Origin of the sequence: Rhodococcus sp. 06-462-5, assembly GCF_002258315.1 — a bacterium.
Lineage (GTDB): Bacteria > Actinomycetota > Actinomycetes > Mycobacteriales > Mycobacteriaceae > Rhodococcoides.
In genome coordinates this window covers 169,610-227,280 of the sequence record NZ_NOYD01000001.1, presented here as the reverse complement: position 1 = coordinate 227,280, position 57,671 = coordinate 169,610, and the positions used below count along the sequence as shown (strand labels likewise).

50 protein-coding genes (2 of these 50 running past the window's edge) are annotated in these 57,671 nt (G+C 65.1%); 28 read left to right on the top strand and 22 right to left on the bottom strand.

Annotated features, from left to right (window positions below):
- Nucleotides 1–804, top strand: partial view of a DUF2786 domain-containing protein gene (locus tag CH251_RS01075; RefSeq protein WP_094611648.1) — the 3' portion only. Its footprint begins 15 nt before the window's first position; 804 of the gene's 819 nt are visible here — the last part of the coding sequence; its start codon lies beyond the left edge, outside the window; it ends in the stop codon at nucleotides 802–804.
- Nucleotides 805–1,040: 236 nt separating this feature from the next.
- Here the strand turns inward: CH251_RS01075 and CH251_RS01070 are convergent, their stop codons facing one another.
- Genes CH251_RS01070 through CH251_RS01050 form a run of 5 tightly spaced genes read right to left on the bottom strand, consistent with a single transcriptional unit; the run spans nucleotide 1,041 to nucleotide 7,040 of the window.
- Nucleotides 1,041–2,306 carry an MFS transporter gene (locus CH251_RS01070; protein ID WP_094611426.1) on the bottom strand — a complete coding sequence of 422 codons (1,266 nt, stop codon included), beginning with the start codon at nucleotides 2,304–2,306 and terminating at the stop codon, nucleotides 1,041–1,043.
- Nucleotides 2,303–4,054, bottom strand: coding sequence for an ABC transporter permease subunit (locus CH251_RS01065; protein WP_218828256.1), 1,752 nt, complete (start codon nucleotides 4,052–4,054; stop codon nucleotides 2,303–2,305). Before CH251_RS01065 ends, CH251_RS01070 begins: the two co-directional genes overlap by 4 nt.
- 3 nt (nucleotides 4,055–4,057) lie before the next feature.
- Nucleotides 4,058–5,551 carry an ABC transporter substrate-binding protein gene (locus CH251_RS01060; protein WP_256978741.1) on the bottom strand — a complete coding sequence of 498 codons (1,494 nt, stop codon included), beginning with the start codon at nucleotides 5,549–5,551 and terminating at the stop codon, nucleotides 4,058–4,060.
- Nucleotides 5,548–6,318, bottom strand: a complete 771-nt coding sequence (locus CH251_RS01055; RefSeq protein WP_094611424.1) for an ABC transporter ATP-binding protein — start codon at nucleotides 6,316–6,318, stop codon at nucleotides 5,548–5,550. Before CH251_RS01055 ends, CH251_RS01060 begins: the two co-directional genes overlap by 4 nt.
- Nucleotides 6,315–7,040: an ATP-binding cassette domain-containing protein gene (locus CH251_RS01050; RefSeq protein ID WP_179273671.1), complete on the bottom strand. Its 726-nt coding sequence runs from the start codon at nucleotides 7,038–7,040 to the stop codon at nucleotides 6,315–6,317. Before CH251_RS01050 ends, CH251_RS01055 begins: the two co-directional genes overlap by 4 nt.
- Before the next feature lie 98 nt (nucleotides 7,041–7,138).
- Between CH251_RS01050 and CH251_RS01045 the strand changes: the two genes are divergently transcribed.
- The 5 genes from CH251_RS01045 (at nucleotide 7,139) to CH251_RS01025 (ending at nucleotide 13,222) form a co-directional block, all read left to right on the top strand.
- The gene (locus CH251_RS01045; protein WP_094611422.1) at nucleotides 7,139–7,648 is read left to right on the top strand and encodes a TIGR04338 family metallohydrolase; all 510 of its coding nucleotides are present in this window, start codon (nucleotides 7,139–7,141) and stop codon (nucleotides 7,646–7,648) included.
- Nucleotides 7,649–7,700: 52 nt separating this feature from the next.
- Nucleotides 7,701–8,465 (top strand): LLM class F420-dependent oxidoreductase, encoded by a 765-nt coding sequence (locus CH251_RS01040; protein WP_032397341.1) that lies wholly within the window; start codon nucleotides 7,701–7,703, stop codon nucleotides 8,463–8,465.
- Nucleotides 8,466–8,551: 86 nt separating this feature from the next.
- The gene (locus CH251_RS01035) at nucleotides 8,552–10,360 is read left to right on the top strand and encodes an ABC transporter substrate-binding protein/permease (RefSeq protein WP_094611421.1); all 1,809 of its coding nucleotides are present in this window, start codon (nucleotides 8,552–8,554) and stop codon (nucleotides 10,358–10,360) included.
- A gap of 1 nt (nucleotide 10,361) precedes the next feature.
- Nucleotides 10,362–11,090 carry an amino acid ABC transporter ATP-binding protein gene (locus CH251_RS01030; protein WP_094611420.1) on the top strand — a complete coding sequence of 243 codons (729 nt, stop codon included), beginning with the start codon at nucleotides 10,362–10,364 and terminating at the stop codon, nucleotides 11,088–11,090.
- Between the two features lie 80 nt (nucleotides 11,091–11,170).
- On the top strand, nucleotides 11,171–13,222 hold the full coding sequence (locus tag CH251_RS01025; RefSeq protein ID WP_094611419.1) for a PhoX family phosphatase: 2,052 nt from the start codon (nucleotides 11,171–11,173) through the stop codon (nucleotides 13,220–13,222).
- A 105-nt stretch (nucleotides 13,223–13,327) separates the two neighbouring features.
- Here CH251_RS01025 and CH251_RS01020 read toward each other — a convergent pair whose 3' ends face one another.
- On the bottom strand, nucleotides 13,328–14,038 hold the full coding sequence (locus tag CH251_RS01020) for a glycoside hydrolase family 25 protein (RefSeq protein ID WP_094611418.1): 711 nt from the start codon (nucleotides 14,036–14,038) through the stop codon (nucleotides 13,328–13,330).
- 195 nt (nucleotides 14,039–14,233) lie between these two features.
- Between CH251_RS01020 and CH251_RS01015 the strand changes: the two genes are divergently transcribed.
- Complete coding sequence (locus CH251_RS01015) at nucleotides 14,234–14,920, top strand: thioesterase domain-containing protein (protein WP_094611646.1); 687 nt, start codon at nucleotides 14,234–14,236, stop codon at nucleotides 14,918–14,920.
- Nucleotides 14,921–14,929: 9 nt separating this feature from the next.
- Here the strand turns inward: CH251_RS01015 and CH251_RS01010 are convergent, their stop codons facing one another.
- Nucleotides 14,930–16,267 carry an amylo-alpha-1,6-glucosidase gene (locus tag CH251_RS01010; protein WP_032396956.1) on the bottom strand — a complete coding sequence of 446 codons (1,338 nt, stop codon included), beginning with the start codon at nucleotides 16,265–16,267 and terminating at the stop codon, nucleotides 14,930–14,932.
- Between the two features lie 109 nt (nucleotides 16,268–16,376).
- On the opposite strand from CH251_RS01010, the gene CH251_RS01005 reads away from it, so the two are divergent.
- On the top strand, nucleotides 16,377–16,892 hold the full coding sequence (locus tag CH251_RS01005) for a DinB family protein (protein ID WP_094611417.1): 516 nt from the start codon (nucleotides 16,377–16,379) through the stop codon (nucleotides 16,890–16,892).
- A gap of 13 nt (nucleotides 16,893–16,905) precedes the next feature.
- Entirely contained in the window at nucleotides 16,906–17,577 is a 672-nt protein-coding gene (locus CH251_RS01000) for an SDR family oxidoreductase (RefSeq protein WP_094611416.1), read from the top strand.
- 74 nt (nucleotides 17,578–17,651) lie between these two features.
- Here the strand turns inward: CH251_RS01000 and CH251_RS28205 are convergent, their stop codons facing one another.
- Nucleotides 17,652–18,014: a LuxR C-terminal-related transcriptional regulator gene (locus CH251_RS28205; RefSeq protein ID WP_094611415.1), complete on the bottom strand. Its 363-nt coding sequence runs from the start codon at nucleotides 18,012–18,014 to the stop codon at nucleotides 17,652–17,654.
- A 226-nt stretch (nucleotides 18,015–18,240) separates the two neighbouring features.
- Between CH251_RS28205 and CH251_RS00990 the strand changes: the two genes are divergently transcribed.
- Both CH251_RS00990 and CH251_RS00985 read left to right on the top strand, forming a co-directional pair.
- Nucleotides 18,241–19,500: a TetR/AcrR family transcriptional regulator gene (locus CH251_RS00990; RefSeq protein ID WP_094611414.1), complete on the top strand. Its 1,260-nt coding sequence runs from the start codon at nucleotides 18,241–18,243 to the stop codon at nucleotides 19,498–19,500.
- 66 nt (nucleotides 19,501–19,566) lie between these two features.
- The gene (locus tag CH251_RS00985) at nucleotides 19,567–19,992 is read left to right on the top strand and encodes a pyridoxamine 5'-phosphate oxidase family protein (protein WP_094611413.1); all 426 of its coding nucleotides are present in this window, start codon (nucleotides 19,567–19,569) and stop codon (nucleotides 19,990–19,992) included.
- A gap of 19 nt (nucleotides 19,993–20,011) precedes the next feature.
- Here CH251_RS00985 and CH251_RS00980 read toward each other — a convergent pair whose 3' ends face one another.
- Nucleotides 20,012–21,286, bottom strand: a complete 1,275-nt coding sequence (locus tag CH251_RS00980) for a lipase family protein (RefSeq protein ID WP_094611412.1) — start codon at nucleotides 21,284–21,286, stop codon at nucleotides 20,012–20,014.
- Between the two features lie 87 nt (nucleotides 21,287–21,373).
- Nucleotides 21,374–24,196 carry a leucine--tRNA ligase gene (gene leuS / locus CH251_RS00975; RefSeq protein WP_094611411.1) on the bottom strand — a complete coding sequence of 941 codons (2,823 nt, stop codon included), beginning with the start codon at nucleotides 24,194–24,196 and terminating at the stop codon, nucleotides 21,374–21,376.
- Nucleotides 24,197–24,264: 68 nt separating this feature from the next.
- Between leuS and CH251_RS00970 the strand changes: the two genes are divergently transcribed.
- Genes CH251_RS00970 through CH251_RS00955 form a run of 4 tightly spaced genes read left to right on the top strand, consistent with a single transcriptional unit; the run spans nucleotide 24,265 to nucleotide 28,063 of the window.
- Nucleotides 24,265–24,669: an SdpI family protein gene (locus tag CH251_RS00970; protein ID WP_094611645.1), complete on the top strand. Its 405-nt coding sequence runs from the start codon at nucleotides 24,265–24,267 to the stop codon at nucleotides 24,667–24,669.
- A gap of 4 nt (nucleotides 24,670–24,673) precedes the next feature.
- A complete protein-coding gene (locus CH251_RS00965) occupies nucleotides 24,674–25,654 on the top strand; it encodes a DUF1648 domain-containing protein (RefSeq protein WP_094611410.1) in 981 nt (326 codons plus the stop codon).
- 9 nt (nucleotides 25,655–25,663) lie between these two features.
- A complete protein-coding gene (locus tag CH251_RS00960; RefSeq protein ID WP_094611409.1) occupies nucleotides 25,664–26,665 on the top strand; it encodes a bile acid:sodium symporter family protein in 1,002 nt (333 codons plus the stop codon).
- Between the two features lie 36 nt (nucleotides 26,666–26,701).
- Complete coding sequence (locus CH251_RS00955) at nucleotides 26,702–28,063, top strand: glutamate decarboxylase (RefSeq protein ID WP_094611408.1); 1,362 nt, start codon at nucleotides 26,702–26,704, stop codon at nucleotides 28,061–28,063.
- A gap of 65 nt (nucleotides 28,064–28,128) precedes the next feature.
- Here CH251_RS00955 and CH251_RS00950 read toward each other — a convergent pair whose 3' ends face one another.
- Both CH251_RS00950 and CH251_RS00945 read right to left on the bottom strand, forming a co-directional pair.
- Entirely contained in the window at nucleotides 28,129–28,746 is a 618-nt protein-coding gene (locus CH251_RS00950; protein WP_179273670.1) for a YqgE/AlgH family protein, read from the bottom strand.
- 50 nt (nucleotides 28,747–28,796) lie between these two features.
- Nucleotides 28,797–29,486 (bottom strand): TetR/AcrR family transcriptional regulator, encoded by a 690-nt coding sequence (locus CH251_RS00945; protein ID WP_094611406.1) that lies wholly within the window; start codon nucleotides 29,484–29,486, stop codon nucleotides 28,797–28,799.
- 119 nt (nucleotides 29,487–29,605) lie between these two features.
- Here CH251_RS00945 and CH251_RS00940 point away from each other — a divergent pair, with 119 nt between their 5' ends.
- Genes CH251_RS00940 through CH251_RS00930 form a run of 3 tightly spaced genes read left to right on the top strand, consistent with a single transcriptional unit; the run spans nucleotide 29,606 to nucleotide 33,408 of the window.
- Nucleotides 29,606–30,535, top strand: a complete 930-nt coding sequence (locus CH251_RS00940; protein WP_094611405.1) for an NAD-dependent epimerase/dehydratase family protein — start codon at nucleotides 29,606–29,608, stop codon at nucleotides 30,533–30,535.
- Nucleotides 30,536–30,559: 24 nt separating this feature from the next.
- Entirely contained in the window at nucleotides 30,560–31,846 is a 1,287-nt protein-coding gene (locus tag CH251_RS00935) for an MFS transporter (protein ID WP_094611404.1), read from the top strand.
- A gap of 59 nt (nucleotides 31,847–31,905) precedes the next feature.
- Nucleotides 31,906–33,408 (top strand): DUF4185 domain-containing protein, encoded by a 1,503-nt coding sequence (locus CH251_RS00930; protein WP_094611403.1) that lies wholly within the window; start codon nucleotides 31,906–31,908, stop codon nucleotides 33,406–33,408.
- 51 nt (nucleotides 33,409–33,459) lie between these two features.
- Here CH251_RS00930 and CH251_RS00925 read toward each other — a convergent pair whose 3' ends face one another.
- Nucleotides 33,460–34,926 (bottom strand): CCA tRNA nucleotidyltransferase, encoded by a 1,467-nt coding sequence (locus CH251_RS00925; protein WP_094611402.1) that lies wholly within the window; start codon nucleotides 34,924–34,926, stop codon nucleotides 33,460–33,462.
- 102 nt (nucleotides 34,927–35,028) lie between these two features.
- Here CH251_RS00925 and CH251_RS00920 point away from each other — a divergent pair, with 102 nt between their 5' ends.
- The 8 genes from CH251_RS00920 to CH251_RS00885 all read left to right on the top strand — a co-directional run bounded on the left by CH251_RS00920 (nucleotide 35,029) and on the right by CH251_RS00885 (nucleotide 46,447).
- Complete coding sequence (locus CH251_RS00920) at nucleotides 35,029–35,589, top strand: NUDIX hydrolase (RefSeq protein ID WP_032396972.1); 561 nt, start codon at nucleotides 35,029–35,031, stop codon at nucleotides 35,587–35,589.
- Between the two features lie 2 nt (nucleotides 35,590–35,591).
- A complete protein-coding gene (locus CH251_RS00915) occupies nucleotides 35,592–37,997 on the top strand; it encodes a glycoprotein (RefSeq protein WP_094611644.1) in 2,406 nt (801 codons plus the stop codon).
- Nucleotides 37,994–42,163, top strand: a complete 4,170-nt coding sequence (locus tag CH251_RS00910) for a murein biosynthesis integral membrane protein MurJ (protein ID WP_179273668.1) — start codon at nucleotides 37,994–37,996, stop codon at nucleotides 42,161–42,163. Before CH251_RS00915 ends, CH251_RS00910 begins: the two co-directional genes overlap by 4 nt.
- Nucleotides 42,164–42,263: 100 nt before the next feature.
- Nucleotides 42,264–42,845, top strand: a complete 582-nt coding sequence (gene sigM, locus CH251_RS00905; protein ID WP_094611401.1) for an RNA polymerase sigma factor SigM — start codon at nucleotides 42,264–42,266, stop codon at nucleotides 42,843–42,845.
- Nucleotides 42,846–42,904: 59 nt separating this feature from the next.
- Nucleotides 42,905–43,633, top strand: coding sequence for a hypothetical protein (locus CH251_RS00900; RefSeq protein WP_094611400.1), 729 nt, complete (start codon nucleotides 42,905–42,907; stop codon nucleotides 43,631–43,633).
- A 126-nt stretch (nucleotides 43,634–43,759) separates the two neighbouring features.
- Nucleotides 43,760–44,749 (top strand): thioredoxin-disulfide reductase, encoded by a 990-nt coding sequence (trxB, locus tag CH251_RS00895; RefSeq protein WP_094611642.1) that lies wholly within the window; start codon nucleotides 43,760–43,762, stop codon nucleotides 44,747–44,749.
- Nucleotides 44,750–44,784: 35 nt separating this feature from the next.
- On the top strand, nucleotides 44,785–45,117 hold the full coding sequence (trxA, locus tag CH251_RS00890; protein WP_008711582.1) for a thioredoxin: 333 nt from the start codon (nucleotides 44,785–44,787) through the stop codon (nucleotides 45,115–45,117).
- A 136-nt stretch (nucleotides 45,118–45,253) separates the two neighbouring features.
- Nucleotides 45,254–46,447: an N-acetylmuramoyl-L-alanine amidase gene (locus CH251_RS00885; protein ID WP_094611399.1), complete on the top strand. Its 1,194-nt coding sequence runs from the start codon at nucleotides 45,254–45,256 to the stop codon at nucleotides 46,445–46,447.
- 34 nt (nucleotides 46,448–46,481) lie between these two features.
- Here the strand turns inward: CH251_RS00885 and CH251_RS00880 are convergent, their stop codons facing one another.
- The 9 genes from CH251_RS00880 to rpmH form a co-directional block, all read right to left on the bottom strand.
- Nucleotides 46,482–47,162, bottom strand: coding sequence for a hypothetical protein (locus CH251_RS00880; RefSeq protein WP_094611398.1), 681 nt, complete (start codon nucleotides 47,160–47,162; stop codon nucleotides 46,482–46,484).
- A gap of 287 nt (nucleotides 47,163–47,449) precedes the next feature.
- A complete protein-coding gene (locus CH251_RS00875) occupies nucleotides 47,450–48,526 on the bottom strand; it encodes a ParB/RepB/Spo0J family partition protein (protein WP_094611397.1) in 1,077 nt (358 codons plus the stop codon).
- 4 nt (nucleotides 48,527–48,530) lie between these two features.
- On the bottom strand, nucleotides 48,531–49,541 hold the full coding sequence (locus CH251_RS00870; RefSeq protein WP_094611396.1) for a ParA family protein: 1,011 nt from the start codon (nucleotides 49,539–49,541) through the stop codon (nucleotides 48,531–48,533).
- An 81-nt stretch (nucleotides 49,542–49,622) separates the two neighbouring features.
- Nucleotides 49,623–50,300 carry a 16S rRNA (guanine(527)-N(7))-methyltransferase RsmG gene (gene rsmG, locus CH251_RS00865; protein ID WP_094611395.1) on the bottom strand — a complete coding sequence of 226 codons (678 nt, stop codon included), beginning with the start codon at nucleotides 50,298–50,300 and terminating at the stop codon, nucleotides 49,623–49,625.
- Between the two features lie 1,860 nt (nucleotides 50,301–52,160).
- Complete coding sequence (locus tag CH251_RS00860) at nucleotides 52,161–52,829, bottom strand: R3H domain-containing nucleic acid-binding protein (RefSeq protein WP_094611394.1); 669 nt, start codon at nucleotides 52,827–52,829, stop codon at nucleotides 52,161–52,163.
- Between the two features lie 25 nt (nucleotides 52,830–52,854).
- Nucleotides 52,855–53,946 carry a membrane protein insertase YidC gene (yidC, locus tag CH251_RS00855; protein WP_094611393.1) on the bottom strand — a complete coding sequence of 364 codons (1,092 nt, stop codon included), beginning with the start codon at nucleotides 53,944–53,946 and terminating at the stop codon, nucleotides 52,855–52,857.
- A gap of 4 nt (nucleotides 53,947–53,950) precedes the next feature.
- A complete protein-coding gene (gene yidD / locus CH251_RS00850) occupies nucleotides 53,951–54,280 on the bottom strand; it encodes a membrane protein insertion efficiency factor YidD (protein WP_037195300.1) in 330 nt (109 codons plus the stop codon).
- Nucleotides 54,277–54,657, bottom strand: coding sequence for a ribonuclease P protein component (rnpA, locus tag CH251_RS00845; protein WP_037195303.1), 381 nt, complete (start codon nucleotides 54,655–54,657; stop codon nucleotides 54,277–54,279). The genes yidD and rnpA overlap by 4 nt, the downstream gene beginning before the upstream one ends.
- 30 nt (nucleotides 54,658–54,687) lie before the next feature.
- Nucleotides 54,688–54,831 (bottom strand): 50S ribosomal protein L34, encoded by a 144-nt coding sequence (rpmH, locus tag CH251_RS00840; protein ID WP_026347786.1) that lies wholly within the window; start codon nucleotides 54,829–54,831, stop codon nucleotides 54,688–54,690.
- Between the two features lie 621 nt (nucleotides 54,832–55,452).
- On the opposite strand from rpmH, the gene dnaA reads away from it, so the two are divergent.
- Entirely contained in the window at nucleotides 55,453–56,985 is a 1,533-nt protein-coding gene (dnaA, locus tag CH251_RS00830; RefSeq protein WP_094611641.1) for a chromosomal replication initiator protein DnaA, read from the top strand.
- A gap of 582 nt (nucleotides 56,986–57,567) precedes the next feature.
- On the top strand, nucleotides 57,568–57,671 hold the start of the coding sequence (gene dnaN / locus CH251_RS00825) for a DNA polymerase III subunit beta (protein WP_094611391.1). Its footprint extends 1,081 nt past the window's final position; 104 of the gene's 1,185 nt are visible here — the first part of the coding sequence; it begins with the start codon at nucleotides 57,568–57,570; the stop codon falls past the right edge of the window.

Genomic DNA, 57,671 nt, shown 5'->3' with positions numbered 1-57,671 from the left:
ATGCTGACGCGGATCGGCGGGCTGCTGCGCCAAGCGGAGTCCACCGACAACCCACACGAGGCCGAGGCCTTCATGGAGGCAGCTCAGCGTCTGGCGACCTCGGCGTCGGTCGATCTGGCGGTCGCTCGTTCGCACAGCGCGTCCAGGGAGCGGCAGGCCACGCCGAGCCAGAAGGTCATCCCCATCGGAGAGCCGGGCAAGCGTGGACTCAAGACCTACGTGCATCTGTTCGTGGCCATCGCGCACGCAAACGACGTCCAGTGCGATGTGTCCCGATCGTCGACGCAGGTGTTCGCCTACGGTTTCGACTCCGACATCGAGACCACCGAGGCCCTGTACTCCTCCCTGCTGATTCAGATGGTGCGAGCGTCGGACGCGTACATCAAGTCCGGTGCCTACAGGTCCGAGACGGCCATCCGTACCGTCACCGAGATCAAGAACCGCCGGCGCTACACCCGACGCGAGGAAGTGCCGGTCGCTGCGGTGACGGCCAGGCTGAACTTCCAGACCGCGTTCGCGTCGCGCATCGGGCAACGGCTGAGCGAAGTGAAGAAGGACACCGAGGCCAAGGCCATCGAACAGGAACAACAGGGCGCTGGGACAGCACTGGTGTTGCGCAACAAAGAGATCGAGCTCCGCGACTATTATCGCCAGACCTCGACCGCGCGCGGACACTGGCGAGGCCAGAGCGCGAACGCCGGCTATTCGGAAGGAGCCCGAAAGGCCGGGGACCGAGCGGGGCGAAACGCGAAGATCGGCGGTCATGCCGAAATCGACGGAGCAAGCAGGCAGCTGGGACGCTGACCACTGCGTTCGTGGTGAAGAAGCGAGCAGTACCTCGCCGGTGGTCCTGTGGTGTCGGAAACGGCCGCATAAATCTCGGCCATCGACGTGCTGAACCGGCGGAGCACTGCGGCCGCGTCGACCATTTCCAAAGCTGCTGCGGCCGAACACTGTTCGGTGAGTACAGAAACAAAACCGGAGTTCTGCTCGTCCCCGCTGCTGGCGAACCACCGGCCTGCAGATTCGGGTGTGGCCGGTCAGTCGAGGCGCGCCAGCACCACGCGGAGTCCGATGACACTGGCAATGGGGAACAGGGCCGCGACCAGCCACGGGATGGCTGCGCCCCAGCCGGTGTCGGGGGCGGCGTCGATCACCACACCGAGGGCGGTCGAACCGATGAGCACTCCGATGCCCCCGAGCGAGGCCATGAAGCCGTAGTACGAACCGAGTCGACGTTCGGCGGCCATGCGCGGCACCAGATCCCGCGCCTGAGGCATGGCGATCATCTGACCCAGCGCCAGCAGCAGAACGAACAGGGCGGCCGGGACCAGACCGATAAGCCCCTGCAACTCGAGCGGGGAGGTGGCCGCAACGAGCGCGAACGACGCTGCCATGACCGCGAATCCGATCGGCAGCGTGACACGAGGCGATATCTCGGCGACGCGTCGGGTGATGGGCAGTTGCGCTGCCACCACGAGTACCGCCGAGATTGCGAAGAACCAGCCCAGCACCGTCTGTGAGCCCCAGGCGCGTTCGACCTCGAGTGGCAACAGCAGGTACAGCTGGTTGTAGGCCACCAACTGTGCGCTCATCGCCACCGCGAACAGCACGAAGGTCCGGTTGCGCACCACGTCGGTCCAACCCGAGAGCCATGGGTCGTCGCGATGTTCGCCGCGCTCACGCGGCAGCCACCGCACGTGAGCGGCGACGACCAGGACGAAGATCGCCGCAGCCACGAGACACGCGATCCGAAAATCGACGAGCAGCAACACCGATCCGACGAGCGGGCCGGTGAACGAACCGATCTGGCTGCACACCGACATCAGCGCGAAGCTCTCCACGCGCGTGGGTCCGCCGTCGCGTTCGCTCTTGCCCGCCTCGATCGCGACTGCGGATTCGACTGCGGGAGAGAACAATGCGGCTGCAAATCCCACCAGCACCGTGGCGATCAGCACCGCCGGCAGCGAATCGGCGAAGGCCAGGCCCACGAATCCCAGCACCCGCAGCACACAGCCGACGAGGACGACCGGCTTGATGCCCCATCGATCGGCGAGGGTGCCACCGACGAAGAACAGTCCCTGCTGCGAGAAGGTCCTGATTCCGAGGACCACGCCGACGAGCGCGGCACCGAGCCCGAGATCACTCGTCAGGTGCACCGACAGATACGGCAACACCATGAAAAAGCCGATGTTGAAGGTCATTTGAGTCAGGACGAGCAAGCGAACGGTGGGGGTGGCCCGCCGCAGATCGGCCAGAAACGACCACCGCCACCGCGTCGGAGATCCGTCGGTCCTCGTGCTCACGTACTGCGTCCTCCTGCGTCGACTTTCTCGATGACGCTACCGGTCTTCCGCACACGCCCCGAGGTGGCACCGGCGAGCGAGACTGCGAGAACGGCGAGTGCGATCAAGGACGCGAGTGGAGCAGCGGTGACCCACGGTGCCCGCTCGACGGCGGCGACCCCGTCGGACAGTATCAATCCCCAATCCGCAGTGGGGGGTTGCGGACCGAGGCCGAGGAATCCGAGGGCCGCGAGCGCGAGAGCGACGCCGGGGAGCCGAATCATGGCGTGCCGCAGCACTACCGGAACGACGCTGGGCACGACGGACCCGAACAGGATTCGCGCATTGCCTGCACCGAGTGTCGGCAGGATGGAGATGTACGGCCGAGCGCGGGTCTCCTCGACGAGAGCGGCGGTGTGCGCGGCGAGCGGAGCCCACGTGACGATGAGAACGGCGACGGCCGCCCCGCCTGCACTCGGACCCCAGATCGCTGCGATCAGAATGCCGGTGACGACGGGCGGCGCCGCATTGGTCACCTCGACCACACCACGGGAGGCCCGCGGAATCAGTCCCAGCAGCACGCCGACCACCAAGGCTGCGAGCGTCACGGCAAGCGAGAGACCGATGGAGCGCAGTGCGCCGTCGGCGACGCGGGCCAGCAGATCTCGACCCGACGCGTCCGTTCCGAAAGGGTAGGCACGCGATGGAGCCGCGAACTTCTCCCGCGTCGTCGCCTGGCCGTCGCGTGGGAGTCCGGCAAGGACCATGACCAGTAGGAGCGTTGCCGCAGCGATCGGCACCAGCCACCGCCGCGGCGACGGGTGGAAGACGCCGGATGGGATGGGCATCGCCTTCTCGTGCAGTGCGCTGCCGAGCAGCAGCCGTCGCACGAGTTCGGCGGAAATCCCCAGAACGGCACTGACGGCCAGCAGTAACAGGATGTCGATCTGCAGAGCAGGGAGATCCTGCGATTGCGCGTCGCCGAGGGTGGTGCGGCCCAATCCCGGTATGGCAAATACTTTTTCGACGGCCACCGCCCCGCCGGTCATCGCGACCATGATCAGACCGATCTGCGATGCCAGGCCGGGGAGGGCGCGTCGCAGAACCGCACCGGCGATCTGGGGCCGCGAGAAGCCTGCGACCGTCCACGTGATGACCCAGCCCTCGGTGAAGGTGACGGCGATCGCGTCGGCGAGCAGTCGCCCGATCAGCCCGCCCGCAGGCAACCCGAGCGCCAGTGCAGGCAGCACCGCGTACTCGGGACCGTTCCAGCCGTAGGCCGGGAACGACAACCACACGGCACCGAGAACGACGAGTACCGACGCGAGCAGAAACTCCGGCATCGACGTGAGCGCTGCCGCGACGCCGCCCCCGGTACGCCTCGGGGTGCCCCGGAGTCCGGCCCGGACGCTGGGGACGACCACGAGGGCGGCGACGGCGATCGCGACGACCATCGCGAAGCCCATCAGGGTCAGCGACACCAGCAGCGCATCGAGGGCCCCCGGCAGCACCGGTTCACCTGTGTTCCAGGACGTTCCGGGATTGCCCGACGCGATGCCGGTGAGCCAGTCCCAGAACATTCGCAGCGGCCCGGCATCGAGGCCGAGGTCGCGACGGATGGCTGCGAGGGCCTCGGGGGTTGCTTCCTGCTCGGCCGAGCGGGCCCGCAGAATGCTCAGTGCCGGATCGCGATCGGACAGCCACGGCAGCATTCCGACGAGGAGAACGACACCGGCGACGGCAACCAGCCGCGAGGCGGTTGTTCTCACTGCTTACTCGAAGGCGGTCTGGTTGGTGATGAGCGTGCGTTCCCTCGGATCGCGGGCGACGCCGGTGATGTCGTCGGATTCGCCCTGGATGACGCGTTCGTGCAGCATCGGAACGGCCGCATCCTTCTCCAGGATCAGCTTCTCGGCGTCCAGGATCGCGGCGCGGCGCTCGTCTCCTGGTTCGGTGGCCGAGGCGTCTGCCAACGCCGCGTCGACCTGCGGGTCGCAGAACTGGGAGATGTTGAACGATCCCTCGCAAGCGAAGTCGGAGAACATGTATGCCACGGGGTCACCGGAATCGAGCACGGTGGCGCGGGAGAGGATGAAGGCATCGAATGCGCCACTGAGCGCGTCGGTTTCGATGAACTGGTATTCGCGCACCACCTGCTCGACGACGAAGCCCTTCGCCTCGAGTTCCTGCTGCAGCAGCACGGCTACCTCGGGAAGTTCGGCGCGGTCGGTGAAGGTGGCGAGCGTGATCTTCTTACCGGTGGCATCGCCCGCCGGTGTGTCGGTGCGCGCGGGACGGTCCGCCGCCCACGGCAGCGCGGGGCCGAGCAATCCGTTCGCGGCGTCTGCGCGGCCCTCGTAGACCTGCTCGACCAGACGATCCTTGTCCACCGACTCACGTGCGGCGGCGCGCATGGCCGGATCGGCGAACACGCCGGACGACGTGTTCAGGTACAGGGTGTTGGTACGCGGCATCGGAACCTCGTGCACCAGCGACGGGTCGATGTTGGCGGCCTGCGATACCGGAATCGCCTCCACCACATCGGCGGTGCCGTTGCGGAGCGCCGCTGCGCGGGCCGTACCGTCGGGCACGAAGTCGACGTCGATGCCGGCTAGCTTCGCGGGCTCACCCCAGTAGTTCTCGTTACGGTCCAGCGTGGCACTGGACGTGCCGTTGACTCCGGTCAACACGAACGGTCCGGTGCCGGTCCCGACGGGGTCGCTGCCGTCTGCGGAGTAGGCCCCGGGTGCCAGGATGGCGAGCTGCGGGCTCGAGAGTCGTTGCGGCACCAGTGGATCGACGTTCTCGGTGGCCACCTCCACCGTGTCGTCGTCGGTGGCGGTCACCGTCAGCTCGACGCCGTCGAGGATGCGCGGCTTCGGCGCGGCGGTGGTGGCAGCGGTCAGTGCGGTGACGACGGCGGCGGAATCGAGCGGCGCACCGTTGTGGAACCTCACGTCGGGTCGGATGTCGAAACTCCAGGTGCGCTCGTCGACGCGGTTCCAGTCGGTGGCCAACCCGGGCTGAGCATCACCGAGATCGTCGAGGGTGACGAGGGTTTCGGCGGTGGACCAGCGCGAGAGCTTGAAGGCATCGTCGCTGAACTGCGAGAGCCCCGAGCGTGGCGGTTGCAGCATCGCAACGCGGGCCCGATCTGTGGTGTCGTCGGAAGCGCCCGAAGTAAAGCAGCCGGTGAGCGTGAGGGTGCCTACCGCGGCCAGGGCACCGATACGGAACACGTTGGTAGACAACAGAGTGGTGGTCAATGGATCTCCTGTGATGGTTGTGCAAGCCGGGGTACGGCGTCGATCAGGTCTCGGGTGTAGGAGTGCTGCGGGTCGGTGAGAATGTCCCGTACGCTGCCGGTTTCGACGATCCGGCCGTCGTGCATCACCGATACGTCGCTGCAGAGTCGAGCGACCGCGGACAGGTCGTGGCTCACGATCAGCAATGCGCTCGGCAGTCCGGCCAGGACTGCGAGGACCTGCTCGCGAAGATCAGGGTCAAGTCCGCTGACCGGCTCGTCCGCCAGCAGGTACTGCGGTTCGCATGCCACTGCACGCGCAATGGCGACGCGTTGATTCTGGCCACCGGACAGTTCCGTCGGTCGGCGCTGCAGGTAGCGCTCGTCCAGCCCGACGGCAGCGAGTGCGGCACCTGCTTTGGCTCGATGATCGCCGTCGACGCCGAGAAGTCGCAGCGGCGTCGCCACCAGATCCAGGACACTGCGGCGTGGGTCGAGGCTGGTCGCGGGATCCTGAGGAACGTACTGCACGAGTCTGCGAAACCACCGCAGCGATCGCGCGGAACCCGGACGGACTGTGCGCCCCTCCAGTTCCACGGTTCCCGCATCGGGGGAGTCCAGTGCCAGCAGCATGCGCAGCACTGTGGTCTTTCCCGAACCGGATTCGCCCACAACAGCGATGCGACCGGCCGGCGATAGCGAAAGCGAGACAGCGTCCAGCGCGGTACGAGACGAGCCGTGTCGAACGTAGGTGCGGGTGATGTCCCTGGCCACCAGGCCCGCAGTCATCGCGCTACCAGCTGGCGAAACGGGTCGGCGGCGCGAGCTCGATCGAGCATGCGCACCACGAGATCGGACTCGGGAGTGTCGAGAATCGCTGTTGTGGAACCGGATTCGACGATGCGCCCCGAGTCGAGGACCATCAGATGGTCGCACAGCTGCGCAGCGACGGCGATGTCGTGCGTGATCAGCAGCAGCGAGGCCACCTCACGAAGAGCGTCGAGCACCCGCGCCTGACTGAGCACATCGAGGGCCGTCGTGGGTTCGTCCGCGATCACCAGTGGGCTCTCGCGCGCCAATGCGACTGCGATACAGACGCGTTGACGCTGACCGCCGGACAGCTCGAGCGGGTGCGAGGCCAGGATGCGTTCGGTGTCGCGCAGACCCACGCGCTCGAGCAGCGCGGAGGCGTCGGGCGTGCGGAGTTGCCTGCCGACGGTGACCATCGGGTTCAGTGCAGTGGCCGAATCCTGGAAGACCATCGCCGGGCGGGCGGTGTGCGGCCGGCGGGGCGTCGGAACCCCGGCGACGTCGTGGCCGTCGACGACGATGCGTCCGGTGCAGGTGATCCCCGGCGGCAGCGCACCGACGAGGGCTGCCGCGATCATCGACTTTCCCGATCCCGACGCGCCGAGAAGGCCGAGGCGTCGACCCGCGGGAATCTCGAAGGACACGTGCCGAACGATGCGCGAGCGTCCGGCGTCGATGCAGAGGTCATCGACGGCGAGCACGTTTTCTCCTGAGCTTCGATGTGGGAACGAATTCGACAATCGTTGTCGATAGAAGACTGTAGGCGAGTCGTGAGGGCGACACAAATTAGGCTGCTCACATGAGCAGGGCGAGGGACTCGCAACGCGCGGCCGTCTACGACGCCGAGCAACTGGTTCGCACCATGTTCGATCGTGCCGAGGAGCGGGGCCTCCGCATGGTGGAGGTGATGGGTTCGCAGATCACGCTGCCGATCGAGCGCAAGTTCGCCTCCATCGACTCGGTGCAGGCGTACGTCGATGCGGTGCTCGGGCTGGATTGGGTCGCAGCCACGTGGCCCGACGCCGGTCGCGTCATCACCGTCCGGGCCCGTTCGGGTTCGGCTGCGGCGCATTACGAATCGGACACCGCCACCATTGCCGTGCCCCTGCATCGGGGCAACAGGGCGTGGGCGCTGCGGGAGTTGGTGGTGTTGCACGAGCTCGCGCACCATTTCGCCGACGAGGACGAGCAGCAGCACGGCGGCGCATTCGTGGACCGCTACATCACCCTCGTCGGCGAGATCGTCGGCTCCGAGGCCGGGTTCGTGCTCCGCGCGATGATGGCCGAGAGCGGCGTCCGCATCGGCTGATCGAATTCGGGTGCATCATGGGAGACGCAGCCCACACGACGAGGAGACGTACATGACCGTCAAGATCGGTGTTCAGCTTCAGCCCCAGCACGCTCCCGACTACCAGTTGATCCGCGACGCGGTGTTGCGCTCGGAGGATGCGGGTGTCGACATCGTCTTCAACTGGGACCACTTCTATCCGCTGTACGGCGACCTCGACGGCGCGCATTTCGAGTGCTGGACGATGCTCGGTGCCTGGGCCGAGCAGACGTCGAACGTCGAGATCGGCGCACTCGTCACCGGCGGCGGTTACCGCAATCCGGACCTGTTGGCCGACATGGCACGCACCGTCGACCACATCAGCGGCGGCCGGCTGATCCTCGGCATCGGTGCTGGGTGGAACGAGAAGGACTACGACAACTTCGGGTACGAATTCGGCACGGCCGGTTCGCGTCTGGCCTTGCTGAAAGAGAGCCTGGCCAGAATCCGACACCGCCTCGACGTCGGAAACCCGGCTCCCACCCGCGACATCCCGATTCTCATCGGCGGCGGCGGAGAGAAGAAGACACTGAAGATGGTCGCCGAGTATGCGCACATCTGGCACAGCTTCGCCGATCTCGAGGCGCTGAAGCGCAAGTCCGAGATTCTCGCCGAGCACGGCACCACCGTCGGACGCGACGTCTCGGGAATCACCCGGTCGGTCTCGTGGCCGGGCGCGGACACCGCCCAGGACTTCGTCGACGCCGGAGCCACCCTGTTCACCGTGGGTACCGGAGGCCCCGAGTACGACCTCACGGAACTGGGCGAAGCCATCGCGTGGCGGGACGCGCACCGGTAGTCACACGTCACGGCAGTTCGTTGAGCGAAACCCTTGCGCGTCGGCCGTTTGGGTGAGTGGGCCCTGGTCCGCTTAGGGTTTTGTCCATGGTTGCCGTACGCGCTTCACGCGCGCTCGTGGTTCTCGTTCTCGGACTGTTGATGGCCCTCACGCTCGCCGCGTGTGGAACCTCGAACTCCGATGATCAGGCGGCGGCAGGTCCGACCGACCTGTGCGCCCCTCCCGGAGTCGACAGTGCGTCGTCCACGCCGACGAACTTCGACGCTGCCGCAGCGGCCGCGACGGAGGACAGGTACACGACGGACAACGTCACCCCGCTGGACCGCATCGACACGAACGCCCTGGGATTGGCGACGCCGGGAGTGTTGACCGTCGGCACCCTCTCCGACGCCCCGCCGAGCATCTGCCTCGACTCGGCCGGCCAGTACACCGGCTACGACAACGAACTGCTGAAGGCCGTCGCGGACAAGCTCGGGCTGCAGATCAACTTCTCGGGCACCGAGTTCTCGGGCCTGCTCGCCCAGGTTGCGGGCCGCCGCTTCGACGTCGGGTCGTCCTCGATCACGACGACGGACGAGCGACGCAACACCGTCGGATTCACCAACGGATACGACTTCGGCTACTTCTCCCTCGTCGCTCAAACCGGCGGTCCGATCAGCCGCTTCGAAGACCTGAACGCGAGCACCAGGATCGGCGTGGTGCAGGGCACCGTGCAGGACGACTACGTGGTGAACACGCTCGGCCTCGATCCGGTGAAGTTCCCGGACTACAACACCGCCTACGCGAACCTGCGGACCGGTCAGATCGACGCCTGGGTGGCTCCGTCGCAGCAGGCCGAGGGCTTGGTCAAGCCCGAGGACGGCACCGCGATCACACAGAACACGTTCTCGCTGAACAACTTCGTCGGCTGGGCTGTCGCCCGCGACAATCAACCGCTGATCGACGCGTTGAACTCCGGTCTCGACGCGGTGATCGCCGACGGCACGTGGGCAAACCTGTACTCCGACTGGGTTCCTCGCGAGTTGCCCGACGGCTTCAAGCCTGGCAGCAAGGCCGCCCCCCAGCCGGAGCTACCCGACTTCGCTGCCATCGCAGCACAGAACGACGCGAATGCTCCCGAAGCCGTTTCCGTTCAGCCCAAATCCACGCTGGCGCAGCTGGGGGATACGTTCTTCGATTGGTCGCTGTACAAGTCGGCCATCCCCGACCTGTTCAAGGTGGGTCTGCCGAACACGCTGATTCTCGCGTTGGCGTCGGGCATCATCGGAACGGTCCTCGGCATGTTGCTGGCTCTGGCGGGCCTGTCTCGCACACGCTGGCTGCGCTGGCCTGCCCGCGTCTACACCGACATCTTCCGCGGACTGCCCGCCGTGGTCATCATTCTGATCATCGGACTCGGTATCGGGCCGGTGGTGCAAGGGGTGACCGGCGGCAATCCGTACTGGCTCGGCGCTGCGGCGCTGTCGCTGCTCGCCGCGGCGTACATCGGTGAGATCTTTCGGTCCGGCATCCAGAGCGTGGAGGCAGGGCAGATGGAAGCCGCACGGGCATTGGGCTTCAGCCGTCGTCGCTCGATGAACCTCGTCGTCGTTCCTCAGGGTGTCCGACGCGTGTTGCCGGCGCTGATGAACCAGTTCATCTCGCTGATCAAGGACTCGTCGCTGATCTACTTCCTCGGACTGCTCGCCACCCAGCGTGAGCTCTTCGCCGTCGGCCGAGATCTCAACGCACAGACCGGAAACCTGTCGCCACTCGTCGCGGCCGGATTGTTCTACCTGGTGTTGACCGTGCCGCTCACCCATCTCGTGAACTACATCGACAAGCGACTGCGCACCGGGAAGGCCGAGCAGACGCTCGACCCGGTGGAGCAGGCCGTCGTCGTGGAAAGAGGCTGACATGACTTCTGTTTCGCTCGTAGGCAAGGACATTCACCTGTCGTTCGGTACCAACAAGGTGCTGCGCGGGGTGAGCATCGACGTCCCGGCCGGCACGACGACGACGGTCATCGGCCCATCCGGGTCGGGCAAATCCACGCTGCTGCGGGCCCTGAATCGACTGCACGAGCCCGAGCAGGGCGACATCCTGCTCGACGGCAAATCGGTACTGAAGGACAACCCGGACGTGTTGCGTCAACGCATCGGCATGGTGTTCCAGCAGTTCAATCTGTTCCCGCACAAGACCGTTGCCGACAACATCGCGCTCGGCCCACGAAAGCTGCTCGGCCTGTCCAAGGAGACCGCTCGTGCGGCAGCGATGGATCAGCTCGAACTGGTGGGACTGACCGACAAGGCGGATTCTCGCCCGGGCAATCTCTCCGGCGGCCAGCAGCAGCGCGTCGCCATCGCCCGCGCTCTCGCGATGAAGCCCGAGGTGATGTTCTTCGACGAGGCCACCTCGGCGCTGGACCCCGAGTTGGTCAAGGGCGTCCTGGCGCTGATGGCGGATCTGGCCAAGGGCGGTATGACCATGGTCGTGGTGACCCACGAGATGGGCTTCGCGCGATCGGTGTCGAACAGAGTGCTGTTCATGGACCACGGCAGCGCCGTCGAAACCGGAACGCCGGAGCAGTTGTTCGACGATCCGCACACCGATCGACTGAAAACGTTTCTGTCGCAGGTGCTGTAGCACGTTAGGGCAGCCTCGTTCTCCCCAACTTCACCTGAACGTTCCTTTACTTTCGCTTTTGGGTGACAGCGTGCCCACTCATGAAGCCACTACCCTTGTTCGCCGTTCACGACGGAAGCTCCAAGCGCTCATCCCTGACGTGCAAGTACAAGTGCGGTGATGCGTGCTTCCACGAGATTCCCAACACGTCGAAGGGTGAGTACTTCGGCGACATCGTCAAGACCGCGATGTCGCGACGTGGCGTGATCAAGGGCGGAGCGATGGCAGTGCTCGCGGTGGGCGCGGGCAGTGCTCTGGCAGCGTGCTCCACCGACGAGCCGGCCGCCACGGGAAGCTCCACCACCTCGGGTGCCGATGCCTCGCCGGTCGACGGTGTGGATTTCGTTGCGGTGGAACCGAACACCGAGGATGCCGTGGTGGTGCCCGAGGGCTACGAGCAGGAAATCGTCATTCGCTGGGGTGACGCGGTCGTGGCAGGCGCGCCGGCATTCGACTTCGACAATCAGACTGCCGCCGCGCAGGAGAAGCAGTTCGGTTTCAACAACGACTTCGCCGGCCTGCTGCCCGTCGAGGGCACGCCGAACGCGCACCTACTGGTGGTCAACCACGAGTACAGCACCGAGCCGGCGATGTTCAAGGGTTACGACGCCGAGAACCCCACCCGCGAGCAATTCGACGTCGCCATTGCCGCACACGGACTTTCGGTGGTGCAGGTGCAGGGCGAGTCGGGCACCGGCAAACTGACCCCGGCCATGGGCCAGTACAACCGTCGCATCACCGGTAGCACCGAGTTCGTCGTCACCGGCCCCGCTGCGGGCAGCAACTTCCTCAAGACGAGCGTCGACCCCACCGGCACCAAGGTGCTCGGCACGTTCAACAACTGCTCGGGCGGCCTGACGCCGTGGGGAACCGTGCTCTCCGGCGAGGAGAACTTCAACCAGTACTTCGGCAACGCCGAGTCCGTCACCGATCCCGTTGTGGCCGAGCGGCTCTCACGCTACGGAGTCGAGGGTGCCGCGAGCGATCGCAAGTGGGAACGCTTCGACAAGCGCTTCGACCTGGCGCAGGAACCCAACGAGGTCAACCGCTTCGGATACATCGTCGAGGTGAACCCGTGGGATCCGCAGTCGTCTCCGATCAAGCACACCGCTCTCGGCCGATTCAAGCACGAGGCCGCGACGATCCACGTCACCGACGACGGCACCGTGGTGGCCTACAGCGGCGACGACGAGCGCTTCGACTACATGTACAAGTTCGTCTCCAGTCGAAAGATGATGCCCGGCACCGGCGCGGCTGCGATGCGCAACAACCTGACCTTGCTGGACGCGGGAACGCTCTACGTCGCCACTCTCACCGGCGACTCCCCGGACGAGATCGACGGCTCGGGCACCTTGCCGTCCACGGGTGAATTCCGCGGCACCGGAACGTGGATCCCGTTGCTCGAGACCGGAGAGGACGGACGTGGACGGTCCCTCGTCGACGGTATGTCGGCGGAGGAGGTCGCGGTGTTCACCCGTCAGGCAGGCGACAAGGTGGGCGCCACCAAGATGGACCGTCCGGAGGACTTCGAGCCCAACCCGGTGACCGGCAAGGTCTACGTGGCGCTGACGAACAACTCCAACCGAGGCACCGAGGGCAACGCGGCCGCCGACGAGGCCAACCCTCGCAACACCAACAAGAACGGCCAGGTGCTCGAGCTCGACGACGACCATGCGGGCACGTCGTTCACCTGGAACCTGCTGCTGGTGTGCGGTGACCCGAACGAGGCCGACACGTACTTCGGCGGCTTCGACAAGAGCCAGGTCAGCCCCATCTCGTGCCCCGACAACCTCGCGTTCGACTCGAAGGGCAACCTGTGGGTCTCCACCGACGGCAACGCCCTCGACTCCAACGACGGCCTGTTCGCCGTGGTGCTCGACGGCCCACGTCGTGGTGAGACCCGTCAGTTCCTGACGGTTCCCGCCGGCGGCGAGACCTGTGGTCCCATCGTCTCCGACGAGCGGGTCGTGGTGTGCGTGCAGCACCCGGGCGAAAGCGACGACGCCACCGCCGACGCACCGATCTCGCACTGGCCCGACGGCGGAGACACCCAGCCGCGGCCCTCCGTCGTCGCAGTGTGGAAGTCGGCGTAATAGTTCAGGATCGGCAGTGAACCGAAGGCGCCCGTAGTCGAGACGATCGACTGCGGGCGTTTTCGCGCTACCGGTGTGGTGGCAAGACGTACAGGTGAACGGTCGTCACCACCGAGCGAGTGTCCGCAGCGATTCCGGCGTGCCCGCGTAGTGATTGATGTCGGTACGCCCGTCGATTCCGGGAATGGTGCCGCGGTCGGTGAACTGCCAGAACAGCCAGTTCGTCCAGCCGCCGGGCAGCGGGCCCAGCTCTTCGTCGTAATCGGCGATCCACAGCGGGTAGTCGTTGAACTCGTGGGTATCGGCCATCGCCGTCCGCCAGAAGTTCGGATAGGTGTAGATGATCGGCTGACGGCCGGTCAGCGTCTGGACGGTATCGAGGTACCGGTGCGTCCAGTCGATCACCTCGGCAGGCGACCTCCCCTTGGCATCTTCGAGGTCGAGCACCGGCGGCAGATCACCCGGACCGTTGATGCCCAGCACCAGTGCCGAGTAGTACGCGCCCTGCAACTCGGGTGAGAGCGTCACATCGGCGTAGTGGTACGCGCCGCGCGCCACGTTCGCCGTGCGCATGACGATGGAGTCCTCGACGAAGTACGGGTTGACGTAATCCAGACCCTCGGTGGCCTTGACCATCGCGAATCCGTGACCTGCAGCCTTCACCGCATGCCAATCGATCGCGGTGCCGTCGATGTGTTGCCACGACGAGACGTCCGGGCCCTGCGGAACGGCCGACGCGACCCCGGGCGCAGCACAGGCGATGACACCGGCCGAGAACAATCCGAACAGGGCACGCGACGTGCGGGAGAAGACCACCCGGGTGAGATTAGGGGCCCGGACCTGGGCACTCAATGGTGAACAGTCACTAATGCGTTCTGTCCACAGACGTGATTGAGTCTTCGGTAATGAGACGTGGGTAACACTCACGACGCCGACTGCGACATACCCAGAGTCGGCACCAACAAACCCAATGAAAACACGAACTACATCTCTTGGCTCGGAGGCGCACCCATGACTGTCGTGAACGATCTATCGCATCTGGCTCTCACGGAACTCGACCCGTCCGACTATGCGGTGCCGACCATCGCGCCGATCCGAACCGCCGGACACCTCGACCCAGTGTTCTGCATCCACCCCCTGGTCGGTCTGGTGGACTGCTACGCAGGCCTGGCACCTCACGTCGACGACGAGCGCCCGATCTACGGCGTCCAGGTGCCCGCGTCCGGTGAGCGTGCCGAGTCCCTCGCAGCATTGGCGTCGCAGTACGCCGACGACATCGTTCGCATTCAGACCGACGGCACCGTCCACCTCCTGGGCATGTCGTTCGGTGGAGTTCTCGCCCACGCCATCGCCGTCGAACTGCAGAACCGGGGCGTCACCGTCGGAGCACTGACGCTGCTCGACAGCGACCCGGTCCGGGCCCGCGCCGAGGGCGCAGATCTGCTCGGAGCCATGGGCGACGAGATCGATCGCAGCCACGTCGAGGAACTGCTCGCCGTCGCGTCGCACAACGACGAACTCGTCCAGCGCCACCTGCCCGGCATCTACTTCGGCAACGTCCTCGCCGTCTCGTCCCTGGGTACCGACTCCGGCTCCGCGTGGCATCCCTTCGTCTGCGGCACCGTCGCCAAGTACCTCGTGCCCGACGCCACCTCGTTCGACGTCGTCGGCCCTCTTGTCGACAGCTACCTCGGCTGATCCTTCTCGCTACCCCAGCCAGTCCAGCACGGCCGCGGCCGTCCAGGATTGCTGCATGCTGCCGAGCGGCTTGCCGGTGAACGGCTCGTAGTACTCGGCGAAGCTGCCGTCGCTGGCCTGGCGCAGGCCTTCGTCGCGCAACGACAGTGACCGCTCCGACCAACCACGACGCGCGAACGCCCACGAGAACAGCCACGTCATCACCGGCCATACCGGTCCGCGCCAGTACTCACGGGCACGGAAGTCCTTCGACACGGGGGACGTGGACGGCGGGACCGCATATCGCAGATCCGGATGCCCGCAGAACCGGGTGCCCTCGAAGATGCGAATCAGGTTGCGCTCCTGCTCGCGGGGCAGTCCGCCGCACAGCAACGGTGCGAACATCGCGATGGTCTCGGTGCCGATCCACTGGCCCGTCCGTAGATCGAAGTCGCGGGCGCCACCGGAGCGTGCGTCCGTCGTCGCGATGACTCCCTTGCGGAACTTCTCCGCCCACGAACGCAGCTCCCGAACATCGGAGTGGGGACGCGAATGGTCCTCGCCGATGGTCGCGAGCACATCGCATGCCACCGCGAAGATGGCGCTGACGAAGACATCCTCGACGGCGAAGCTCATCTTCGTCTTCAATGCATCGTCGTCGTACCCGACCTGCTTCATCTCCTCCACCAGCCAGATGTAGCGGTCGTACTCGAGATTGCTCGGCCGCTGGGAGGCGTCGGAGATCACCGCCTTGTCCTCTCGGAAGTACGGATCCATCTCTCCGGGAACCACATTGGCGTAGGCCGAATCCCAACGAGGCGAATTGTCCATCCCCGACTCCCAGCCGTGGAAGACCGCGATCCGTCCGTTGTCGTCGACATCGCGGGCCTGAGCGAGCCAGCGATGCCACCGCACCAGATCACCCCAGCGGCGGTCGAGGAATTCCTCGGCGACGGCACGCGTCGTACGTCCGTGGCGCTTGGAATGATCGAGGATGCGTTGCACCGCGATCGCGTGCACCGGCGGTTGGGTGATCCCCGAGGTCTGCGGGCTCATCGGTGCGTGCGACGCGAGCGTGCCGGTCGCCCACCGCGCAGGACCGGGGAAGTAGCCGTCGACGCCGTTGGCGAAGACGATGTGCGGGATCATCCCGTTCTTCCACTGCGCGGAGAGCAAGGTGTCCATCTCCACCACGGCCCGCTCCACGCTCAGCGGAGCCAGCCCGACCGAGACGAACGCCGCATCCCAGCTCCACATGTGCGGATACAGTCGCGGGGCCGCGCTGGTCATGGTGCCCAGGTCGTTGCCCCTGAGCAGATATGCCGCGCGCGCCGCCAACTGCGTGGAAGTGAAACCTCGATCGCCCATGCAGACAGTTTGCGTCCGCGCGCGAGATTCCGCTCGTTTGAAATCGAGGACCGAACATGACCTCGATTGTTCCTAGTGTGGGTTTCACCAGCCCACCCAGGAGGAAACAATGACCAACGAAAACACCGACATCACCAAGATGCTCGACGAACAGCGCGCGAACTTCCTCATCACCGTCCGCGGAATCGACGACGAGCAGGCGCGCGCCCGCACGACCGTCAGCGAACTGACTCTCGGCGGACTGCTGCATCACGTGATCAGCAACGAGCGGCACTGGATGAAGGTGATCGCAGACCTGGACGAGACGGCCCAGTTCGACATGGAGTCCGCCGGCGGCGAGTACGTCATGGCGGACGACGAAACCGTCGCAGGGCTGATCGCCGAATGGGAAGAGGTGGCGCGCTCGACCAGCGATGCCCTGGCGACGTTGGATCTGAATCTGTCCGTCCCGGTCCCGACCGCACCCTGGGCACCCGAACGCATCTGGCAGAGCGCACGATTCACGGTGCTGCACATCCTGCGCGAGATCTCCCAGCACGCGGGACATGCCGACATCATTCGCGAGGAACTCGACGGAGCGAACACCACCCAGACCTGGGCATCCGAGGCGGGGATGAGCTTCTAGTTAGTCTGGCTGCATGACTCGTACTGCGTTGGTGACCGGGGCAAGCCGTGGGCTCGGAGCCCATATCGCCCGATTGCTCGCCCCGGATCACCACGTCCTGCTCGGCGGACGATCGGCCGAGTCTCTCGAGTCCATCTCGTCGGAACTGGCAGAAGCCACCCCGTGGCCGGTGGAACTGACCGATCCCGACGCGGTGGCGGCGGCCGCGTCGGGCATCGATTCTCTGGACGTGTTGGTGCACAACGCCGGAGTCGCGGCGCTGGGGACCGTCGAGGAGTCGACGGCGGAGGACTGGCGGCGACAGTACGAGGTGAACGTCATCGCCGTCGTCGAGCTGACTCGGCTGCTCCTTCCGGCGCTACGAAAGGCCAACGGCCATGTGGTGCTGATCAATTCGGGTGCCGGCATTCGCGCGAACCCCGGTTGGGGCGGCTACGCGGCGAGCAAGTTCGCGCTACGGGCCTTCGGGGATGCACTGCGACTGGAGGAGCCGACCCTTCGCGTGACCTCGATTCATCCCGGACGGATCGATACCGAGATGCAGCGCGAGATCGTCGCACATGAGGGTGGGGAATACGACGGCTCGAAGTTCCTGCAGCCCAGCACCGTTGCCCGTGCAGTACGCAACGCCATCGATACGCCCGCCGACGCTCATCCGACAGAGTTGGTGCTGCGCACCAGGTGAGCGGCAGTGCCCTCGGTCGTTGCGCAGGCTCCACTCCGGGCTCGTAGCAGGGGTCGAATTTCCGCTCACAACGCTCAGAGGTCGTCGAGCGTCACGATGCCGTCCTGCAGTGCCCGGGCGACCAATGCCGCCTTCGTGGGAGCAGCTCTACCCACGCGGGAGTATTTGTCGCGGATTCGCGTCAGATGCGTGTTGACGGTTCCCAGCGCGATGTGAAGACGGGCCCCGACGTCGACTTTGGAGTCGCAGTCCAGCCAAGCCTTCAGGACGGTGACCTCACGCTCGGTCAATCCTGGGGATGCGTACACCGGCACAGCCTGCGGCGGTGGGCTCTGCACCCGCGCTGCAGGGTGCGCGGAACGCGTCACCGGCTGTCTGGTGCCGAGCGGTGCCAGCACTCGCGGCTGTACGGGGGGTCGATGACCGATCAACACCATGTGTGCCTCCTCGCGATATCGGCCGACAATACGATCCCTCGGCTGGATGTGAATCTGACCACGGCCTGCGAATCCCCTGCAACACAAACCAATTCGAGTACGTTATCGATTAGAGGGTTCGAACTAACTCCCGATGTAGTTGGTTGTAAACCATGCGCGCAACACATCGGATTGCTATGGTTCGAGGTCCATTCCGGTGCTGTGCAGTCTGTAGAGGCGGTAGTCGTTGAACACCAAGCCGACCCCGCGCGAGCAGTTCCTTCGGACCGGCTATCGGCTGCTGGACGAACTCGACACCACCGATCTGGCGCGATCGCTCTCCATCGCGGCCGTCGTCGACGGTGCCGGTCTGTCCCATCAGACCTTTCACAACGCCTACCCCGGCAACTCACGCAGCGGTGGCTCCGGGGGCAAAGAGGCGTTCGTCGCGGATCTGCTGGACAACCTCACCGTCAACTACTCCGGAACCGTCGCGCCCACCGACCCTCCGACGGGATGGCGCGACGCGGCTGCGCCGGTGTCGGCCCTGTTCGACGACCTGACGTCGGGATTGATGCGGCGCCGACTCATCGCCGTCCTGTTCGCAGCCGACCACGACGGAGCCCGCAAGGCAGTCACCCCGGAATTCGAACGCCTCGATGCAGATTTCCGCACCGTGGTGGGTCAGGCGATCCAGGCCCAGGGTGGGTCCGTGCGTCGGCCGTTGTCGTTGACGTCCCTGTCCACTGCACTGGGCGCACTCCTCGACGGCTACGCGCTCCGTGAGATGCTCACGCCCGGTTCGGTTTCCACGGGCGAGGTATCCGACGGCGTCACCTCGATCCTGCGGTGGGCCATCGACCCGGTGCATTCCGATCGGAATGCACCGGAACCCGACCCCGTCGACGCGCTCGAGGGTGCCGCTTCCCTTCGCCCGGATCTCGAGGCCGACGTCATCGCGGCTACGGAAGCACTCTTCCTCGACAACGGATACTTCCTGGTCACGCTCGCCGACATCGCCGCAGCGGCGAAGATCCGGGTCGAGGATCTTCGCCGCCTGTTTCCCAGCAAGGTCGACATCATCGTCGCCGCACTGAAACCCGAGTTCGATCGCGTCCTACGGTTGCGCCGCGCCGACGAACGCCTCGGCATCGAGCCCGCCGTCGCACTGCAGCGGACCCTGATCTCGCTGGGGGACTTCGTGATCGACAACCGGGCGATGAGCTCGGGGATGCTCCTCGCCCTGAGCTTCGAGCAGTTCCAGCAGCCGAGCACGATCACGACCGTGATCGAGAACCTCTACCTCCCCGCTGCCGTCGTCCCCATCCTCGAACGCGGACGCGAAACCGGTGTGTTCAGCGACGAGGCACCCGCACCCGAGGTGGCGATCATGCTGACCAACAACGTTCTCTTCCGATGCCTGACGCGTCCCACCGAAACCGCGTCGGACGTCGTCACCGGTGTGCTGCGAGTACTGATGCCGGGCGTCTCGACCAGGACGCCCTGACATCACCCGGCCCGAGGGTGCGTCGCAGGTCTGGAACTCGGCCTGCGAAAGTCCTACGGTTGTGTCATGGCACTGTCGAAGGCAGAACGCGAAGAATTTCTGGCCGAGTCTCACGTCGCCGCGCTGTCCGTCTCCGCGGGCCCGGATCGCGGTCCGTTGACCGTCCCCATCTGGTACGACTACACACCTGGTGGCCAGGCCTGGGTTCTCACCGGAAAGACGTCCAGGAAAGCCGAATCGATCAGGGCTGCAAGGCGTTTCACGCTCATGATCGAGCAGACGAATCCGACCATCAGATACGTGTCGGTCGAGGGACCGGTTGCGCGCGAAGAGCCGAGCACGCCGGAGCTACTACGCGCCATGGCTGCGCGCTACCTACCGCCGGAGAAGGTCGACGGCTATCTCGAAATGGCCGACAGCGAGCACGAAGAGAACGTGGTGTTCTACCTTCAGCCGGAACATTGGCTTTCGGCCGATCTGGGCGCGATCTGAAAGACCACGCGGGTTCGTACTACGGAGTCGGTGCCAGGCTGTTTCCGGGCGGGATGGTCGCACAGTTGCTGGGCGTCGGCCCACCGGCAAATCGCTCTGCCAGGAACTGCAGACTCTGCGCCTCGAACACCGGGAAGGCTTCGCTGTGCGTCAAGCCGTCGTACTGCGCGTACTGCACGTCGACGCCTCGGCCGCAGTACCCGTACGCAAGCCCCTGCACGTCGGCGGTGATCATGACGGTGTCGCCGATCGGATCGGCGTGCCCGACAGCGAGAAACATCGGCGTCCGCGGAGTGCCCTGACTGCCCATGATGTTGTCGTCGATCGCCGCCACCACCTCGGGTACGTCCAGCAGGGAGTTGTACGGGGCCTTGACCATCGAGGCGTCGGTGAGTGTCGGGTAGTCGTCGGCGAACTGGGCAATGCACTCCTGATCGACCTGATCGATCACCTCGAGGCCGTAGTCGGAGATGAAACTGTTCAGGTCGAGGCCGTATGCACGTTCGTAAGCGACGATCAGTGCCGGGATGACACCCGCCCACTGCTTGTTACCGCTGACGTACGGCAGGTTGTGAGCCAGGTCGACCGGTAGCCCGCCGGCCGCCACCCCGACGAGATTCAGCTCGGGTGCGTACGCAGGGGCAATCTCGGCACCCCACTGCGTCGGCACGGATCCCCCGGAGTACCCGACCATGCCGACGGGCGTGCCCGACGGAAGCTGTAAGAAGGACTGAGCCGCACGAATACCGTCCAGAGCTGCGTAGCCCGACTGCCGCCCGATCGTCCACTCGAGCTCCTCACCCTCGTAATCCGGTACGACGACGGTGTAGCCCGCTGCGAGGTAGCCCGCGATGACCGCCTGTTCCGCGCCGGCAATGGGGCTCGTGGACCCGCCACTGAGGGTGTACGAGGGATTGCACTGGGAGCCGAGGGCGTCGTAGGCCATGTGGTACGAGACGATCCGCGTCGGCCCGGGCACCAGGGGCCGCAGCACTGTGGCGACGGTGACGACCCCGTCGCCCTGCTGGTCGGTAGTTCTGTAGAGAACCTGGCTACCCGTGATCGGCGTCGGCTGGGTGGGGGTACGGAACGTCATGGGCCTCGACCGCAACACCGTTCCCGGGGAGACGTCCAGGCCGCCGTCCCAATCGTAGAACGGATCGTCGGCCGGAACCGGTGAGCCGGGTCCCGGATCTGCTTGTGCAACAGGAACACTCACGAGCGACGCGGACCCGAGAAGTAGAACGACCGAGGCGATCAGCCTCAACGCAAACCCACTACCAGCCAGTGACATGCACCAAATTAAACCCCCGCGAGCTCGAAGTCATGGACGGAAATCGCCAGATTTTCGTCCACAACTTCGAGTTCGGCGGGGGCGGGGCTACTTCAGGACGATGTTCACCATTCGACCCGGGATCACGATGACCTTGGTCGGGGCCTTGCCGTCGAGCAGGGCCACGATTTTCTCGTCGGCCAGCGCAGTCTTCTCGACGTCGTCCTTCGTCGCATCGGCGGGCACGGTGATGCGGCTGCGGACCTTGCCGTTGACCTGGATGGGGTAGTCGACGGTATCGGCGACGAGCCACTTCTTCTCCACGCGCGGGAAAGGCCCATGCGCCAACGACTTCTCGTGCCCGAGCTTGCTCCACAGTTCCTCGGACAGGTGCGGTGCCAGCGGAGCGAGCATCAGGATCAGCGGCTCGACGACCCCACGCGGGGCGCCGTCCGGGTACGCCTTGGTGATGTGGTTGGTCAGCTCGATCAGCTTGGCGCCGGCCGTATTGTCGCGCAGCGCAGCGTAATCCGCGTGCACACCGTCGATAACGCGGTTGAGTACCCGCAACGTGTCCTCGGTGGGCTTGGCGTCGGTGACGCGGACCTCGCCGGTCACCTCGTCGAGCACCAAGCGCCACACCCGCTGCAGGAACCGCTGAGCGCCGACGACGTCCTTCGTCGCCCACGGCCGCGAGGTGTCCAGCGGGCCCATCGACATCTCGTAGAAGCGCAGGGTGTCGGCACCGTACTCGGCGAAGATCTCGTCGGGAGAGACCGAGTTCTTCAGCGACTTACCCATTTTCCCGTATTCACGGTTGACGGGCTGGTCCTGATGGAAGTAACCGCCGTCGCGCTCGATCACCTCGGCCGCGGGCACGTAGACGCCGCGCGCATCGGTGTAGGCGTAGGCCTGGATATAGCCCTGGTTGTAGAGGCGACGGTACGGCTCGCTCGAGCTGACGTGCCCCAGATCGAACAACACCTTGTGCCAGAAGCGCGAGTACAGCAGATGCAGTACCGCATGCTCGACGCCACCGACGTAGAGATCGACTCCGCCGGGATCGTTGGGTCCGTGGATCTCCGGACGCGGTCCGACCCAGTACTTCTCGTTCTCCGGGTCGGCGAAGGCCTCGGAGTTGGTGGGGTCGATGTAGCGCAGCTGATACCAGGAACTACCGGCCCACTGCGGCATGACGTTGGTGTCGCGGGTGTAGGTCTGCAACCCGTCGCCCAGATCGAGTTCGACCTCGACCCACTCGGCGGCCTTGGCCAACGGCGGAGACGGCTCGGAACCGGCGTCGTCGGGATCGAAGGAGACCGGTGCGTAGTTCTCGACCTCCGGAAGTTCCACCGGCAGAGCAGAATCCGGCAGGCCGTGCGGGTTGCCCTCGGAGTCCCAGACGATCGGGAAGGGCTCACCCCAGTAGCGTTGGCGAGCGAACAGCCAGTCGCGCAGCTTGTACTGAATGGTGCCGCGGCCGGTGCCGTCGGCTTCCAGTCGCGTGATGACGGCAGCCTTGGCCTCGTCCACGGGCAGGCCGTCGAGGAAGTCGGAGTTCACCAGCTCACCGTCGCCGACGTATGCCGCCTCGGTGACGTCTCCGCCCGAGATGACCTCGCGCACAGGCAGACCGAACGCAGTGGCGAATTCCCAGTCGCGCGCGTCGTGTCCGGGGACGGCCATGATCGCGCCGGTGCCGTAGCCCGTCAGCACGTAGTCGGCGATGAACACCGGCACCTGCTCACCGTTGACCGGGTTCTTCACGTAGGCACCGATGAAGACGCCGGTCTTCTCCTTGTTCTCCTGCCGCTCCAGATCCGACTTGGCGGCGATCGACGCACGGTATGCCGCAACGGCTTCCGCAGGGGTGGCGGCTCCGCCGGTCCACTTGTCGGAGACGTCCGATGGCCACTCGGGAGCAACCAACCCGTCGACCAGTTCATGCTCGGGGGCGAGCACCACGTAGGTGGCACCGAACAGCGTGTCGGGACGGGTGGTGAACACCTCGATGTTCGAGAACGAGACCTGCGCACCGCGGGAGCGCCCGATCCAGTTGCGCTGCATGGTCTTGACCTTCTCGGGCCAATCCAGGTACTCGAGGTCGTCGACCAGGCGGTCGGAGTATGCGGTGATTCGCATCATCCACTGCCGCAGGTTCTTTCGGAACACCGGGAAGTTTCCGCGATCGCTGCGTCCGTCGGCGGTGACCTCCTCGTTGGCCAACACCGTGCCCAGGCCGGGGCACCAGTTGACCATCGAGTTGGACTCGTACACCAGACGGAAGCCGTCGATCACCTCGCGGCGTTCACCGACGGTCAACGATTCCCAGGAACGGCCGTCGTCGAGAGTCCGCTCGCCCGAGGCGAAGGCCGCCTCCAGCTCGGAGATCGGACGCGCCTTGTTCTGGTCCACGTCGAACCACGAGTTGAAGATCTGCAGGAAGATCCACTGCGTCCAGTGGTAGAAGTCGACGTCCGTCGTCGCCAGGGACCGTCGGCGATCGTGCCCCAGACCGAGGCGACGCAATTGGCGTCGCATGTTGGTGATGTTGTCCTCGGTGGTGCTGCGCGGGTGCGTGCCCGTCTGCACGGCGTACTGCTCGGCCGGCAGACCGAACGCGTCGTAGCCCAGCGCGTGCAGCACGTTGCGACCCTGCATGCGGTGGTACCGCGCGAAGACGTCGGTGGCGATGTAGCCGAGGGGGTGACCGACGTGCAGTCCGCTCCCCGAGGGGTACGGGAACATGTCCTGGACGAACAGCTTGTCCTTCGGGACGTCTCCGGCGAGCGTTCCGACCGGATTGGGCGCGTCGAACGTGCCCTGCGTCTCCCACAGGTCCTGCCACTGCTCCTCGAGGCGCCCGGCGAGTTCGGCTGTGTAGCGGTACTCGGGAGCGGACTCGGTGGGTGCTTCAACGGAATCGGTCACACCGACCAGCCTAAAGTGTGACGCGGCCCGCCTGGTACCAGGACCTCGCTGCGCCGTATCCTGGCCAGGTGGTCATCGTCTCGGTTGTGTTGTTCGTGCTCGCCCTCGTCGTCGGCGCTGTCGCTGCCCTGTCACTGCTGGGCCGGCTGCCACGTAACCGTTTCGCCGGCGTCCGCACCGCCGAGGCCATGCGTGACGACGAGACGTTCACCCTCGCCAACCGCGTCGCCGGTCCCACCACCGCCGCATCGGCCCTGGTACTGGCCATCGGCGCAGTGGCCGCTCTCGCATTGAGCGGCATCGCCGCCGTCGTCGGCGTCGTCGTAGCCCTCGTGGCCGCGCTGTTCATCGCCGCAGCCGGCGGATCCATCGGGGCCCGCGCAGCAGCGGCCGTTCCGCCACCCGCCGAGGCGGACGGATGCGGAAGCTCGTGCATCTCGTGCAGCCTCAAGGACGCCTGCCAGCCGAGCTGAGCAGATGAAATCGAGAGCTGCCCGCACATTCGATCCCGCCGGGGTCGTTTTCGGTGTCCTCGGACCTCTGATCGTCGCTGCTCTCGTTCTCGTCCTCGCGTATCTGTGGCAAGACCGTCTGCCGGAGCAGGTCGCCACGCACTTCAGCGGCACCGAACCGGACGACTTCTCCAACCCCCTCTCCAATGCCTGGACCCTCGCGGTCGTGATCGTGCTGGTGGGAGGCGGGTGCAGCGCCGTCGCATCATTGGCCCGGGTGCTGTTGATCATGCGTCGCACGATGCTGATCATCGGGCTGACCGTCGTCGGGACGATCGGTGTTCTGCAGATCGCCACCCTCGTTCGCGAACTGGACATGGCGACCGCGCAGAGCGTCACCATCCCCGGTTGGGCCATGGCGGTGGGAACCGTCGTCGGCTTCGCGACCGGGCTGTTCGGCGCGTCGAGGCTGCGCGATCACCGCGAACGCGTTCTCGCCACGTTGCCGCCGCACTCCGATCTGCCGCGGTGCAATCCGGAACTACCCCTGGTGGTCCACGTCGGTGCCAGTCGCATCGCCGGCATCACCGTCGCGGCAGTGTCCCTGGCCGGGGCCGCGCTGACGTGCTACCTGTCCAGCTCACTGTGGCCCATCTTCCTGTTCGCCCCACTGACGATTCTGATCCTGTCGCTGCTGCGCTTCACCGTCCATATCGACAGCGACGGCCTCTTCGTCTCGAGCCTCGGCATGGCGGCCTTCGACTACGACATCGACGAGATCACCGGCGCATCGGTTCGGGCGGTCGATCCCTCGAAGGAATTCGGCGGATGGGGGCTGCGGGCCAAGGGACGCGGCAACTACGCCGTCGCCACCGACGCCGGACCGGCAGCCTTCGTCACGTTCGCCAACGGAGACCGGCTCACCATCGGTTCGGCAGACGCGAAGACGATCGCAGGCACGCTCAACACCTTGACCGCCCGCACCCGCAGCGCCACGGTGGATTAAGTTAGCCGAGTGAAGTTGTTGCGGGATACCGTGCTGGATCCCTTCCTGTTGGGCATCTTCGCGGTCGCCGCGCTGGCAAGTCTTTTCCCGGCCACCGGCACAGCGGAGGACGTCCTGGGCTGGATCACGCGCATCGCCATTGCGCTGCTGTTCCTGATCTACGGCGCTCGGCTCTCGCCGCGCGACGCCTGGGACGGCGTCAAGCACTGGCGACTGCACTCGGTGATCCTGGCGTGCACGTACCTGCTGTTCCCCGCGCTCGGGCTTGCGCTGCGGATTCTCGTCCCCGGGGTGATCAGTGACGACCTCTACACCGGAATCCTGTTCCTCTGCCTGGTCCCCTCGACCGTGCAGTCCTCGATAGCCTTCACCTCCATTGCCCGCGGCAACGTCGCCGGAGCTGTCGTGAGTGCATCGTTCTCCAACATCATCGGCGTGTTCGTCACACCACTGCTCGTGATCGCCCTGATGACCACCACCGGTTCGGTGACCATCGATCCCGGCTCGATCCTCGACATCGTGGTCCAGCTGTTGCTTCCGTTCGCCGTCGGTCAGCTGATCCGGCCCTGGGTTACGGGGTGGCTCACCCGGCACAGCGCGCCGACCAAACTCGTCGACCGGGGTTCGATCCTGCTGGTCGTCTTCGCCGCCTTCAGCGAATCGATGAACCAGAACGTGTGGTCGTCGGTCGCGGCGTGGCGCATCGGCGTCGTCGTCGCAGTGAGCGCCGCCCTGCTCGCCCTCGTGCTGACGATCACCTGGTACGGAGGCAAGTGGCTGGGCTTCGCCTTCGAAGATCGGGTGGTGCTGCTGTTCTGCGGCTCCAAGAAGAGCCTGGCCAGCGGGCTACCCATGGCGGCAGTGCTGTTCGTCGGCCAACCCGTCGGACTGATCGTGCTGCCGCTGTTGATCTTCCACCAGATTCAGCTGATGGTGTGCACCGTGATCGCTCAGCATTTCGCTCGACGACCGGAATCGGAACAGAGCCCGGTGGGCAGCGTCGCGGACTAGATTGGGTGTCATTCGAGCCGATCACGGGAGAAGACGTTGACCAGGAAACTGCACACCGACGGCGTCGTCTCTGCCGCCTACACCGGCCGCCTTGCCACCAATCCTGTACCCGCACTGCGACTTCCCGAGGATCAGCTCGATCCCGAGGCGGCCTACCGATACATCCACGACGAACTGATGCTCGACGGCAGCTCACGCCTGAATCTGGCGACGTTCGTCACCACGTGGATGGATCCACAGGCCGAGAAGCTCATGGCGGAGACGTTCGACAAGAACATGATCGACAAGGACGAGTATCCGTCCACCGCCGCCATCGAGGAACGCTGCGTCAACATCGTCGCCGACCTGTTCCACGCTCCCGGACTCGACCGGGAGGACCCATCGTCGGCCACGGGCGTGTCGACCATCGGATCCAGTGAAGCCGTCATGCTGGCCGGATTGGCACTGAAGTGGCGCTGGCGAGCCAAGGGCACCGGAACGGGCACGCCGAACCTGGTGCTGGGCAGCAACGTTCAGGTGGTGTGGGAGAAATTCTGCCGCTACTTCGACGTGGAGCCCAAGTACCTGCCCGTCGAACGTGGACGCTACGTCATCACCCCGGAACAGGTTCGGGATGCAGTGGACGAGAACACCATCGGCGTCGTCGCCATCCTCGGCACCACGTTCACCGGAGAACTCGAACCGGTGCAGGAGATCTGCACCGCACTGGACGAGATCGCCAGCGGCGGTGGGCCAGACGTACCGGTGCACGTCGACGCGGCCAGTGGCGGATTCGTCGTACCGTTCCTGTATCCGGAACTCCAATGGGATTTCCGGTTGCCTCGCGTCAAGTCCATCAACGCCAGCGGCCACAAGTACGGACTGACCTACCCAGGAATCGGATTCGCCGTCTGGCGAACCAAGGAAGACCTGCCCGAGGACCTCGTGTTCCGCGTCAACTACCTCGGTGGCGACATGCCCACCTTCACGTTGAACTTCTCCAGGCCGGGCAATCAGGTGATCGGGCAGTACTACAACTTCTTACGCCTCGGCCGATCCGGCTACACCGACATCATGAAAGCACTGCGCGACACGGCCGTTCGGGTCAGCCGCCACCTCGACAAACACCCCGACATCGAAGTGATCACCGACGGATCGGCCATCCCGGTGCTGTCGTTCATGCTGAAAGCGGACTGCGGATTCACGGTCTTCGACGTCTCCCACGAACTACGCGCCCGCGGCTGGCAGGTGCCGGCATACACGATGCCCGACAACGCAACCGACGTCGCAGTACTCAGAGTCGTCGTCCGAGAGGGTTTCAGCGCGGACCTCGGCCGCATGCTGTGCATCGCCATCGACGAAGTGATCGCCGGACTCAAATCGGGCGGGCACTCGAGCGCGAGGGCCTTCTCGCACTGAGTGTCTGCGGCAGTGGTGCGGTTGAGTGCCCTGGGCGGCACCTAACCGCACCACTGCCGTAGGCACTAATTACGGTCGACGTCGATCGGATGGGATGCCAGCAGCGCCAACGGCATCGGCTGTCGACGCAACACGTGCGCCCACAGGTCGATGCGCGGCGGCCCGATCACGTCGGATGGCAAGGCAGACAACACCATCCAGTCTTCCCGGTCGAGTTCGCCCTCGAGTTGGCCGAACGTCCAGCCCGAGTAGCCGGCGAAGATGCGGACGCCCTCGACGAGTGGGGCGATATCGGCAGGATCGGAATCGAGATCGACCATCACCACTCGGCCGTCGACGCGTCGTAGACCGGGAACGCCGTCGAGCGACACGCCGGTCCGCAGCGTCGCCAGGCACAGAGCCGAATCGCGCTTGACCGGGCCACCGACGTACAACGCCTGCGGCTTGGCGGCCAGCTCGGACCAGTTCGGCAGCACGTTCTGCACCGCGGTCTCGCTGGGACGGTTGATCACCACACCGAGACTGCCGGCGTCGTTGTGTTCGATGACGTAGATGACGGTGCGCCGAAACGTGGGTTCGACGAGTTCGATGGACGACACCAACAGACTGCCGGGACGAACATCGCGCAAGGCCGACGCCGTCTGGTCCTCGGGTTCCTCCGCATGCGCTGCCACGCTAGCCATTGTGGCACCGCGCACCGCCGGATGTGGCGCAAGCGATGCGGCCAGTCCTCCTACTCGAGCCCCGCGATCTTCGTCAACAATCCCAACTGGTACTCGAACAAGTCGTCCCTGCTGGCGAACGTCGTAGCACCGTACTGATCGAACACATCGAAGCTGATCGCTCCGAACAGCGACGCCCACACCATGACTCCCAGTGCGATCAGCCCGTCGGGCAGATCCATCTCCATCTGTGCCCGGATGTCCTCGAAGCTTCCGTGCAGCGACGCCAGCTCGGGCGGATCGGTTTCGACGTCCGGTCGACGGGTCTGCCACGCCGAGTGCAGGACGGCCACCAAAGTGGTGATCACGCGCGTGCCCGGCCCGGTCGTTTGCTCCGCGGGCGCGTGATAGCCGGGCACCGGGCTGCCGAACAGCAACGCGTAGCGCGCCGGCTCCCGCAATCCCCACTGTCGAACCGTCCGGCCGAGCGCGAGGAACTTCTCCCTGGGACTGTCCACCGCGTCCACCGCCACGTCGACAGCGTCCCCGAGCTCGGTGTATCCGTCGACGACGAGCAGGGTCAGCAGCTCGTCGCGGCTGGCGACGTACCGGTAGACGGCGGAGGACACGACGCCGAGGTCGCGCGCGACTGCCCGCAGCGACAGGGCCGCCGCGCCGTCGGCGGCCAGGTGTTCGCGTCCGATCCGCGTGATGTCGGCCAAGGTCTGCGCACGGGCTCGGGTGCGGGGGGTGCTCGCCATGGCTCTCACAGTAACTGCCGCTCTTTTTGGAGAGCACTGCTCTTGCTTTATCGCCGCCACGGGTGCACACTCGGTACATCAGAGAGCACCGCTCTCGTTTCCACCGAATTGGAGCAGTCATGACCGAACTACACGTCGTCATCGGAGCCGGACCCGTCGGCTGGACCGTGGCCGAACAGCTTGCTGCACAGGGCCACTCGGTGCGCGTCCTCACCCGGTCGGGTAGCGGACCGGATCATCCGATGATCGAACGCCGCGCCGTCGACATCGAATCCGACGATCTTCGACCCCACCTGAGCGGTGCCACCGCGATCTACCACTGCACCCACGTCGCCTACGAGAACGAGGTGTGGCGGAGCAAGCTCGTCGCCATGGAGAACCGCGTGCTCGACGCGGCCGCGGGCACCGTTGTCGCGTTCCCCGAAAGTCTGTACGCCTACGGCCGGGTCGACGGTCCGATCCGCGAGGACTCGCCCCGAGACGCGACGTTCCGGAAATTGGGAGTACGTACCGAGCTCCTCGCTGCGCGTGATGCGCACGCGACCCCCACCGTCAGCGTCGCTGCCTCGGATTTCTACGGACCGCGCGTGCTGACCTCCCACATGGGGGAGCGGGTGATTGCGCCCATCCTGGCCGGCAAGCCGATCCGCGTCGTCGCCTCCGCCGATCTGCCCCACTCGTTCACCTACGTCCCGGATCTGGCAGCCGCGATGATCACGGCCGCGGCGTCGCCATCGCTGTGGAACACCGTCCTGCATGCACCAACCGCTCCTGCCGTCTCGCAGCGGGCGATGATCGAGATGTTCTCGGCTGCAGCTGGACTCACCACACCGAAGGTCGGCGTCATTCCGACCTGGGTGATGCGCGCACTGACCCTGGTGTCCGGCCCGATGAAGGAACTCGGCGACACGCTGTATCAGTTCCGCTACCCCTACGTCCTCGACTCGAGCCGCAGCGAGGCGATCCTCGGACAGCAGTCCACCTCACTCCTCGACGGTGCGGCCGCCACGATGGGGTGGTGGGCGGCGACTCCCGCCGTCTCCGTATGACGGGCGGGGGCTAAAGTCCCGTCGGTGAGCGACGCTTCCTTCCGTACCCGACTGCGCGAATCCCCGGGGGTCGGCAAGCTGACGACCATTCGGTTCGCCGGTCAGTTCGGCGACGGGTTGTTCCAGGCCGCGCTCAGCGGTGCCATTCTGTTCAACCCGGAGCGCGCGACGAATCCGGCCGAAATAGCAGCCGGCTTCGCGGTGTTGCTCGTCCCGTATTCGCTGGTGGGTCCGTTCGCCGGGGCGCTGCTCGATCGCTGGGATCGCCGCTCGGTCCTGCTGTGGGCCAACATCGTTCGCATCGTACTGATCGTCACCACCGCTTTGCTGCTGTGCGCCGGGGTGGACGCCACACCGTTGTTGCTGTTGGCCTTGGCCACCGTGGGGCTCAGTCGGTTCGTACTCGCGGGGGCATCCGCGTCACTGCCCCACGTGGTTCGACAATCGTGGTTGGTGCCGATGAACTCGGTGCTGGCCACTGTCGGATCCGGTTTCGCAGCGGCGGGTGCGGGCGTCGCTGTCGCGGTGATCGGTGTCGTCGGCGCAGGCGATCTCGGCTCGGGGGTCGCCGTCGGTCTCGCGTCCACCGGATCGGTCGTCGGGGCTTTCGCTGCGGCGCGGTTCCGCCCGCGATCCCTCGGACCCGGTGTCGAGAGCCGCACCGACAATCCACTGAAAGACGTTGCAGCAGGCTTGAAATCGGGCGCACAGGCCGTCTGGCGCTCCGCCGGTGTCACGACCGCGATGCTCGGCATCGGCGCACACCGCATCGTCTTCGGTATCAACACCCTGATCATGGTGTTGATTCTTCGCGAGACGACCACCAGTAGCTTGCCCGGCGGACTCGCGGGTTTCGGCATAGCCGTCGGTGCCACGGCCACCGGCATGTTCCTCGCCGCCCTGATCACCCCCTTTGCCGTTCCCAGGTTCGGGCGTACCCGCACGATCGCCGCCGCTCTCGTGCTCGCCATCGTGGCGCAGCTCGGTGCCGTCTCGGGTCTGACGCAGACCAGCTTGCTGATCGGAGCCTTCCTGCTGGGCATCGCCGGGCAGACCGTCAAACTCAGTGGTGACGCTGCCATGCAGATCGAGATCGACGACGCCCATCGTGGACGCGTCTTCGCGTTGCAGGACACCGTGTTCAACGTGGCGTTCGTCGCTGCCCTCGCCGCTGCGGCATTCGCTGTCGGCCCCGATACGACCGATCTGAACCAGGACCCCACCGCGCACATCCTGGTGTTCGTCGGGGCAGGTATCTACGCCCTCGGCTTGGCTGCGGCGGTGATCGACACCAGGCGCGCACGCCGCTGACGTGGTGTATCTTCTCGTATCGGACCGACGGGTTTCGTCGGAGAACACGGGGGCACCGCATGCACGGCCGCACGACATCGCTCGGCTGCATACTCGCGGTTGCCGCAGGTACAGCCGTTCTTGCTGCGCCCCCGGCGTTCGCAGCCCCGCCGCCGCCGGTGAACTCCTGCAGTGAAACAGGATTCGACCCCAAGGACTACCCACCCGAGCCCATCGGGCCGGGCAATCCGCCGCAGCTGCCGCCGTTGCCGGACCGCGTGGTCATCCCCGTGCCGTATCCGTCGATCGAACTCGTGCCGGTGCCCGACCCGGCTCCCGACAACACCCGCGTGCAGGCCGAACCGCTGACCGATCCGTGTGCTGACCCCTGTCCCGATCTCACCGACGACACCGATTCTCAGACGCCGGCAACAGGCTCCGCAGACCATCTGCCGTTCCCCCGCATCGAGATCGACCCGCAACCCGAGACCATTCCCATCCCGATCCCCGGCCCCGGCGGTACTCCGGGAACCCCGCCGCCCGCTGCCGCCGTCACCACAGCAGAGCCCGGGCCGACGACGATGCCGCCCGGGGCACCTGCCGTCGGAAACGTCGAGGTCGTCTCGCAGCTGACCGGACCGGGATCGGAGAACCGCACCGACAAGCGCTGGCAGGTCGACGGCACCGACCTCGGTATCATGTGGGAGAGCAAGCCCGGCGAGGTCGCCGTGGCCTTCGGCGACTCGTTCGGCAAGGGTTGGGAATTCGGCGTCGTCGGCGGCGACGACTGGCGCTCGAACGCACTGGGACACAGCACCGACACCGACCTGTCCGACGGCATGACCCTCGACTCGATGGTGCAGGACTCGCGTTGTCACGCAGCCGAACTGCTGCCCTCGCGCAAGATCAAGAACTGGGAGACCACGGTCATCCCCACCTCCGGATTCGCGATCGACGACCGGCAGTACATGTCCTACATGTCCATTCGGCGCTGGAGCACGATTCCCGGCATGTGGTGGACCAACTACGGCGGCATCGCCTACTCGGACGACAACGGTTCCACCTGGGTCAAGGACGAGCATGCCAAGTGGGACAACGTTTTCGGCTTCTCCAAGTTCCAGGTCTCGACGATGGTGCCGGCGGGGGAGTACGTGTACATGTTCGGCACCGTCAACGGACGCGCCGGTCAGGTCGGGCTCGCGCGCGTCCCGAAGGCGGACGTGTTGAACAAGACTGCCTACCAGTACTGGGTGAACGGCACCTGGGCTCCCGTCGGATCGAACGAGGCCACCCCCATCGCCGACGGTATGGCCGGGGAACTGTCGGTTCATCACGACGAGGCCCGTGGCCTCTGGCGGATGACGTATCTCGATCCGCTGCGCGGCGATATCGTTCTGCGCGAATCGAATTCGCCGCAGGGGCAGTGGACCGCGCCGACCACTCTGATCGACACCGCCGAGTACCCCAAGACGTACGGCGGCTTCGTTCACCCGTGGTCGACGGCGAACGAGCTGTACTTCACCGTCTCGGAGTGGGACAGCTACAACGTCTATCTGGTCAAGGCCGAGCTTCGCTCGTCGTGAGCGGAAATTTGCAGTGGGCTACGAACTTTCGTGCACGTGCGCGGGACACGCCTAGTGCGTGGGCCACCACTCGAGCAGCGCGGCCTCGGCGTCCTCGCGGGACAGCGGTCCCCGATCGAGGCGCAGTTCCTTCAGAAACTTCCAGGCCTTGCCCACGTCGGGTCCGGCCGGGATGTTCAGCAGCTCCATGATCGCGTTGCCGTCGAGGTCGGGCCGCACGCGAGCCAGGTCCTCCTGCTCGGCGATGCGGGCGATGCGTTCTTCCAGGTCGTCGTAGGTGGCCTGGAGCGCCGCAGCTCGACGCTTGTTTCTCGTGGTCGAGTCGGCTCGAACCAGCTTGTGCAGCTTGGGAAGTAGCTCGCCGGCATCGGTGGCGTAGCGGCGGACGGCGGAGTCGGTCCACTGACCCTTGCCGTAACCGTGAAACCGCAGGTGCAGGAACACCAGATGCGAGACGTCCTCGATCATCTTCTTCGAATACTTCAAGGCGCGCATACGCTTTCGCACCAGCTTGGCGCCGACGACCTCGTGGTGATGGAAGCTGACTCCGCCGCCCGGTTCGTTTCGTTTGGTGTCGGGCTTGCCGATGTCGTGCAGCAGTGCGGCCCAACGCAATACGAGATCGGGATCGCCGTCCTCGAGATCGATCGCCTGCTTGAGCACCGTCAGCGAGTGCGAGTACACGTCCTTGTGCTGGTGATGCTCGTCGATCTCGAGCTTCATGTTGGGCACCTCGGGAATGATGCGCTGCGCCAGACCCGTCTCGCACATCACGTCGATGCCGTCGATCGGGTGCGCGCCGAGGATCAGCTTGTCCAGCTCCACCTGGATTCGCTCGGCGGTGATGCGGTCGATCTGATCGGCCATGTCCTCGATGGCTCGGTGCACCCGAGGCATCAGCGTGAAGCCCAACTGGGAGACGAACCGCGCGGCCCGCAGCATCCGCAGTGGATCGTCTCCGAACGACACCTCCGGTGCCGACGGGGTGTCGAGAACACCCTCGAGCAATGCGTCCATACCGCCGAGCGGATCGACGAACTCCTGGGTGCCGTCGGCTCCGAGACGTACCGCCATGGCGTTGACGGTGAAATCGCGCCGAACGAGATCCTCTTCGAGGCTGTTGCCGTACTGCACCTCGGGATTGCGGGACACCTGATCGTAGGAATCGGTGCGATAGGTGGTGATCTCGATCGTCTGGCCGTCCTTGGCCGCGCTGATGGTCCCGAACGCGATGCCGGTGTCCCACTGATGGTCCGCCCAGCCCGTCAGCAATGACTGAACCTCCTCGGGCCTGGCGTCGGTGGTGAAATCCAGATCGGTTCCGAGTCGACCGAGAACTGCGTCCCGCACCGTGCCGCCGACGAGAAAGAGCTCGTGCCCGGCCGCGGCGAACAGGGCACCGAGCGGAGTCAACACCGGAGCCAGTTCGCGCAGCGTCACAGCAGCTCCCGCCAGCAACCTCTCCCGGCGGGCATCGGTGTGCTCGGCGGAAACGGAGGACAAGGACTGATCGGCCACGGTGGAAGAGCCTACTTGCGCCGAGCCGATCGATTGTCCCGGCCTTCACCCCCGCGGTGCGGCACGGTAGAAGAGTGCGCACAGGCAACTAGTATGGATCGGGTGTCTGCTGCCGAACGTGCGAACAGGAGCCGCCGCAACCCGCGGCGGCGTCAGGCACGCGCCGACACCGAAGCACCGAAGCTGCGGACCGTCCGCGAAACCTCGGCCGGAGGCCTGGTGGTCGACGGCCTCGACGGGCCGCCCGCCAAACGCTGCGCAGCCCTGATCGGCCGCACCGACCGCCGCGGACGCCTCCTCTGGTCCCTGCCCAAGGGTCACATCGAGCAGGGCGAGACGGCCGAACAGACGGCCATGCGCGAGGTCGCCGAGGAAACCGGCATCCGCGGTACCGTCCTGGCCTCGCTGGGCAGCATCGACTACTGGTTCGTCACCGAAGGACGACGCGTCCACAAGACCGTCCACCACTACCTCCTCCGATTCCTCGGCGGTGAACTCTCGGACGAGGACCTCGAAGTGACCGAGGTCGCGTGGGTTCCACTGACCGAACTGCCGTCCAGGCTCGCCTACGCCGACGAACGCAAACTCGCCGCCATCGCCACCCGCCTGATCGACGACATGAGCAGTGGCAACTCGGGCGCACCCATCCCCGGCGGGAAGTGATCGTGCGGGCCCGGAAGGTCGCTGCCGCCGCATTGACCACGTTCTTTCTTGCGGTGGCACCGTCGGTCGGCACCGCGACTCTGGTCCCCACGCAGCTTCCCGACGCCGCCGCCCAACCCGACTCCTCCGTCGGCGACAGCAGCGGCACCACCAGCGCTGTTCCGGACACTCCGATGACCCAGGACGGCAACCCCTTCCTGACGCTGAGCATCGAGACCGTCGCGCCCTCCACCGTCACCACCAGCAGCGACCCCTTCGTGACGGTCCGCGCCACCGTGAGAAACACCGGGGACCGACGCGTCGACGACGTCAGTGTCCGGATGCAGGCCGCTGCCGCCGTCGACACCACGGCCGGACTGCGGACCTCGCTGACCCTCGACCAGGACCGATTCGAGCGCGTCGGCGATTTCGTCACGGTTGCCGACTCACTGGAGAAGGACGAGAGCCGCCAGTTCGACATGTCGATGCAGCTGCGCAGCACCACCGAACCCTCGCTGGGAATCGAGGCCCCTGGCGTCTACCCGCTGCTGCTCAACGTCAACGGCACCCCCGAATACGGCGGAACCGCTCGACTCGACGACGCCCGCTTCCTGCTCCCGGTCGTCGGACTGCCCCGCAACCCCGGTGAGATGGACCCCGCCGCCCCCGGCGCGATGCCACTGCCGCCCAACACCCGCAACCCCGTCGCGATGACGGTCCTGTGGCCGCTGGCCGACATTCCTCGCCTCGCTGCCGGAATCCCCGGCTCCGTCGACGAGCGCGTTCGGTTGATCGACGACGAACTCGCCGGCGAACTCGCCGCAGGCGGGCGACTCGACACCCTGCTCAAGGCCGTCGAATTCGCGACGCAACCCGGCCTGGATCCCGAGGGCAGACTGGCGTCGAGCCTGTGTATCGGCCTGGATCCCGACCTGCTCGTCACCGTCTCGAACATGACCCGCGGCTACCTCGTCGTCGACAACCCGGCCGATCCTGCAAGCACGACCCGCGAGGGCACCGGAAGCGCAGCCGCAGCCCAGTGGCTGTCACGACTGGAAACGATCGCGTCGAGCACCTGCGTGACGGCGATGCCGTTCGCCCAGACCGATCTGGGGGCAGTGGCCGACATCGGCGATCCCACGTTGCTCAGCAGCGCCGTCAGCGCCCCGGCAGACATCGTCGACGGCATCCTCGGCACCACCTCGACGCGCGGATTCACCTGGAGCAGCACCGGTGGGGTGGACGCGATCACCGCCGACGCCCTGCGAACGGCAGGCACCGGCACCGTGCTGGTCGCCGACAACAGCATCAGCCCGCCGACCTCGGCTCCGACCTCGTTGCTGGTCTCGTCCGAAACCCAGCCGTCGGAAACCCAGCAGACCGAGACCCTGGCCGCCACCCACTACGACGCCGCCACCGCAGCGGCACTCGCCGGCGTCGGGAACACCCCGTCCACCCCTGCCCTCACCCCCTCCGAGCAGCGCTTCGACCTCGCCACCGACTCACGTACCGCGCGCCTGCAGGACGCGTTGGGGGCTGTGAACTTCCATGCGCTCGTCGGCACCGATCGCCCCGGGCGCACCGTCACCGTCGCGCCCCCGCAGTACTGGACCGCGGGGGGAGACGAACCGTCGGCGATTCTGTCGACGGTGTCCTCGCTGCTGCGGTCCGGTCTGGCGACGCCGCGGCCGTTGTCCGAGCTGCTCGCCGAGCCCACCTCGGGCACCCCGGTGAGCAGCATCGACGCGGTCACGGAACTCGATACCGGCACCATCGACCTGGTGCGATCGCAGAGCGCCCGCGTGAACACCCTGATGCAATCGCTCGTCGAGGATCCGCAGTCCGAGCTGACCCCGCGCCTGTACACCGCCCCGCTGCGTGAGGACATGCTCCGCGCGCTGTCGACGGCGGGTCGAGCGAGCGCCGCCAGTGAAGAAACCGGCACCATGGCGCGCGACCGACTCGCCGCCATCCGCATCGGACTCGACACCATCTACGGATCGGTGACCGTGCTGGCCCCGGGCGGCGTCTACACCCTCGCCTCGGAGCAGAGCCCGCTGCTGCTCGTCGCCCGCAACGACCTTCCGGTCCCGGTCAACGTGCTGCTCCGGGTCGATGCGCCGCCGGAGATGACGATCAGCGACGTCGGCGTCACCCAACTTCCGGCCCGCGGATCACGGACCATCACCGTCCCGGCCGAAGTGGACGACACCCGCAATCTGTCCGTCGACTTCTCCGTCACGACGCTCGACGGCTCCCGGCTCGGTGAAGTGTCGACGGTGTCGGTGCGATCGAACGCATACGGTCAGGCACTGGCGATAATTACCGCCTGCGCCGGTGCTCTCCTACTGTTACTTGCAGGTCGACGCCTCTGGCACCGATTCAGAGGTCAACCCGACCCGGCCGACGAAGGGTACGAGAGACCATGACAGGCAACGTCCCGTACGACGGCGACCTGCCGCGGTCACGCCTGCCCGCATCGCAGGTGTTCCGACGTACGACGCCACCGCGGCCCGCGCCCTGGGAACGGCAGTCGCGGCCGGAGCTGCGCTCGTACCCGGCACCGCCGCCGCTCGACGGTCAGCCCGCCGCCGACGACACGGTCACACAGATGATCCCGCGATTCCGGGACGAGGACTACCCCTATCCTTCGTCGAGCACAGCACCGTCCGGAACGGTTCCGCCGAGAATTCCGCCGGGCGGGCCCGACCCGGCGCCGCAGCCCGAACCGAGGCCGCAGAAGTCACTGCTGGCGGCGTCCGGTTCGATCGCGGTAGCGACCCTGGTCAGCCGCATCACGGGCTTCGCCAAGCAGGTCGCCATGACGGCCACCCTCGGCGCGGCGCTGGCCAGTGCGTTCACCGTCTCGACGATCCTGCCGAACATGATCTCCGAGCTCGTCCTGGGCGCAGTGCTCGGAGCCATCGTCGTTCCGGTGTTGGTCCGTGCCGAGCAGGAGGACGCCGACGGCGGACGGGCATTCGTTCGACGCCTGTTCACCATCGCAGTGGCCCTGCTCGGAACCGTGGCGCTCGCCGCAACGATCGCGGCCCCGCTGCTGGCGCGGCTGATGCTCGACGGCGATCCGAAGGTCAACGAGGACCTGACCATCGCCTTCACCTATCTGGTGCTGCCCGCGCTGATGTTCTACGGATTGTCCGGGCTGCTCACGGCGGTGCTCAACACCCGGCAGAACTTCAAGCCCGGGGCCTGGGCACCGGTGTACAACAACCTGATCGTGCTCGGCGTCTTCGCGCTGTACCCCTTCGTCCCGGGCGAGATCACCCTGAACACGATCGAGATGAGCAACCCCAAGATCCTCGTTCTCGGCCTCGGCGTCACCGCCGGTGTCATCACCCAGGTCGTTGCGCTGATCCCGGCGCTACGCCGCGAACGCATCGACCTGCGCCCACTCTGGGGATTCGACGAGCGACTCAAGAAGTTCGGCGCGATGGCCGCTGCGATCGTGCTCTACGTCGTCGTCAGCCAGATCGGGCTGATCGTGGCCACCAGGATCGCGTCGGGCACCGACGATGCGAGCAACGTGATCTACTCGCAGGCCTGGATCGTGCTGCAGTTGCCCTACGGCATCCTCGGCGTGACGGTTCTGACGGCCATCATGCCCAGGCTCAGCCGCAATGCCGCCAACGGTGACACTCCGTCCGTCGTCGACGATCTCTCGGTCGCGACCCGCCTGACGATGGTCGCGCTGGTGCCGATCGTGGTGTTCCTGACCTTCGCGGGGCCGTCGGTGGGCGAGGCGCTGTACGGCTTCGGCCGGTTCGCCGAGGTCGCACCCAGACTCGGCGAGGCCGTCAGCTGGTCCGCGTTCTCCCTCATCCCGTACGCCCTCGTCCTGATCCACCTACGGGTCTTCTACGCCCGCGAAAAAGCCTGGACGCCGACGTGGATCATCCTCGGCATCACCGCCGTCAAGATCGGCCTGTCGTTGCTCGCCCCGATAGTCGCGTCCTCGCCCGAGCAGGTGGTGCTGCTCCTCGGCGCAGCGACCGGCCTGGGCTACACGGTCGGCGCGATCATCGGCGGATACCTACTGCACAAGAGCCTGGGCAGCCTGCGGATGGCCAACGTCGGCAAGACGGTCTGGCTCGTCCTCATCGCCTCACTGGCAGGCGGCGCGGCCATGCTCGCGATCGACCGGATCCTCGGTCTCGACGCCATGATGAACGGCTGGATCGGCAACTTCGCCCGCGTCGCGATCGACGCCGTCGTCATGCTCGGCATCACGTTCTCGATACTCTGGTTCGGCAAGATCCCCGAAGTCCTGGCGGTCACCGTTGCCCTGAGCCGGGTCGTACGGAAATTCCGCGGTACAGCCGATCGAACGGACGCCGATCCGGCCGCCGCAGAAACCGGCGTGATTCCGGTTATTCGAACCGAGCCCACATGGGACACTGCGCGGGATCGGCTCCCGTACCCTGGTCATCGGCACCCGGGGGCAGAAGCCAACGCAGGTCGACCTTTTGCAGGACAACACGGGGCATATTCGCCTGAAGGAGTGACAGTGACCGACGACGAAGTTGCTGGGGGGCCGGCACAATCTCCAGCAAGCGAAGCCGACCGAACGAGCGGCGGCGTCGAGGTCGACACCCAGGACCGCACCGAGCCCGTGAAGGCCGAGGCTGCCTCGTCCGCCAAGACGCCGAAGCCGGCCGAATCGAAGGCTGCGCTCGAATCCAAGAAACCGGCCGCAGCTCCCGAACAGGACGTCGAGAAGACAGCCGAACAGGCGGCTCCCACCGACAAGCCTGCTCCGAAGCCGGTCGACAAGACGGTCTCCATCTCCAAGGCCGCTCTCGCGGCGCGTCCGACCGACAAGACCATCTCCATCTCGAAGGCCGATCTGCCGGTCGAAGCCGACGGCGACAAGAAGTCCACGCCGGAGTCGAAGCCTGCGGCCGACGCTGATTCCACAGCGGATGCGGATTCCGAGAAGACCGCAGCGGCACCGGCCACACCCGACGCGTCCGAGTCGGCCACCACGGACGAGGTTGCCACTGCGGCGGCCCCGGCGAGCGCTCCCGAGCGCACGCTCCGCGGCCCGACGCTCATTCCCGGTGCCTCCGTTGCCGGTGGTCGGTACCGACTGCTGGCACCGCACGGCGGAGCGCGTGGACTCAAGTTCTGGCAGGCCCACGACGTCAAGCTCGATCGCGAGGTCGCGTTGACGTTCGTCGACGCCGATCAGCAATCGACCGCCTCGACCGACGACCGCACGCAGGGACCGCAGGCGATTCTCTCGCGCACGCTGCGTCTGGGTCGGATCAATTCGCCCGGCCTCGCCCGCGTGCTCGACGTGGTACGCGGCAGCTCGGGCGGCATCGTCGTCGCGGAGTGGACGCCCGGCCGCTCGCTGCGTGAAATGGCCGACACCGTGCCCGCACCCACCGGCGCTGCGCGCGCGATCAAGGTCCTGGCCGCAGCGGCCGAGGCAGCGCACCGCAGCGGGGGTGCCCTGTCGATCGATCACCCCGATCGCGTGCGCATCAGCTCCAGCGGCAATGCGGTTCTCGCCTTCCCCGCGACACTGGCCGACGCCGACCCGAGCTCGGACGTTCGCGGACTCGGCGCGATGCTCTACGCCCTGATCACCGCCCGGTGGCCGCTGTCCGATACCACCGGCGGTGCCGTCGTATCCGGGGATGCGGCTCCGGCACGCAGCGTCGGCGGCATGCGCCCGGCCGACCGTGACGACAAGGGTGCCCCGCTCGAGCCGAGGCAGGTCCGTCCGGACGTTCCGTTCGAGATCTCCGCCGTCGCGGTGCGGGCACTGGAACAGAACAGTGGAATCCGAACTGCTGCCACGGTGCAGCACGTCCTCGATCAAGCAGCAGTGGTCAACGACAAGACGGATCTGATGCCGGCGCTGCGACTGGGCCAGCGCGCGCCCGGCTCCAGTGGCCATTCGCTCGCCGATCCCGACGAGATCGCCGCCGAGAAGGCCAAGTCGATGCGTACCAACATCGCCATCGCGGTGCTCGGCGCCCTGACGGTGGTGGTTCTCGCGTTCGCCGGATTCTGGCTGTTCACCTCGATTGCCGGCAACGACACCGAGACTCCGCTCGACACCCAGGACTTCGGTCTCACCACTCCGGCCGAGGCACCGCCCGCAGCCGATCCCGCAGCACCCCCGGCCGAGACCGGTGGACCGGTGGCAATGGACGACGTCAGCGTGTTCTCACCCCAGGGTTCCGCCGACAACCCGAGTACCGCCTCCAACGTGATCGACAACGACCCCAGCACCGCGTGGACGACCGACTCGTACTTCCAGCAGTTCCCGGCCCTGAAGAACGGCGTCGGGCTGCTCGTGTCCATTCCGTCCTCGACACTGCAGAACGCATGGATCGAATCGACATCTCCGGGAACTGTCGTCGAGATCCGATCGGCCCCGAACGGCTCTCCCAGTCTCAGCGACACCACGCTCCTCGGTGAAGCCACACTGCAGAACGGCCGAACCGACATCGCCCTCAGCGAAGCGGAGCCGACCGGGAACGTGCTCGTCTGGATCACCAGGCTCGGCGAACAGGGCGGCCGCATCGCCACCTCGATCTCCGGGATCGGTTTCGACTCCTAGATCGGGCATTCGGTAACCAAAACCGGCTTGTTTCGTACTTCGCGGTCTCGATGGCTTAGGCTCCCCCCAATGCGTTAACACGGGGGGGAGCCGTTTTCGTATGACCGAACGTTTCGATTCGGCGCCAGGGGAGCGCACGGATGCGGAGCTTCTCGCTGCCCATGCGGCCGGGGAGCCGAACGCCTTCGCCACGCTCATCTACCGACACCACGAACATCTGTGGCTGACGGCTCGACGCACCAGCTACACGCCCGAGGACGCCTCCGATGCTCTGCAGGAGGCGCTGCTCTCCGCCCACCGCACGGCCGGGTCGTTTCGCGCCGACGCCGCAGTCCGAAGTTGGTTGCACAAGATCGTCGTCAATGCTTGCCTCGACCGCATCCGGCGGAATAAGGCACGGCCGTCGGTTCCGTTGAGCGAGAACGAAAGTCACGAGCCCGTTTCGTCCAGGGACCGGATCTCCGAGACGGAGACGAGCATTCTCGTTCGGCAAGCTCTGATGACGTTGCCACCCGACCAACGCGCAGCCGTCGTCATCGTGGACATGGAGGGCTACTCGGTGGCCGACGCTGCCGTATTGCTCGATGTTCCCACCGGTACCGTCAAGAGTCGATGCGCCCGCGGTCGGCTCAAGCTCTCGACGCAACTCGCTTACCTGAAAGATGCGGGGAACCGAATCTGACCCTCTCGCGTCTAACTCCTGTGAGAGGGAAAGCAGACTCGGCGAAGGGAGGCAGGAACGTGCCGTCGAGCACCGACGCTCTACAAGCCCCGTTCTCGCCGGAACTGCTCGCCGATCTGCATGCGGATGCACTCCCCGAGGACGTCAGTAGACGACTCTGGCCACTGGTTCGTCTCGACGAGGATTCGATGCGGATCCTCGCCGGTCTCGACGCCGTCTCGGCTCGACTGCACGAGATGGGCGAGGACCCCACCGGGACGTTGTCGATCCCGCCCGACGTCGCCCGGCAGATCGAACGGACGATCCACACGGTCGAGCAATCGGCCTCCACGGCAGGAGTGGTCGTTCCACTCCGTCCGCGAGGACGACGCGTCGTCCTCGGAACCGCTGCTGCCGCAGCACTTCTGGCGGCCGGATCGGTTGCCGTCGCGGCAGTCCTGTACACCCCGAACGAACCCGAATCGATCGCTGCCGACCCGTCGCAGGCTCCGGATTCGTCTCTGGTGCTCGATTCGGCCGACCTCGATTCCGGTTTCGCGTTCAGCATCATCGGCAAGCGCGACCCGGGAGCACTGGCCGACCCGGCCGACCTCGCTGCCTGTCTGCAATCCAACGATGTGGATCCGGCCACCACGGTGCTCGGATCCAGTCGAGTGCGCGTCGACGGCCGAGACGGAACCCTGCTCGTCCTCGCCGGTGCACAGCCCTCACAGTTCATCGCCCTCGCGGTGGGCAACGACTGCGGCACCACCAACCCCGACGTACTGACGCGTCGCGATATCGGCTGACAGATCTCTCAGCGGGGAACAACTCCCTCTAGGGTGGTGTTGACCAGATGTATGTCGACCGGCGTGTGCGCTGAGCACTCGGTTGTCGACGATACGTACACGCCGCACATGATCGGAAGGTCTGCATTGAGTACCCCCAAGGTTCACGATCTCATCATCGTCGGCTCGGGACCGGCCGGTTACACCGCCGGTGTCTACGCCGCACGGGCGGAACTGGAACCGATCCTGTTCGAGGGAACGCAGTTCGGCGGTGCGCTGATGACCACGACCGAGGTCGAGAATTTCCCCGGGTTCCGTGAGGGCATCATGGGCCCCGATCTGATGGAGCAGATGCGCGAGCAAGCGCAGCGATTCGGTGCCGACATCCGAACCGAGGACGTCGAGGAGCTCGACCTGACGGGCCCGATCAAGACCGTCTCTGCCGGCGGCGAGACCTACCGGGCTCGCGCGATCATCCTCGCCATGGGCGCAGCGGCTCGCTACCTGTCCATCCCGGGTGAGGAGAAGTTGCTCGGACGCGGTGTCAGCGCCTGCGCCACCTGTGACGGGTTCTTCTTCCGCGATCAGGACATCGCCGTCATCGGTGGTGGCGACTCGGCCATGGAGGAAGCGACCTTCCTCACTCGCTTCGCACGCAGTGTCACCATCGTGCACCGCCGCAGCGAGTTCCGTGCGTCGCGAATCATGCTCGAGCGCGCCAAGAACAACGACAAGATTCGCTTCCTCACCGACACCAAGGTGCTCGAGGTCCTCGGCGACACCAGCGTCACCGGACTGTCGCTCGAGCACGCCGAGACCGGCGAGAAGACGACCCTGGACGTGACCGGAATGTTCGTGGCGATCGGTCACGATCCCCGCAACGAACTGGTCAAGGGCCAGATCGAGCTCGACGACGGCGGCTACGTCAAGGTCGCGTCACCCACTTCGGCCACATCCGTCGAGGGCGTGTTCGCGGCCGGAGACCTCGTCGACCACGTGTACCAGCAGGCCATCACCGCTGCGGGTACGGGCTGCACGGCGTCGATCGACGCCGAGCGTTGGCTGGCCGAGCAGGGCGACATCACCACCAACACGCTCGAACACGCCGACCAACCGGTCGACGCCGTCAACGCCTGACAGGCACCGAGCTTTCAACATCGAGGAGATAGAAAATGTCCGACGACAAAAGCACTGTCACCATCACCGACGCGTCGTTCGTCGACGATGTTCTGACCAGTGAGAAGCCCGTCCTGGTCGACTTCTGGGCCACCTGGTGCGGCCCATGCAAGATGGTCGCCCCGGTTCTCGAGGAGATCGCGGCCGAGCACAAGGACAAGCTCACCATCGCCAAGCTGGACATCGACGCCAACCCGCAGGCCGCTCGCGACTTCAAGGTCATGTCGATTCCGACGCTGATCCTCTTCCAGGGCGGCAAGCCGGTCAAGCAAATTGTCGGCGCAAAGGGCAAGGCCGCGCTGCTCAAGGACCTCGAAGGCGTTATCTGACTCACCTGCACACAGTGTGGATTGCAGCGGAAGCCAGTCTTTCTGCGACAATCATCTGATGTGCCGATGCTTCGGCATCGGCACATCAGCCGCAAGGTGTGAGTGCCGTCGGAACGATCGAGAGGCTTTGTCGAGGATGCAGGAACTCAGTCACGGCGATTCCGGACCCGCCGTCGCCGAGGTCCGCGGCACTCTGTCGGCACTCGGCTTTCTTCACGAAGCGGTCGTTCCCCCGGGTCCGATGGCCGACGGCCACTGGACGGCTCCCGGTTCCGTGTTCGACGGTGCCCTCGGAGGTGCCGTCCGCGCCTTCCAACAACACCGCGGCCTGCTGGTCGACGGTGTGGTCGGCCCGGCCACGTATCGGGCGTTGAAAGAAGCGTCGTACCGCCTCGGCGCTCGAACCCTCATCTACCAGCTGTCCGCTCCGCTGTACGGCGACGACGTCGCCTCGTTGCAAACGAGACTCCAGGATCTCGGCTTCTACAGCGAACGCGTCGACGGCTACTTCGGTCCCCGCACACACGAGGGTCTCTCCTCGTTCCAGCGCGAGATCGGACTCTCCCCGGACGGCATCTGTGGGCCGGCGACTCTGCGCTCGCTCGACCTCCTGGGAACTCGCGTCACCGGTGGATCGCCTCACGCCATGAGCGAGGAAGAACTCGTTCGTAAGTCCGGACCGCAGTTGACCGGTAAGCGCATCGTCATCGACCCCGATCTCGGTGGGGCAGACACCGGACGCATCGTCGACGGAGCTTTCGGCCGGGTCTCCGAGTCCGAGATTCTGTGGGATCTGGCCAGTCGGCTCGAGGGCCGCATGGCCGCGACCGGCATGGAGACGTTCCTGTCCCGTGCACGCGGAACCAATCCTTCGGTTGCCGACCGCGCCGAGACCGCCAATGCCTGGGGTGCCGATCTGATGATCTCGTTGCGTTGCGCATCGAGCACCAGCCCCGTGGCCAACGGTGTCGCAAGCTTCCACTTCGGAAACTCGCACGGATCCACCTCGATGATCGGTCAGGTACTGACCAGCTACGTGCAGCGTGAAATCGTCGCTCGCACACCGCTTCTGGACTGCCGCAGCCATGGCCGCACGTGGGACCTGTTGCGCCTGACCAACATGCCGACCATCCAGATCGACCTCGGCTACCTCACCAACGAATCCGACGTCGAAGTCCTCAGCGACCCGCGGTTCCGCGACATCATCGCCGAAGCGATTCTGATCGCCGTCAAGCGTCTGTACCTACTCGGTCAAGACGATCAGCCGACCGGAACGTTCACCTTCGCCGAGTTGCTCGCCGAGGAACTCGCTGCCTCCGATCGCCCCTGACCGATCGCGCGTGAACGCGTCGATCGGTGCGTGCTCAGCGCGCCCCGACGGTCGACTTCTGCTCGATGTCGACAACGGAGATGCTGGCCGCGATCAGTAGCTGCTCTAGTGCAGATTCGACGTCCTGCTTCCACCCGTGATCGCGGTCGAGCTCGAGCCGTAGTCTCGGGAATCTGTGGTGGGGCGCAACGACCTCGAACCCCACCTTCTCGAGAAAATCCGCTTCGATCATGCACGTCGACGCCGAGCACGTCAGTTGTGCCGTGGCGTTGGGAACCACCGGCGCAGCATCGTCGGCATTACGCCGAATGCCGAACGCCTCCAGAGCGCGAACTCCACGATTGACGAGATCGCCCACGACCGCCTGGATCAACGTGGCCGAATGCATATCGGCGTCGTCGGGCGAATCGATCCGGAGTTGGGTCAGCAGAACTGCATCATGGCTGACGGGCGACGTCGGAAACGTACCCGCACGCGGAACTGCTCGGGGTGGGCAGTAGAGCGCACAGCCGATCGTCCTACCGTCCACGGACAGCAACTGCCCACACGATCCCCACTCGAGCATGATGGTCGACAGCCATACTTCGTTCTCGAATTCGAGATCGACCGAGGAACTCTCCGACGCGGGATCGAGTACCCAGAAGCTGCACCGCCGCGAATGCGTCGGCAAATGCTCGAACGAACCGAGCGTCACTCCGGTCACCATCGCCGACACCGCTTACCTCAGCCTTCGTGCACTCGTTCTACGCGAGAATTCCCGATCCGCTCCTCGACAAGGATGTCACACGGGTCGTTCCGCAGGCTCCACTCCTGCACCCTCCGGTCGTTCCGCAGGCTCCACTCCTGCGATCCGACAACCTGACCTGTCGAGCCGAGCGAATCTTTCAAATGTGTTGTATAACAATACTTTTCGAGCAAATTGCGAACTTTCAGGACCGTCTTCGACCGAGCTACGTCACAGTGACGTTTCGACCGCGTATGACTGGTCCTGAAAATTCGCCGCTACTTTTTCTTCTGCGCTTCCATCATCTCGACAATCCTCTGAAGGTCATCGACCGAGCCGAATTCGACCACGATCTTGCCTTTCCGCTTGCCGAGACTGACCGTCACCCGTGTATCGAACGAATCCGAGAGGCGATCGGCGACGTCCTGGAGGCCCGGCATCTGAATCGGCTTGCGCCGAGGTGCCGGTTCCGGGCTCTTTCCGTCCTCCCGATTGGCGAGGGTGACGGCCTCTTCGGTCGCGCGAACGGAGAGACCTTCGGCGACGATTCGAGCCGCCAACGACTCCTGCGCATCCGACCCAGCGTCGAGCGACAGCAAGGCACGGGCGTGTCCGGCCGACAGAACTCCGGCCGCCACTCGTCGCTGCACGGGAATCGGGAGCTTCAACAAACGAATCATGTTGGTGACGACCGGACGTGACCGACCGATTTTCGCAGCCAGTTCCTCGTGCGTGACGTCGAATTCCTCGAGCAATTGTTGGTACGCGGCCGCTTCTTCGAGCGGATTGAGCTGTACCCGGTGGATGTTCTCGAGCAAAGCATCGCGCAACATCGCATCGTCCGCGGTCTCCCGAACGATTGCGGGGATCGACTCGAGGCCGGCTTCCTGGCTTGCACGCCACCGACGCTCACCCATGACGAGCTGATATTTTGCGTCACCGGCGGCAGCGGAACCCGATACGAGACGGACCACGATGGGCTGCATGAGCCCGAATTCACGAATCGAGTGAACCAGTTCGGCCAACGATTCGTCGTCGAAGACGTGCCTCGGCTGCTTCGGATTGGCTTCGATTCGGTCCGGTGCGATCTCGCGATAGACGGCACCGACGGGGGATAGGTCGTCTCCACTGAGCACCGGCGGTGTCGGAGTGGGCGCCGTGGCTGTCTCGGTGAGATCGTCTGCGGGTGCGGTTCGCTTCGGCTTGGTGGACGTATCGGGACGGTCCTTGGCGTTGCGATCCGCACCGATGATCACGTCTGCCGCAGCGTTGCCGAGGCGTGGTCCGGCATCAGGTCCGGTGGGGATGAGTGAGGCCAGGCCGCGACCCAGACCACCCTTGCGTGTCGAACTCATCTGTTTACTTCTTCCGTGCTTCGTCGATGCCGGCCGATCGGGCAGCGAGCTCTCGTCCGGCGTCCAGGTAGCTCATCGCACCTCTGGAACCGGGGTCGTAATCCAACACCGTCATGCCGTACCCGGGGGCCTCGGATACCTTCACGCTGCGAGGAATGACGGCGCGCAGGACGGCGTCCCCGAAGTGCTTGCGTACCTCTTCCGCAACCTGGTCGGCCAACTTGGTGCGCCCGTCGTACATCGTCAGGATCACGGTGGAGACGTGCAGTTCGGGATTCAGATGCGACTGCACCAGTTCGATATTGCGGAGCAGCTGACCCACACCTTCGAGCGCGTAGTACTCGCACTGAATGGGGATCAGTACCTCTGTCGCAGCGACGAGCGCGTTGACCGTCAGCAGACCGAGCGACGGCGGGCAGTCGATCAGGATGAAGTCCGCGTCGATCCCGGCGAGCTCTTCCACGGACAGCGCCGTCTTGAGGCGTCCTTCGCGGGCGACCATCGACACCAACTCGATCTCGGCTCCGGCGAGGTCGATGGTTGCCGGGATGCAGAACAACCTGTCGCTGTGCGGACTCTTCTGCACTGCGTCCTTGGCACTCACCTCACCGATGAGGACCTCGTAGCTCGAGGGCACACCCGAGTGATGCTCGACGCCCAGCGCGGTGCTGGCGTTGCCCTGAGGGTCGAGATCGACCACCAGAACCGTCAGGCCTTGCAGTGCAAGGGCGGCGGCCAGGTTCACGGCGGTCGTCGTCTTCCCGACGCCACCCTTCTGATTGGCAATGGTCAGCATGCGTCGCTTCGCCGGCTTCGGCAGCGATACCGATCCGGGATGCAGAACCTGACTGGCTCGATGTGCCGCAGCGCCGATGGGGGTGTCGTTCGGTGAGATCGCATTGGTGTACTCGAACCCGGAGCTGGCCGTCACCCCCGACTTGTTCTGCGAGTTACCAGAGGCGTTCTTCTTGGTAGCTGTTTCACGTGAAACAGCGGGATCGGACCCACCCGACATATGTGCTCCTTAGTGCGGAACTGACTGTGTTCAATACGATCGATCGGGTCGAGCGCGGGACGTGTGAGCCCGCAGTCGACATCAGTGACGACTCAGTCTCCGCGGCTCACGCACCGCTCTGACGACAATGGTGGGGGTGGGCAAGAGGCCCACTCCGCACTCCACTACCTCCAGCTTGCCAGCACCCATCCGAGCGAGGGAAGTCCGGTCGCGTTCGATCTCTTCTCCGGCGCTCGAACCCTTCAGAGCCAGCATCCGGCCGTGCTCGTGAACCAGAGGAAGCGACCACTTGGCCAGCTTCTCCAATGGCGCCACGGCCCTCGACGTGACCACGTCGGCACCGCCGGCTTCCTTCTTGACGCCGGGCTGTTCCGCGCGGCCACGCACCACCAAGATGTTCAGATCGTGTTCCTCGATGAACTCCGCAAGATACACGGTACGACGGAGAAGGGGCTCGACAAGAGTCACGCGCAGATCGGGTCGCGCGATCGCCAGCGGGATCCCGGGCAAACCCGCGCCACTGCCGATGTCCACGACGGTCTCGCCTTCGTCGATGAGCTCACCGATCGCTGCACAGTTGAGGATGTGTCGCTCCCAGAGCCGTGGAACTTCACGCGGTCCGATGAGGCCTCGTTCCACGCCCGCCGTTGCCAACGAGTCGTGATACCTCCGTGCCAACTCGAGTCGATCACCGAAGATCTGTTCTGCCACGGCCATCACATGGTTGCTATCCGAGCCTTCTTGTTCCACGTGAAACATCTTCCCGTGCTCGGGCGCGGAACGCCAAACGACATCGCTGTAACTCGGCGGATCGCGACATCCACACCCGGATTGGCGACAGCACGGGTGCCGTGCGGTTGACTCTCGCACCTAGGCGTAGCAATTCACGATTGGTGAGCCATCTCGGTTTTCGGTCGAGTCCGTCCGGCCGGACCGAGCGGACCGAGCCGCCCGTGCGCTCGAAGCAATGATTACAGCCCGAATCAGAATCAGGCTGATCATCCAGCCGCGCCCGATCCGATCCCGTCGACGACTCGAGGTCTGCTGGCACCGGCCCCCGTCATGTTTCACGTGAAACTTCTCTTTCGACGGTTGGCAATCATCCGGCGATCGATAGGAGACGAGCAAACGTAATCGATCGGTTCGTCCGCATTTCACGGCGGACTCCAGAATTCAACGGAGTGGGCCCGGCGCTATCCACACCAACGCCGCCGTACCGATACAGCGGAACCGGTCCATCCCGTCGGCGAACGAGCAGAGTCAGTGGCGCTACACCTCGACGAGACGGATCCTGGAGAACAATGTTTCACGTGAAACTGGCCCACCGTTGCTCAGCCCTGTGTCAAGAAGGCAACCCAGAACGACCGTCCGGCAGCCGATGCCCACCGCAAGATCTCTCGGCCGCGATACCAGTTCCGGACATCCTCGATCTCCATCCCGAACGCAGGCGGGGGGAGAGGCCCTGCCACATTCCGGACTCGATCGCATCGGTGACGGTGTCCGATGCGTCGGACACGGGATTGGTCGGATTCACTGCCGATGCACTCGGCGACGAGAGCGCGCCGGTGTGTCTCGAGTTCTCATGATCGATCAGAGCCCACAGCTACTGCACCCAAACTCCAGACGCATCCACACTCGTGCCGATCGGCCAACTGGCTCGACAGTTGTACACAGTCGCCCGCTAAGCGATCGCTCCCTGTGCGACTGTCCAGAGCGCACATCGTCAGCCCGTGCTCATTTCCCGAATCGAGTCCGCCGAGATTTCGACGGGCACCCTCTCGAAGATCGACAACGCCGCCAGCGTCGCCTCGTCTTCGGCTTCGCGGTACGAGCACTTCGTCCCGCGCGCGGAGTTCCCGCCGCGGCTACAGCCATCGACCGATTCTCTCGACCCTCACAACGATCTATGTACGACCGTTCGACGGGGAGTCACCGCGTCATCGGGAGGATCAGCCATAAGCCCGGGCTCGCTGTTGTCTATCGCCGAAGCCCGGCAACGCCGATCTTTGCCAACATCGAATCCGACAGCGACGGCCGGATGTTCTGTGGCACGCGTTTACCCTCGGCCGGACTGTCGGCGGGCGCCCCTGCCCGATCGGTGCCGTCACCAATCCTTCGCTGGGTCTCTCGAATTCGGTTTCACATACTGCGCCGAACTCGATCCGCACCCAACCGGCATCGCCGTCCGTGTTTCACGTGAAACCGCGCCGGTTCCGGACCGTCTCGAACGGCAGTCAAATGTCGCAACTTCATCAGAGAACAGAACACCGCGTCGGCCGAGAGCGCCAGGTGCTTAGAACTAGCGGCCTCGAAAACACCACTGCTATCGACGCAACAGGCTTGGACGATCACGACTTCGATGTCGCTCGTTTCACGTGAAACAATTCCGCACAATGTGCGCTCGATACAGACGAGTCACCGCCATCTTTGCCGTCACAGTGACGAAAGCGCACTGGATGGCTGGATCTCGTAAATCGGCGAGAAAATCGATCGAACCGGCAACATCGTCGTCTGCTCGGCGCACAAATTACATCGATGACATTCACCTGGAAATGCGACTGCATCCGGATACGACGATGGCCCCCACCGAAGTGGGGGCCATCGACTGGGAAGCTCTGTTTACGCCTTGACGACTACTACTCGTCGAGCCGGCTCGACGCCTGTGCTTTCGCTCGCGACGCCGTCGATCTTGGCGACCGCGTCGTGCACGATCTTTCGCTCGAACGGAGTCATCGGGGTCAGCTCTTCGCGCTCACCGGATTCGAGTACACGACGCGCTGCTTCGGCCCCGAGGTTGCCGAGCTCGGTACGCCGGTTCGCACGCCAGCCCGCAACGTCGAGCATCAGCTTGCTGCGCTCACCCGTCGACTGCTGAACGGCCAGCCGAGTCAGCTCCTGCAGTGCATCGAGAACTTCACCCTTGCGGCCCACGAGCTTGGCGAGATCGTCGCCGCCGTCGATGCTGACGATGGCGCGGTCACCCTCCACGTCGAGATCGATGTCGCCGTCGAAGTCGAGGACGTCGAGCAGTTGCTCGAGGTAGTCGCCGGCAATCTCGCCTTCCTCGACCAGATAATCCTCGTCGTCGTCATCATCGTCGTCATCGTCGGTTTTGTCTTCGACGACGCCCGAGTCCTCGGTTTTCTCGACCACAGGGGTCTCGTCCGCGTCCACGTCGACTGCACTCACCTGATCGGCCTCGACCACCACGTCACTTGCTCCATCTCCGGATACCGCGCCGGCTGTCTGTACTTCGTCGTTCTGAGCTTCTTCTACGTCCGCTGCCATGTTCGTCCTTCTCTCGACGTGTCGGTCAGCGCCGCTTGCGCTTGGTCGACTTGTTCCGGTTCGCCTGCGGTCTCGGTTTCGCCGGAGTTGCGGAACCGGTCGTCGAACCGGAAACACCCTCGTCGGTCTCCGTCGTGGACGGATTGCTCGTCGGCGCCATCTTCGAGAGCTTGGGGCGAGCACCCGGCTTCGGCTTGGTGGTCGATACCGGCTTCACACCGGGCTTGGGCGCGTTCTCGGAACGCTTCTCCACCGCCGCTGCGACCTTCGCGGCTTCTTCCTTGTCGATCTTTCCGAACACCAGATGCTGCTGCGCGTAGGTCCACGTGTTGTTGCTGACCCAGTACAGCAGGATCGCGACAGGGAGCAGGGCGCCGAACACCAGAACGCCGAGCGGGAAGACATACAGCGCGAGCTTGTTCATGATCGCGGACTGCGGGTTCGCCGCTGCCGCCTCGCTCTGACGCGCAACCGATGCACGCGAGTTCAGGTGCGTCATGATGGCCGCGATGATCATCAGCGGGATGGAGACGGCCGCGATCACCCAGGTGGACGGAATGGTCGCGTCGGGGCCCACCGCGAATGCATTGAGCTGATCCTGCGGCATCGTGATCCACGCCGAGATCGGAGCGCCGAACAGTCGGGCGTCCAGGAACGACTGCACATCGGCCACGTTGAAGGCGTAGTTCGACAGCTCGCGGTTCTCCTCGGGGGTCAACCCGAGCTGACCGAAGCCGGTACCGGTGCGGTTGAACGAGCGCAGCACGTGGAACAGGCCGATGAACACCGGTGCCTGCGCCAGCACCGGCAGGCAGCCCATCAGCGGATTGAAGCCGTGCTCCTTCTGGAGCTTCTGCATCTCGACGGCCATCTTCTGCTTGTCTTTGCCGTACTTCTTCTGCAGAGCCTTGATCTGCGGCTGCAGCTCCTGCATCTGCCGCGTGGTGCGGACCTGCTTGACGAAGGGCTTGTACAGAATCAGGCGGAGGGTGAAGACCAGGAAGACGACGGACAGTGCCCAGGCGAACCCATTGCTGGGATCCTGGAACACAAAGCCGAACACCTTGTGCCACACCCAGAGAATCCAGGCAACCGGGTAGTAAATGAAGTCGAGCACGGCTCTATGTACTCCTCTGTTCTTCCACTCGCGCGAGATCGTGGTGTTCTTCGGTTTCGGTCGGTTCGGTGACGATCGCGCGCCACCTACCGGGTTCGGGTACCGGGTCCCAGCCTCCAGAGTGCCAGGGAGCACATTTGAGGAGGCGGACGACTGCCAGCAACGAGCCCTTCGTCATCCCGTGCACCTGGAGCGCCTCGATGGCGTATTCACTGCAGGTGGGGGAGAAGCGACAGGTGGGAGGCCTCATCGGGGACACGTATGTCCGGTACAACCCGATGAAGTAGACGAGAGTTCGAGCAGGAATGGAACGAAGGTTGCCCATGAATGTCATGACGGCGGACCCTTCGGAGCTTCGAGAAGACCGAGCTTCTTCAATCCTGAACGCAGTTGAACCAATAGATCTGCCGAGGACGCACGCGCGGCTCCGGGCAATGCACGGATCACCACGTCGGTGGTCTCGGGGAGCTCACCGATGACGTCGGTACAGATATGCCGAAGCCGGCGCGCAACTCTATGACGAGTTACGGCCGGCCCGACTGCCTTGCTGACGATCAATCCGAATCGTGGCCCGCGAACGGTCGATGCGATGTCCTGTTCGTCACGCACGACGGCGTGAACCACAAGATCCGATCTACCCATTCGGCGTCCTCGACGCACCGCTACGGAGAAATCACGTGCTCGGTGTAGTCGATTCGGCTCAGGAAGCATCCCGAGCTCCAAGCTTCGGACGAACAGATATCAGGCTGTGAGTTCTTTACGGCCCTTGCCGCGACGTGCGGAAACGATTGCACGACCCGCACGGGTACGCATACGAAGACGGAAGCCATGAACGCGCGCGCGGCGGCGATTGTTCGGCTGGAACGTCCGCTTGCCCTTGGCCACGGTCAACACTCCTCGAGATTGAAAAGACGCCGATCTGTCGGCGCCTGCTGGAAAGGTTCCTAGCGAGTCCGGATGGACTTGCTTGCCTCCCGAGCGAGAAATCCGAGTGAACACAGACTGTAAGCAGCCAGCAAGCATCGGCCACCTCGCTATTGGGTGACTGTTCGAGAGTACTGATCGAGTCACCGCCGGTCAAACTCGCTCTCGAGCGGTCGGTGCCGACGTTCATACACAGGCAGTGCCGGTTTCCGGCCACCGACGGTGTGATGTTCGCCGAAATCGCCGCCGAACAACTGCGCTCTGCGACACAAGTCGTCCGATCGCACTACAGACAGTCGGCATAGATGCAGGTCAGACTGGCGCAATTGCCATAGCACGCGCCCCAACGCGTTCTGGGGTCACATCGGTGTCGTTTATCCACACCTGTGGATAATTGTGTGGAAACACAGTTCAGGTGGCATATTCGTACCTTGCGGGGTCCATCCACGGACCCTGGTCTCGGCCGTAGCGACGCACGAACGACGACGCTATCCGACGATGTTGCCGCGCGGGTACGAAACGGCGCGCGAATTCACGCGTCGAACACCGCCGAGACCAATGCTCGACGACGGAGGGCCCAACGTGAACGACGATCCGGATGCGCTCGCGCGCATCTGGCCCGAGGTGGTCGCGGAGCTCACATCCGACCGACACAGTGGGTCCCCGCTGACCAAAGGCCAGAAGGCCTGGCTCGCGCTGGTCAAACCGCTGACCTTGACGCAGGGGTTCGCGCTGCTCGCAGTTCCGTCGACGTTCGCGCAGGAAGCGATCGAACGAGATCTTCGCGAGCCCATCCTCGGTGCCCTCGGGCGTCACCTGGGACAGGGTGTCGAGGGACTCGGAGTGCGTATCTCCGCTCCGGAGGACGAGAAGATCGAGTCCGAGCGATCGACGTACCCCGATGCCGTCAGTTCTCCTACCTACCGGCGCCGCGTCCTGACCAGCAGAGACGACGAGCCGTCGGATTCCGAGACGGCCGACTACGAAGAGGTCGACGACGAACGCGAGGCCCTTGCCAGCGTCCAGAACTCGTGGCCGACGTATTTCACGAAACCTCCGGACTCGACGCCGCCGTCCTCGGGTGCCAACAGCCTCAACTCGAAGTACACCTTCGACACGTTCGTCATCGGTGCCTCCAATCGGTTCGCGCACGCGGCCGCGGTGGCGATCGCCGAAGCACCTGCGCGCGCCTACAACCCGCTGTTCGTCTGGGGGGCGTCGGGTCTGGGCAAGACTCACCTCCTGCACGCGGCCGGGCATTACGCGCAGCGTCTGTTCCCGGGCATGCGCGTCAAGTACGTCTCGACCGAGGAATTCACCAACGACTTCATCAACAGTCTTCGTGACGACCGCAAGGTGGCGTTCAAGCGCCGCTACCGGGAAACCGACGTGCTGCTCGTCGACGACATCCAGTTCATCGAGGGCAAGGAAGGCATCCAGGAGGAGTTCTTCCACACCTTCAACACCTTGCACAACGCGAACAAACAGATCGTCGTCTCGTCCGACCGTCCGCCGAAGCAGTTGGCCACGCTCGAGGAGCGGCTTCGTACCCGCTTCGAGTGGGGCCTGATCACCGATGTGCAGCCACCCGAGCTCGAGACGCGTATCGCCATTCTGAGCAAGAAGGCTCGAATGGACCGGCTCGATGTGCCGCACGACGTGCTCGAGCTCATCGCCAGCCGAATCGAACGCAACATTCGTGAGCTCGAAGGCGCCCTCATTCGAGTGACGGCCTTCGCATCGCTCAACGGACAAGCACTCGACCTCACTCTGGCCGAGGTGGTTCTGCGTGATCTCATCCCCGATTCGTCGAGTCTGGAGATCAATGCGGCCACGATCATGGCCGTCACCGCGGAGTACTTCAACACCTCCATCGAGGACCTGTGTGGGCCGGGCAAGGCCAGAGCACTGGCCATGGCCAGGCAGATCGCGATGTATCTCTGCCGCGAGCTCACCGATCTCTCGTTGCCCAAGATCGGTCAGACATTCGGTCGCGATCACACGACGGTGATGTACGCGGACAAGAAGATTCGCAAGGAGATGACCGAGCGTCGCAAGGTGTACGACCAGGTTCAGGAGCTGACAGCGCGGATCAAGCAGCGCTCGAAGAGGTAGCCGACCGGTCACAGGCGAACGCAGAAGACGGCACCGAATCCCATTGCGGGTTCGGTGCCGTCCTACTTTTCTCGTCGTTTCGCGGACCGATTCTCGACGCGGATTCGGTGATTTTTCGAGGCGTCGACCATTGATTCACACCTGTGGATAACCATGTGGACAACATCGAAGTTCTGGGGATGGAGTGTGGGCGCCTGTGCACCGATGTGATTCGTCCACAGGCAGCGGTTCGTCAACCCCGAATTGGTCCCGAGTTCATCCCCACGACACCACGCTCGGCCACCAGCGGATCGATCGGTCCGTGCACAGATTCCACAGGACCTATTAATACTTCTGTTTTCTCCTTGAAAGAACTTCTTTGAAAACAGGTGTTGGGGAACGATCCGTTCACAGGCCCCTCGAGAACACCCGAATCCCAACTTCGGCGAGACCCTCGCGCTTCCGTCTTCGGTTCGGAGGGCATACGGTGTGCTTGCGCTGGATGTGCCACACTCGTCGTTGCATCGGTTCGAGCGGCATCCATCGTGTTGCACCGCCGGATCGTGAAGACGAACGCCACCGAACGAGAGGAAATGCCGAGCGATGGAGCTTGGAAGTTTGAAGTTTCGCGTTGCTCGTGAAGATTTTTCCGATTCCGTCGCGTGGGTGGCTCGTAGCCTGCCGTCCCGGCCGCCCGTTCCCGTTCT

What these genes read in the sequence shown, in the direction of transcription:
- CH251_RS01035 (WP_094611421.1), top strand. Translation starts at nt 8,552, where the DNA reads ATGGTTGCCGTACGCGCTTCACGCGCGCTCGTGGTTCTCGTTCTCGGA.
- CH251_RS01005 (WP_094611417.1), top strand. Translation starts at nt 16,377, where the DNA reads ATGACCAACGAAAACACCGACATCACCAAGATGCTCGACGAACAGCGC.
- CH251_RS00980 (WP_094611412.1), bottom strand. Translation starts at nt 21,286, where the DNA reads ATGTCACTGGCTGGTAGTGGGTTTGCGTTGAGGCTGATCGCCTCGGTC.
- CH251_RS00940 (WP_094611405.1), top strand. Translation starts at nt 29,606, where the DNA reads ATGACCGAACTACACGTCGTCATCGGAGCCGGACCCGTCGGCTGGACC.
- CH251_RS00875 (WP_094611397.1), bottom strand. Translation starts at nt 48,526, where the DNA reads ATGAGTTCGACACGCAAGGGTGGTCTGGGTCGCGGCCTGGCCTCACTC.
- CH251_RS00860 (WP_094611394.1), bottom strand. Translation starts at nt 52,829, where the DNA reads ATGGCAGCGGACGTAGAAGAAGCTCAGAACGACGAAGTACAGACAGCC.
- CH251_RS00965 (WP_094611410.1), top strand. Translation starts at nt 24,674, where the DNA reads ATGAAATCGAGAGCTGCCCGCACATTCGATCCCGCCGGGGTCGTTTTC.
- rnpA (WP_037195303.1), bottom strand. Translation starts at nt 54,657, where the DNA reads ATGCTTCCTGAGCCGAATCGACTACACCGAGCACGTGATTTCTCCGTA.
- CH251_RS01030 (WP_094611420.1), top strand. Translation starts at nt 10,362, where the DNA reads ATGACTTCTGTTTCGCTCGTAGGCAAGGACATTCACCTGTCGTTCGGT.
- CH251_RS00870 (WP_094611396.1), bottom strand. Translation starts at nt 49,541, where the DNA reads ATGTCGGGTGGGTCCGATCCCGCTGTTTCACGTGAAACAGCTACCAAG.
- yidD (WP_037195300.1), bottom strand. Translation starts at nt 54,280, where the DNA reads ATGACATTCATGGGCAACCTTCGTTCCATTCCTGCTCGAACTCTCGTC.
- CH251_RS00910 (WP_179273668.1), top strand. Translation starts at nt 37,994, where the DNA reads ATGACAGGCAACGTCCCGTACGACGGCGACCTGCCGCGGTCACGCCTG.
- sigM (WP_094611401.1), top strand. Translation starts at nt 42,264, where the DNA reads ATGACCGAACGTTTCGATTCGGCGCCAGGGGAGCGCACGGATGCGGAG.
- CH251_RS01040 (WP_032397341.1), top strand. Translation starts at nt 7,701, where the DNA reads ATGACCGTCAAGATCGGTGTTCAGCTTCAGCCCCAGCACGCTCCCGAC.
- CH251_RS01000 (WP_094611416.1), top strand. Translation starts at nt 16,906, where the DNA reads ATGACTCGTACTGCGTTGGTGACCGGGGCAAGCCGTGGGCTCGGAGCC.
- CH251_RS00885 (WP_094611399.1), top strand. Translation starts at nt 45,254, where the DNA reads ATGCAGGAACTCAGTCACGGCGATTCCGGACCCGCCGTCGCCGAGGTC.
- CH251_RS00930 (WP_094611403.1), top strand. Translation starts at nt 31,906, where the DNA reads ATGCACGGCCGCACGACATCGCTCGGCTGCATACTCGCGGTTGCCGCA.
- CH251_RS28205 (WP_094611415.1), bottom strand. Translation starts at nt 18,014, where the DNA reads ATGGTGTTGATCGGTCATCGACCCCCCGTACAGCCGCGAGTGCTGGCA.
- CH251_RS00945 (WP_094611406.1), bottom strand. Translation starts at nt 29,486, where the DNA reads ATGGCGAGCACCCCCCGCACCCGAGCCCGTGCGCAGACCTTGGCCGAC.
- CH251_RS01015 (WP_094611646.1), top strand. Translation starts at nt 14,234, where the DNA reads ATGACTGTCGTGAACGATCTATCGCATCTGGCTCTCACGGAACTCGAC.
- CH251_RS01010 (WP_032396956.1), bottom strand. Translation starts at nt 16,267, where the DNA reads ATGGGCGATCGAGGTTTCACTTCCACGCAGTTGGCGGCGCGCGCGGCA.
- CH251_RS01055 (WP_094611424.1), bottom strand. Translation starts at nt 6,318, where the DNA reads ATGACTGCGGGCCTGGTGGCCAGGGACATCACCCGCACCTACGTTCGA.
- CH251_RS01025 (WP_094611419.1), top strand. Translation starts at nt 11,171, where the DNA reads ATGAAGCCACTACCCTTGTTCGCCGTTCACGACGGAAGCTCCAAGCGC.
- CH251_RS00950 (WP_179273670.1), bottom strand. Translation starts at nt 28,746, where the DNA reads ATGGCTAGCGTGGCAGCGCATGCGGAGGAACCCGAGGACCAGACGGCG.
- CH251_RS00985 (WP_094611413.1), top strand. Translation starts at nt 19,567, where the DNA reads ATGGCACTGTCGAAGGCAGAACGCGAAGAATTTCTGGCCGAGTCTCAC.
- CH251_RS01045 (WP_094611422.1), top strand. Translation starts at nt 7,139, where the DNA reads ATGAGCAGGGCGAGGGACTCGCAACGCGCGGCCGTCTACGACGCCGAG.
- rsmG (WP_094611395.1), bottom strand. Translation starts at nt 50,300, where the DNA reads ATGTTTCACGTGGAACAAGAAGGCTCGGATAGCAACCATGTGATGGCC.
- trxA (WP_008711582.1), top strand. Translation starts at nt 44,785, where the DNA reads ATGTCCGACGACAAAAGCACTGTCACCATCACCGACGCGTCGTTCGTC.